Below are 57,671 nucleotides of genomic sequence, written 5' to 3' on the forward strand. Positions count from 1 at the left end.
GGATTATCAGACTAAAAAAGACAATATCCGTTATACGCCTTTCGGAAATACACTAACATTAAAGTTGGCAGAAGCTTCTGTAGAAGGTGAAAAACTGGGTGGAGATAATATTACAGACTTCTTAGCCATCAACCTAGCATCTACAGATTATGCCGGGCATAAATTCGGACCGAATTCTATTGAAGTAGAGGATGTTTACATCAGATTAGATCAGGATTTAGCAGAATTCTTCAAATACCTGGATTCAAAAGTAGGAAAAGGTGAATATACTGTTTTCCTTTCTGCGGACCATGGAGGAGCACATTCTGTAGGATTCCTTAAAGAACATAAAATCCCGACAGGTTTCTTCGGTGAAGATGCAGAAAAGAATCTGAGCCAGAAGCTGAAAGAGAAATTTGGAGCTGATAAATTGATCAATGCTATTGATAACTATCAGATTTATTTCGATAGAAAAGTGTTGGCAGACAGTAAGCTTGAATTGGATGATGTAAGAAACTTTGCTGTAAAAGAAATTGAAAAAGATCCTACTGTTTTATATGCTGTTTCTGTAGACAAAGTGCAGGAGTCAAGCATTCCAGAGCCCATCAAACAAAGAATTATTAATGGAATCAACAGACAGAGAAGTGGAGATATCCAGTTAATTTCTCACGATTCTATGCTTCCTCCATATTCTAAAACAGGAACTACACACAGCGTTTGGAACTCTTATGATTCTCATATTCCATTAATCTTTATGGGGTGGGGAGTAAAACAAGGAGAAAGCAACAAAGAATATCACATGACAGATATTGCACCTACAGTATCTTCTTTATTGAAAATTCAGTTCCCAAGCGGAAACGTTGGAAACCCAATTACGGAAGTTATTGGCAGATAATTAAAGATTATAGAACAAAACTCTGTTTAAAAATTTTTGGAACCATTAAGATTGTATTAAGGTGTTAAGAGTATTAAGATAAGCTCCGTTTTAAGCTTAAAAATCAGAATGATTTATCTTAACTATACTTTATTTCTTAAATTATCCTTAATGGTTTAATAAATATTTTTTTGATAAGTTTAAACGGATCTAGTATAAAAAAAACATCCCAATTTGGGATGTTTTTTGTTTTCAAAGCTTATTGGTTTCGTATCATTTGCTGAATCTCTTTATGAAACTTTTTATTCTGTTTTTTTATTTTGACAATAAAATATAAAAGAATAACGATCAAAATACATCCCAGCAGTACTGCACCCATTTTAATGTAGCGATAATAAGACTTCAGCTTTTCACTTTTTAAAGCGGTTTCTTTATTATGGTTATCAATTACCTGATTAATGGATTTCAGTTCATTCTGCTTTCTTTTAAAGCGCATTTCTAAGGACTTTTTATTATACTGCTGATAGAGCTTCTGCTGTCCCATCGCAAGATAATTTTCAGCCAGTTCTTTGTAAAGTCCTTCATTCAGGATGATATCTCCCGTGTTTTTACAAAGGTTTTCAGCTTTTAATAATAGGTTTATGGCAGATTGATTTTCATGTCTTTGTTTGTGTATTTCAGAAATTCCTTTCAAGGCAAATGCTTCCAGACTTTTAGCATAATTCTTTCTGGCATAGTTGATAGACTGTGAAAAAGCTTCCTGTGCCTTATCAATTTGATTGAGATTAAGATAACAATAGCCTATATTGTAGTACACCACACTCATATTGGAATAGGTGGTTTTCTTAACCGGGACTTTATCATAATTTTGTATTGAAATCAGAAATTTTTCCAAAGCAATTTCTGAATTAGACTGGCTTTTATAGACCATTCCTCTTATTGCATGGCTTGCAGCGGTTTCAATGTATTTTTCGGGATTCTTCTCCGGAATTCTTGCGATATACTGATCTGCTTCATTCAGAGTTTCAAGACATTTGCTGAAAAGTTCCATTTGCTGATACTGGATAGCCACTGAAATAAGAACTCCGGCCTGACTTTTAGGATCATTGGTTTTCTGGGAAAGTTCTTTCGCTTTTAAAATATATTGTAAAGATTCTTCAAAGTTTCTTTTTGCAATATTGGCCGTGGAAAGAAGCATATAAAGATTAATAGAGGTCTTTACATCAGGAGAATTTTTCAATAACTGTTCTCCTATTTTAATGGCCTTATCAGGATTGTCATAAATTTCGAGTTTAGCTTTTTTTATTAAGACACTATCTGGTGTCTTTTGGGCTTTCGTGAAAATACAAAAGAATAAAAAGAATAAGGATACTATCTTTAAAAATGGTTTCATACGGCTTTAGTTTTACTGATTTCCTGAATATAAACATTGGGAGACATTCCGGTAACAGATTTGAAAACAGTTGTAAATGCGCTGTGCGACGAAAAACCGGAATATTCTGCGAGATAACTCACTTTATAATTAAGAAAAGTAGAATCCTCTCTTAATAGCTGTACAATATGATTGATCCTGAGTTTGTTGATATATCCGTTAAAATTTTTCTCCTTATTGTTGATCACTTCCGAAAGATATTTTGTATTAATTTCCATTTGAGAAGAGAGTAAAGAAAGAGACATGTTTTTATTCAGATATCGGTCGGATTTTTCAAATTCTTCAAGCTTCTGGAGAATTTCATCCTCTTTTTCCCTTGATATCTTTGTAGAGCCGGAATCTTTTGTTGCAGCATTCGTTTTGTTTAATGTGATGGGTTGGGATTTCTGTCCGATCTGTTTTTCAAAAAAGTCAAACTGCTTTTTTAAGTCTTTATTTTTGCTTTTAATTATTAGAAAATAAATAAACAGACCTATAACAATCAATGATAAAAAGAGAGCCAAAAACCAGGTAGATCTGGTCAGCATATGTTTTTGGAATTCAATATTTTTATTTTGATTGGTTTCAACAAGTTTTACAAGGTATCGTATGCCTTCTTTCGAACTTGAATCCGTTTTTGCTTTTAAATCATTGTGAAGTTTATTGTACTGATGGTATTTTTCATCATTATGAACCGCGTAATAGTTGCGGGATAGAGATTCGTAAATTTTAATTTTTAAATTGTTAAAAGGCAGGTTTTCAACTAATGTAAGTCCGGTTTCCAGCTTTTCAATGGCTGTTGTATAATCCTGTTTCAGAAAATAATATTGGGAAATATTTTCGTAAGCCAATCCTAGAAGAAAAGGTTTGCTTTTCCAATGTTCAAGATCTGAAATGATATTGTCTATAAGTGTTTTATATTCCGTTAGTTTATTTTGTTTCAACAGATAAGAAGCCCGGAAAATTTTGTTTTCTATTTTTAAAATTTTGTTCTCTTCATTATGATCGCTGAGGTATTGATTGCTTTTATCCAGATTTTGTAATGCTGTAGGATAATCTCTGTTGATCCCTGAATTCAAAGCCTGAAGTTGGTACAATTTTGCAGTGGTAATTCTCAAAGCCGGATCAGTGCTTTTAAGAAGTTTCTGATCAGATAGAAGATTACTGATGATTCTTTTGGACTGATTATACAAACCTAAGTTTTGATATTGATCCGCAAGATTATAACCACTGAATATCTGCATGAAATAAGAAAGTCCGGTTTTCTGATCAGTATCTTCATTTTGAGCAAAAATATTCACTGATTGTACATAATCACCCTTCATGGCATAGGCTTGTGAAATGATGTTTTGGAGAACCATTTTATGTTCCGTATTCTGATCACTCACGAGAATTCCCTGAGTATAACTTATACATTCATCAGAGTTCTGATAGAGTTTCAGAAATGCCTTATCGGCTAAAATAGTAAAGTCCGGGCCAGACTGCCCACTGATAAAAAGAGAGCCGAAAATGAAAACAAACAGTAGGATTCTTCTGTTATGGTGAAATAATTGATAAGTAAATAATTTGTTTTTTGTGTTTTTTTGAATAGTTCCGGTAAAATCCATATTCAAAACGTTTATTCTTATGTTATTGTTTATTAGTGTTTTAAAAATTAAATTCTTTTGAAATTCACGAATTATGAAAGTCTATTTCTTTTAGCAGGGTGAATATTGTATTAATATTGTTTTCACCAATTCGAAACGCTAAATATAATAAAATATGAAAAATTTTTACAGAATGTCAATGAAAATATTGACCGCTTATTTTTTCCTGAATTTTAGTTTTGCGGAAGCTCAGCTTACTGTAATAGGTTTAGGAAATTATAATGTAGGAGCAGTTTCGGATAATGGAGTGGTAAGTATGCATACAAGTGCCGGAGGAGTTTACAAATGGGATGCTGCCGGAGGACTTGTACAGATAGGTTCAATATCAAATGGATATCCGGCTTCCGGAAGAACAATTGTTTCGAATGACGGAACCAAAATCTCTTCTTCCGTTACCAATGCAGCAACGGGATTCAATGAAATATCAACTTATGATGTAGCAAGTTCTACCTGGGTAAACAGAGGCGGGCTTGTTCCTACCGGATGGGACGGAAGTGTAAGTTCTACCTGGGGAATGACTACCAATGGAAATACTATTGTAGGTCTGGGCTTTCTTACCGCAGCAAATGCACACGCTGTAAAATGGGATGAAGCCAGCGGAATGGTAGATTTGGGAAGTATGGTTCCCGGACGCAGTTCCAGAGCCAATGCCATCAATGCGGCAGGAACAGTAATTGTGGGTTGGCAGGATGAACCGACAGGTATCAGAAGCGGTGCAAAATGGCAGGACGGAGTAGAAAGTTTTATCACAGATAATAACGGAAATAATGTAGGAGAAGCAGGCGGAATTTCTGCAGACGGAAATACCATCATAGGAGCAGCAAATCCTAATCCCTATGTATGGAATGCTGTGAGTGGACTTACTTATATAACGCATCCTAATGCTTCGTTCAGTTTCAAAGGAGGAGCAACAGGAATTTCGGCGGACGGGAAAACGGTGATTGGATTTTACAGAGCATTCGGAGCTCCTCCTATGTCGGGAGAAGGCTTTATCTGGAATTCATCTACCGGAAGGATTAATCTGAATGATTATGCCGTATCCTTAGGAATTGCAACCAATGGAGTAACAATGGGGCTTCCTTTGGCCATTTCACAAGACGGAAAGAAAATTGCCGGAACAGGGACGAATGCCTCAGGTCAAATGATCGCTTTCTATCTGGATATTACAGCGTTTTTATCAGTGAACGATGCTGTAAAAGAGAAAGATAATATCGGTATTTATCCTAATCCGGTAGCTGATATATTATATTTTAAAGGAACAGGAAGAATAGAGAAAGCTGAAGTTTATAATTTGGTTGGACAAAGGGTGAAAACATTCAATACTGTAGAAGGGCAGATTGATGTTTCATCCTTGTCAAAAGGAGATTATATTCTGCAATATTCTGTGAAAGGAGGAAAGCAGGAGAACTATAAGTTTATTAAAAAATAACATATATAAATAGTAAAGTAGTGGGATGAATGGCCGTTTTCAATATTGAAAGCGGCTGTTCTTTTTTATCTGCTGAATTAAAAAGATAGGTTTTTTTAAGCGTAGGCTGGTTTTTTGGCGAATACATATAAAAAACTATCTTTGCAAAAATTTTGGTTTCCAGTATTTTGGAATGAAAAGGGAATCGGGTGTAACTCCCGGACTGTCCCCGCAACTGTAAATCGCAATAAAAGTTTCTGCAAAAAACCACTGTTTAAAACGGGAAGGAGCAGAATGCGAAAGTCAGGAGACCTGCCAGGATTATAATTATAAAAACCTATTGCTTTCGGAGGAAAAGTAAAAAAGTATGGATATAAAAAGATCTTTAGTACTGCTTTTTTCATCATATGGCTGTTTTCTTTTTGGACAAGAGAAAGCTATAGATACTATTTTTGTCTTCGACAATCAGATGAACAGGGTGAAGCTTTTTCATCCCGTAAAAACAATTTCGGCAGAAGATGCCGAGAAAAACTCCAGCAATCTTTCAGAGCTCCTAAGATTTCAGTCACAGGTCTATATTAAAGAAAATGGCCGTGGTGCTGTTTCTTCACCATCTTTCAGAGGAACTACCGCGCAGCAGACTGCTTTTGTGTGGAACGGAATTAATATCAACTCCAATTTTTTGGGGCAGGGAGATATCAATAATATTGCTTTGTTTGGCTACGATCAGATTGGAATAAAAGCTGGTGGAGGAAGTGTAATCTATGGAAGCGGTGCTATCGGGGGAAGTATCCACCTGAATAATACCCTTGATTTTAATAAAGGGTTCCACGGTTCCTTATTTTCAGAAGTCGCTTCATTTAATACCTATAATAATTTTGTAAAAGGTTCTTACAGCAATGATAAGTTCAGTTTTAAAGCTTCAGGAAATTATTCTGTAAGTGAAAATAATTATGAAGTAAGTGATCTGAATTACATCAACAGAAACGGAAATTATTACAATACAACGTTCAATGTAGGAACATCCTATAAAATAACAAATGATCATAAAATTTCGTGGCAAAGCCAGTTTTTTGATTCTTCACAGCACTATCCCGTGTATGAAGAAACAGGAACAAAAACGAAATATAAGACTCAAAGTGTAAGAAGCCTTCTTTCCTGGGACTGGAACAAAGCGAAGTTCAGTAATTCCCTTAAAGCAGCTTATACGGAAGAAAATTTCCAGTATTTTGGCTCGTTAAGCCAGCCTAAATCAAGCGGAGGAACCGGTAAGAATTATATCTTTAAAAATGATTTCAATTATTTCCTGAATTCAAAATGGAATTTTAATATCATCGGAGAATTTCAGGTCAATAAAGGAGAAGGATACCAAAGCGGAATATCCAGTGTCAGCAGAAATGTTGGCTCAATATCAGGATTGTTGAGGTATTTTGCGACGAAAGACCTGCGTTTTGAAGGTGGATTCAAGAAAGATTTTGTAGAAGATGTGAAATCACCGTTTATGTACTCATTCTCTGGAAAATGGAGCGCTGCAAAATGGTATGATGTAAGCGTTAATGTTTCAAAAAACTTCAGATATCCGTCCTTCAATGATATTTATTATGAACCGGGAGGAAATAAAGATCTGAGACCGGAAACTTCTACGCAGGTTGATATGACGAACGAATTTAAAGTGGGAGATTTCAGACTTACCTTGTCTCCTTACTATATGAATGTGACCGATCTTATTGTATGGCTTCCGACTGCTTTAGGCTACTGGCAGGCATTCAATGTCAATAAATCAGAATCTTACGGACTAGAATCTCAGTTGTCTTTCAGCAAGCAGCTGGGAAATCATAAAATCCGTGCGAATGCAGGGTATTACTACGCAAAATCTATTGACAAAGAAACGAAGATGCAGAGACCTTACGTTCCTATGCACAGAGGAAATGTGAATGTAGATTATGAATATGGCTTCTTTAAATTTTTTGCTCAGGCACTGTTGAATGGGGTTACCTATACCACAAGTGATGAAAAGAGATCAGATGCAATAGATCCTTATTTTCTTTTAAATATGGGTGTTTCTGCAACGTTGGCAAAAAAATATACCCTAGGGTTTAAAGTGAATAATCTTACGGATACTTACTATAAAACAGTTTCTTTTTATCCTTTACCCAAAAGAAATTATAGCGTGTATGCAGCAATAAATTTTTAAAAATTAAAATTGAATAAATTATGAAAATAACTAAACTTTTAACTGTCCTATTTGCAGTAATGTTATTGTTTAACATTTCTTCATGTACAAGTGATTCTCAGGATTTTGAAATCTCTCCGATCACTTACCAGAATGGATATTTTATTGCTAATGAAGGTAACTTCAATAGTCAGGGTGCAAAAGTAACATTCCTGACAAGAGATTTAAGCATGAAGCAGGACGATATATATGGATATAACAACAATAAAGAGATCCTTGGTGACGTTCTTCAGACTATTGGTCTTAACGGAAACAAGGCTTATCTTGTCATCAACAACTCAAACAAAATTGTTGTCGTAGACCGTTTTACATTCAAAAGATTAGCTGTAATTACTGACCAGATTGATAACCCAAGAGGAATTACTTTTGCGAACGACTTTATCTATGTTGCCAACCTGAATTTCTCCACGAATGCAACAAGTGTAACGAAATATAAAGCTTCTGACTATTCATTTGTAAGCAAAATCACTATGACAGGTGGGGCTGATAAAACAGTAGAAGCAGGTGGAAATGTTTTTGTACAGAATGCTACATCAGGATTCGGAAATATGATTACTTATATCAATACTTCTAATGACAGCAAAACTGAAATTTCTGTTCCGAATGGTAAGATTAACAGTACTATTTCATACAAATCTAATGTTTACACAGTTTCTTCTACAGCTGCAGATTCTTATATCTATAAGATTTCAAGTACAGGAGCAATGACACCGGTAGTTACACTGACAGGAATTCCAAGTGCTACAAATCTTCAGATTGATAACGATAAAATCTATTTCAGCGCTGGAAATAAAGTGTATACAACAAGTTTAGCTACACCTACAATTCCTACAACTCCATTATTAACAGCTGCAGATGGTGGTCCTTATTTTACGCTTTATGGATTTAACGTTATTGATGGAAGAATCTTTGCATCAGATGTTAAGCAATTTACAGCAGAAAGCGAAATGGTAATATATTCAGCCACTAACGGCAGCAAAATAGGATCTGTTAAAACAGGAGGTCTTGGTGCTAACGGAACTTTCTTAAACCCGTAATAATTTATACTTCTAAAAATATAATTTTTTATTTTTTCATCATTTGTGTTTTTTTCCGGTCGGTTTCTTTTGAAGCCGGCCGGCTTTGTTTTTATAGGTGGTATAGAAAAAGCCCGGCGGGATGGAACATCCCGCCGGGCTTTTGTATTATTTATTTGTTGAATCAGATTGTTAATCCTAATTTCTCTGCTTCAGCAATCACAAACTTTGTAGCTTCTTCCTTTTCATTAGGAATTTCACCTTCAAGAATGGCTTCTTTTACTTTCTCTTTCAGAATACCAATTTCACGGCCTGGTTTAAGATTGAACATTTCCATAATCTCTTCTCCGGTAATAGGAGGCTGGAAGTTTCTTACCTGATCTTTTTCTTCCACTTCTTTGATCTTTACTGCTACATATTCAAAGTTTCTTTTGAATTTCTCCTGCTTTTTAGAATTTTTAGTGGTAATATCTGCTTTACAAAGCGTAAAAAGATCTTCCAGATTTTCTCCGGCATCAAATAAAAGTCTTCTCAATGCAGCATCTGAAGTATCATCAGTGATCAAAGCAATGGGTCTTGATGAAAGCTTTACCATTTTCTGCACATATTTCATGTCACTTCCCAAAGGTAATTTTAATCTTTGGAAAAGTGTTTTTACCATTTTTGAACCCAAAAATTCATGTCCGTGAAACGTCCATCCTGTTCCTTCCACAAACTTTTTTGTAGGTGCTTTCCCAATATCATGGAGTAGGGCAGCCCAGCGAAGCCAAAGATTATCTGTATTCACGGAAATATTATCTACAACTTCTAAGGTGTGATAAAAATTATCCTTGTGCGTTTGTCCCTCTACTTCTTCCACTCCTTTCAGTTCTATCAGTTCAGGGATAACAAGTTTCATAAGACCGGTTTGTTCCATTAGCCTTAATCCGACAGAAGGTTTTTCAGAAAGCATAATTTTATTAAATTCTACCATGATTCTTTCCATAGAAACAATCTTGATTCTTTCTGCTTCCTGTTGAATAGCCTGCAGAGAGTTTTCCTCAATTTTAAAATTTAAAGTTGACGCAAAACGTACCGCTCTCATCATCCTCAATGGATCATCAGAATAGGTCTGAGCAGGTTCTAAAGGAGTTCTTAATATTTCTTTTTCAAGATCTTCAATCCCATTGAAAGGATCTACCAGTTCTCCGAAATTATCTTTATTTAAAGAAATTGCCATCGCATTGATGGTGAAATCTCTTCGTTTCTGGTCGTCTTCCAGGCTTCCGCCTTCCACTTCCGGTTTTCGGCTGTTTTCAGTATAGCTTTCCTTTCTTGCTCCCACAAACTCAAGCTCAAGGTCTTTATACTTGATCATGGCTGTGCCATACGTTTTGAATACGGAAACCTTTAATTTAGGATCTATATCCTGCGCTACATTTTGAGCAAGTTCAATACCGCTTTGTTCTGTTACAAAGTCTATATCTGTGGAAGCTTTTCTGTTCATCAGAAGGTCACGTACATAACCGCCCACAATATATACGGACTGGTTATTCCTTTCTGCTGCTTCAGAAATGATTTTAAATAGTTTTAAATTCTTATTTTGATTAAGATTAATTTTCATCGTTAATAATAGTGACAATTTCTACGTATGTTACCCATTAATCATAATGAGCATACATTTTACTAATTTTTCCATCTTCATTAAAAAACATGACTTCAACAGCATGTTTATCCATAATTGACTTATAAAATAATGCTACCGAATCTACTCCCGTTGTGGAATGAATAAGATCAAAATGGAGATCCGGAAATTTTTCCAAAGCCTTTCTCCAGTATTCACGAACAGCTTCTTTTCCTTGTAAAGAGCTTTCTTTACCGCCTGTAGCCAGAGAAATCATGGGAGTTGAGATCTCAATATCATCCGAATAATGCGAGAGTATATCCTCTAAATCATGAGAATTCCATGCATTAACCCATATTTGAGCAAATTCCTGATGATCCATAGCAAATAATTTATGAGTTGAGTTTGCAAAGATAGAACTAAAAAAAAGAAATCCTGCCGATATGAACGGGCAAGACTCTAAAAAGTATATATAAAAGCTCAGAATTCTTATTCCCGCAGCACTTTTATTCTATTATCACTCCATATTTTGATTACAGAAGAACCTGAATATTTTGAAACCTTTTCTCTGTCTTCTTCCACAGCATAATCTACAAGGCTGATCATCTCTTCAGAAATATCAGAAAATTTCAACGGACTTTTCTCACCACTGAAGTTGGCCGAAGTTGAAACCAAAGGTCTGTTCAGTTTTGTAATCAGTTTTTTACAGAAATCATTTTTTACCAATCGGATTCCGATGCTTCCGTCTTCTGCAAGAAGTTCTTTAGGCAGACCTCTTGGATTTTCGTAAACAATTGTTACCGGTTTTTCGCTGAGATCAATAATTTCCCAGGCCATCTCAGGAACATCCACCAAATCCTGAAGTCTTTTTTCAGACTCCACAAGGATGATCATGGATTTATTTTTTTCACGCTTTTTGATGTCAAAAATTTTATTGACAGCTTCTATATTGGTCGCATCACAACCAATTCCCCAGATGGTATCTGTAGGATAAAGAATTGTTCCGCCGGATTTTAATATTTCAATAATATGTTCCATAAGTGTATGTGAATTCAAAGAATGGATAAAGGTAGAAAATCTATGAGTTTTAGGCAAAAAATTGGGATGTAAATGTATTTTGATAGGTTTTGGCTAAAGCCAATGAAAGGTGGTATATAATGTAAAAACGGGCTAAAGCCCGTTTCTATTGATGTTTTTGTGGTGTAATTAAAAGATTTAATGAATTATTAGAGATTTTATTCCATTCAATAGAAATGGGCTTTAGCCCATTAAAAAAATGAATATAAATTCTATGGCTTTAGCCGAAACGTATAATGATTAAAACTTTTTTTAATTATTACATCCATCCCAACTTCGATAAATATCTTTCCTCAATAATATTCAGGTGGTGATAATTATGTCCTACAATCAGCTTTCCAATGGTTTCTACCGTAATTTCATGGCCATTGGCCGTACCGGTATTTTGTAAAGCGGAAGGATGAAGTGTTTCTAATAGAATCTGAGAAGATTTTCTCACCAGTTTATATTCTTCCAAAAGGGATTCAAGAGTTCTTTCATTTGCAAAAGATTGGTCGGCATATTCATTTTCATCAAATCCCGGAAGATTATTTTTCTCTCCTCTGGCGAAAGCTAATATTCTGTATTGGAAAACTCTTTCTGTATCTGAAAGGTGGAGTAGAAGTCCTTTCAACGTCCATTTTCCTTCTGCATAAGCAAAATGAGACTGTTCTTCGGTGAGATTGGAATAAATTCCTATGGTTTTATCACCTGATATTTTCAGTTCGTTTAACCAGTCTCCTGATGGGATCTGATCTAAATATCTTTGGATGTATTTTTGAAAATCGGTCATATCATTTTTTGTTTTAGTGGTGGTTTTGGGATGTGGGTATTCGAGATTTGGGTTAGTGAGTGTAATTTATAAATTATTTATTACTCATGATTAGTCCACTCGTAGAAATTGACAGAGTCATAAAGCTCAAAGCCGCATGATGGATAAAGCTGATTTCCGATGTCATTGGTCTTTCCTGTTTCTAAAAGAATACCGCATGCTTTTGATGAACGGCACAGTTCTTTGGATTTTTCAATCAGTTCTTTAGAATAACCTTTTCCTCTATGATTTTCATTCACATAAAGATCGTTCAGCAACCAGTAACGCTGCATTCTTGTAGACGAAAATATGGGGTATAACTGTACGAAACCGTTTAATGTTCCATTTTCTTCTGAAACAAAAATTTCCGAGTCTTTATTTTCCAGTCTTTCCTGAAGAAAATTGGTTGCAGCAGGAATATCTGATGTTTTATGATAAAATATTCTGTACTGATCGAATAATGCCGCCAATTGTGGTAAGTCGGAAATAACTGCTTCTCTTGTATTTTTCATAGATAATCAAGGTTATAAAAAAATGAGAAAGATTAGACAATCCTTCTCATTTTTTATATGGTTTATTAAGAAAAAGCTTTCTCAAGATCTGCAATCAGATCTTCAGCATCCTCAATACCTACGCTTAAACGAACAAGGTCATCAGTGATTCCCAATTCAGCACGTTTTTCTGCCGGAATTGAAGCGTGTGTCATCAGAGCAGGGTGATTAGCCAGAGATTCTACTCCTCCTAAAGATTCTGCAAGGGTGAATACTCTTACTTTTTCTAAGAATTTGATTGCATCTTCTTTCTTTCCGGATTTGAAAGTGAATGAAACCATTCCTCCGGATTCCTTCATTTGAGATTTTGCCAATTCATATTGTGGATGAGATTCCAGACCTGGATAAATTACTTTGTCTACAGCCGGATGCGTTTCAAGGTATTTTGCTACAGCAAGACCGTTGTCAGAGTGTCTCTGCATTCTTAAGGCAAGGGTTTTGATTCCTCTTAATACAAGATAAGAATCGTGAGGTCCTAAAATACCACCACTCGCAAACTGGATAAAGTGAAGTTTATCTCCCAGTTCAGTATCTTTAGCAATAAGCGCTCCTGCAATCACATCTGAGTGCCCTCCTAAATATTTTGTAGCAGAGTGCATCACAATGTCAGCTCCCAAATCAATTGGTCTCTGGATATAAGGTGTAGCGAAAGTATTATCTACCGCTACTAAAATATCTTTTCCTTTTGCTATTTCTACTACCGCTTTGATGTCTACCAATTTCATCAGTGGGTTAGTTGGTGTTTCTACCCAGATCAGTTTTGTTTTATCAGTAATTACATCAGCAATTTTAGAAACATCATCAAAATTCACGAAAGTAAACTTCAGCTGATATTTTTCGAAAAGCCTGGTGAACATTCTGTAAGTACCTCCGTAAAGATCATCTACAGCAATTACTTCATCACCAGGGTTTAATAATTTTAAAACACAGTCGATGGCAGCAAGGCCAGAACCGAAAGCCAAGCCTCTGGCTCCGTTTTCAATGCTTGCTAAAGAGTCTTCCAATGCCTGTCTCGTAGGGTTGGCTGCTCTTGAATATTCATATCCGGAATGTACACCCGGGCTTTTCTGCGCAAACGTAGAGGTCAAAAATACAGGTACATTTACAGAACCTGTTGCAGACTCATGGTGCTGCCCTCCGTGAATTACTTTTGTATTAAAATTCATAATTTTTTGCTTTAGGCTTGGGCATTAAACAATAAATATACTGGTTAAGCCCTTTGTTTTATTAAAATTTGCTCTAGCTGAGTGCAAAAAGCTTACCGCTTACTGCCTGCAGCGTATCGCAATTGTATTTTTTTACTTAATAGCAGATTTCACAGCGAACTCTTCAGCAATTTCTTCCATCCACTGCGCTACATCTTCTTCACCCGTAGCTCTCTGATAGGTGTTTCCTAAAGATATTAAAATCTGGTGGATAAACATCTTCATCTGGTCTACAGGCATTTCTTTCGTCCAAAGATCTATTCTTAGTGCCTCCATTGCTTTTTCATCCCAAACAGAAATCATCGTTGCTTTAGTCTCCTGTTTTTCAATACCTCCATCCTGGGCGTTCCATATAATATTTTCCGGTACGTGATTTTCATCAAGCTCTACATCTATCGTAATCTGAGTCTTTCTCATTTTTCTATTTTTTCTAAATTCTAAATTTTCTATTATTTAAGTTTCGGTTTATAACCGGATTGATTAAAAATTGTGGTAGCGTCCATTTTCAAAAACTCTGTTAACTTCGTTTCTGGTTTTTCTTTCAGATAGGCCTTACAAATCTGCCATCCTGTAAAAATTCCGATTCGTGGCGAGGATTCATTGTCAATCTCCGTATAGAATTTTGAGAATGGTCCCGGCGAAATAAAACGTTCTCCCAGTCTTGGGTCATCTCCGAAGATCAGATTGCTTTCTACAAAATAGTTCCAGATATTCGCTTCATTGCTCTTTGCCCAATCGTACTGCTTTTGAGTATAGTTCATTTTCAGATAATCAGGAGTATCAGGAAGAAAAGCATCCTGAAGAATCATTACTTTTCCGTTCAGAATAATCTGATCAATGAATTTCTGGTGGTCAGGAGATTCTGTTACAATATTTTCTGCAAAAAGCTGTGATACCTTAGGAACAATATTCTGCGGATTCATCGATTTTTGGAAATACAATTCCAATCCTTTATAATTGGCATTTCCGTCTCCCATAAAGCCGGTAACATCTATAAATAAAAGATTACCTTTTTCGTCATAAAATATAGGATCCTGAACCATCTGTAAAGCAGATGAGAACAAATATACTTTTGGATTTTTAAACTGTGGAAAGTAATATTTAATATGTGAAAATAAACTTTGAAGTTCCGTTTGCAGCTTTGCCTGATCTATTTTTCCAATAGCTTCCTTGTAGATTTTGATCTCTTCAGCATTCACTCTTCTTTTCCCGAAATCAGTATCAGAAACACTTCCCTGAAACCATGGGAATTGAGCTTTAAACTGATCCAAAGGAATATTCGGATTGTAGAATTCTTTGGAAATATCTGTAACGTCAACCTTTTCGGCAGTTTGTTTTACTTCTACTTTCCATTGGTTTTCAGATTCTTTTTTGCAGGAAACAAGTCCGGCAGCTAAAACAGAAGAAAGCGCAATATATCTAAAAATCTTCATTATTTTTACATGGAATTTAAGTTTACAAAAATAAGGATTAAATACACAATTCATGATGAAAATTAAAATATTTACCACCCTTTTCCTTATTTCAGGATTTTCTTTTTTCTATGGGCAAAAGCTTGAATTTAAAGATAAAAACTTTGAAAAAGCAGTACTCGAAAATTTTGATCTTAATAAAAACGGAACTCTTGAATTTCAGGAAGCCGGCATGGTGACCAATCTGTTCCTCGTTCAGAAAGGAATTGCTTCCATAGAAGACCTGCGCTTTTTTAAAAATGTAAAAATGGTTATTCTGGATGATAATACAATTTCGAATATGATGGTAAGCAATTTGGATCAGCTAGAATTGTTTTCGTGTACGGGATGCAAAATTTCATCATTCAAAGCAGAAAATCTTAAAAACCTGACTTCTTTATATCTGGATAATAATCTGCTTGAAAGTATTTCGCTTGCAGGAATTCCAAAAATTGATCAATTAACATTATCTTTAAATCAATTAAAAACAATTGACCTGACTCAGTTAAAAAAATTAAGAAAACTAAATCTGGAACATAATAAACTTCAAAAAATTGATATCTCCGGAACCCCGGCCTTGCAAACTCTGAATATAACAGGGAATAGAATAAAAGAAACGGATATCAAAAAAGGAACAAAAACAGAAGTCACCATTTTTGGGATTGGAGAATAAAAACTAATGATTATGACAATAGAAACTCAACGACTGATTTTAAGAAAACTCGAAGATGAAGATTTTGAACGCATATTTCTTCTGGATTCCGACCCTGAAGTCATGAAATATATTGGTGTACCGGTTTTGACGGATATCAATGAATCAAAAAATGTCATCAGCATGATTCAAAAGCAATATGAAGAAAATGGTGTGGGAAGATTGGGTGTTGTGGAAAAAGAAAGCGGGCTTCTGATAGGATGGAGCGGTTTAAAATTATTGACCCATGAAACGAATGGCTACAAAAATGTACTGGAACTGGGATATCGTTTTCTTCCGGAATCATGGGGAAAAGGATACGCCGTAGAATCTGGAATAGCTTCTCTGGATTATGGTTTTAACGAACTGAATGCGGAAGTTATCTATGCTTATGCTCATTCTGAACATGCTGCTTCCAATCATATTTTAAGAAAATTAGGATTTGAAAAAACAAGCGAATTTGAAGAACCGGACGGAATTTGCTTCTGGTACGAACTGAAGCGTGAAAAATATAATAAAAAATGATAACAATACGACAGGAAGAGAGCAAGGACTATCAACAAGTCTTTCAGCTTACGGAAGAGGCGTTCAGGGAAATGGAACACAGTGATCATCAGGAACAGTTTCTGGTAGAAAAATTGAGAGGATCTGAAGCTTTTATCCCAGAATTATCATTGGTGGCAGAAGATGCAAACGGAACAATTGCCGGACATATTCTGTTTACAAAAATTAAAATTATCAATGATCAAGAATCATTTGATTCTCTTGCTTTGGCACCTGTTTCCGTAAAGCCTGAGTTTCAAAATCAGGGGATCGGTGCGAAATTGATTCTACAGGGACACCACATTGCGAAAGAACTGGGATATGAATCTGTGATATTGATCGGGCACGAAAAATATTATCCGCGCTTTGGTTACAAAAAAACAAGTAATTTTGGCATTTCTTTTCCATTCGATATTCCGGAAGAAAACGGAATGGCTGTAGAATTGGTAAAAGATGGATTAAATAATAAAAAAGGAGTGGTGAAATACCCTCAGGAATTTGGAATAGACTAAAAAAATAAACGATGCAGACACAAAAAGTGATAGATCATATTGTAAGCTGGTTAAAAGATTATGCAACAAAAGCAAGAGTAAACGGATATGTAATCGGAGTTTCCGGAGGGGTAGATTCCGGAGTGGTTTCAACGCTGGCAGCAATGACAGGACTGAAAACATTACTGATCGAAATGCCGATTCGTCAGAAAGCCGACCAGGTAGACCGTGCACAGGATCATATGAACGACCTTAAATCAAGATTCCCTAACGTAGAAACCATGTCGGTAGATCTGACGCCTGCTTTTGAGGAATTGTATAAAACTTTTGATGTAAAAGATGACCTGTATCCTAACGAAAAACTGGCTTTTGCCAATACAAGATCCCGTTTGAGAATGCTTACGCTATATTATTACGGACAGCTGAACGGACTTTTGGTTTGTGGAACCGGAAATAAAGTGGAAGATTTCGGAATCGGGTTTTATACAAAATACGGAGATGGGGGAGTAGACGTTTCTCCTATTGCAGATCTTTATAAGACTGAAGTGTATCAACTTGCCAAAGGGCTTAATTTGATCAAAAGCATTCAGGAAGCAATTCCTACCGACGGGCTTTGGGATGTAGACAGAACAGACGAACAGCAAATCGGGGCAACCTATCCGGAGCTGGAGGAAATCCAGAAAGAATACGGAACTAAAACTGCAGATGACTATGAAGGAAGAGATAAGGAAGTATTTCTGATCTTTGACAGAATGCATAAAGCTGCAAAACACAAAATGGATCCTATTCCGGTTTGTGATATTCCGGAAGAGTGGAGAGCATAAAATATTATTACATTAAATACTAGTTATGAATTATGAACGGTAAAATAAGATCCTTGTTTTTTATATGTCTTGGGCTCCTTTTCGGGATGGGTGTAATGTATGTTTACAGAAACTTTATTGAAGATAAGAAAGGGCAGCCGGGTTCGAAAACAGAAACAGTAAGTTATGGCAGTACCTCTTCGGATGGAGTATCCGGTAATGGAAATTCATCGGTTCAGGTTTCTATAGAACAGCTTACGGAAGAGAAAACGGTGATCAGTTATGTGAAGCAAAATCATAAACTTCCGGATTATTATATTACGAAAAATGAAGCAAGAAAACAGGGTTGGGATCCTTCCAGAGGAAATCTTTGTGATGTGCTTCCAGGAAAAGCTATTGGTGGAGATAAATTCGGAAACAGGGAAGGACGTCTGCCGGATGGAGAAAAATATTTTGAAGCAGATGTAAACTATCATTGCGGTGGAAGAAATGCTGATCGTATTATCTACACTCAAAATGGTGATGTATACCTTACCAAAAACCATTATAAAAGTTTTGAAAAACAGTAAGGTCATTGCGAGGAACGAAGTGACGAAGCAATCTCTAAAATAATCACACGTGAAAGCAGGTTTTGTCTACATCATGACAAATAAAAATCACACAACTCTTTATACAGGAGTTACTTCAAATCTGCCTAAACGTGTTCAGCAACATAAAGAATCATATTATTCTCAAAGTTTTACCTCAAGATATAATTTGTATATACTTGTGTATTGGGAATCCTTTCAGGAAATTGGAGATGCTATATTTAGGGAAAAACAAATAAAAGCAGGTTCCCGACAAAAGAAACTGGATTTAATTAATAATATAAATCCTGATTGGAAAGACCTTACAGATGACATTGAGAATATCATGGATGTTTTTTGAGATTGCTTCGTCGCAGAGCTCCTCGCAATGACTAATGTATAATTTGCATTTAAATAGCTATAAGTATTAATTTTGAAGAATATTAGATTTCTTTACCTTTTAATTATTTTATTTCTGATGCTTTCATGTTCGGAAAAGAAAAGTGTGGTAAAGGAAAAGGAAGAGAAACAAGCCATAACAATACTCATACAGCCGTTTAAAGATATTAAGGAGGAAACTGTAGTAAAAGTAAACGAAGGAATAAAAAATGTATATCCCAATGTAAAAGTTCTGGATGCCATAGATTTTCCGGCAAATACTTATTATAAAGAGAGAAACCGATATAGAGCAGATTCAATCATTAAATTTTTGAATAAGGAAACAAAAGACGGTTTTGTTATAATTGGACTTACTACAAAAGATATCAGTGCCACCAGAGGAAAGATCAAGGATTTTGGGATCATGGGGTTGGGGTATAGACCAGGAAGGGCTTGTGTAGCTTCAAATTTCAGACTGAGTAAAGAAAACCAGGATGAGCAGTTTTACAAAATAGCCATTCATGAGCTGGGACATACGCAGGGGCTGCCGCATTGCCCTGAAAAAATGTGTTTTATGAGAGATGCAGAAGGCAAGAATCCTACTAATGAAGAAACGGATTTCTGCAAAAAATGTAAAACTTTTTTAATCAATAAAAATTGGAAATTTAGTTCAATATGAAGACAATATATATCGATTTTACAGACATAGGTGACTATGAAGATTTTTACGCCCAGCTAAAGGAAAAAGTTCAGCTTCCTGAACATTTTGGGGATAATCTTGATGCACTTTTTGATACCATTACCGGTGATCTGGAAATGCCGCTCCATTTAGAATTCGTAAATATGACTGTAGATCAGCTTGAGATTTTTGAAGACCTTCTGACTACTCTGGAAGATGCGGAAGAAGAAGTTGGAGAATTTAGCTTTAGCTACTATCTGGAGCAGTACGAAGACGAAGATGATGATGTAGAATCTGAAGAATAAAGAAAAAAAAGGCTGTTTCAAATTATGAGACAGTCTTTTTTATGTTGAAGCATGAAGTTTGTTTTATTTAAAATTCTTATTAATCCATATCAAGGTTCAAGACCTTGACATGGATTAGAATCCCGTTTTTTGCAAACTTGCTATTTCGTTTCAGTTACAAAAATGTTGAATCAAAATAAAAAGGAAGCAGATCTTTCACTGCATGCACTTTTACAACCTCCTCATTCATACTTGAGAAATAAAGATCAATATTCTCATCCTGTTTGGTTTCATACTCAATTAAACTCTGGCGGCAGGCTCCACAAGGAGGAATCGGTGGATTCTTTTCGTGAAACTCTTTAGGACCACCTACAACGAAGATCTTTTTTATCTTCACATTTGGAAAATTGGCGGCTACCCAAAAAACAGTCGTTCTTTCTGCACAGAGTCCAGACGGATAAGCTGCATTTTCCTGGTTATTCCCGGAATAGATTTCTCCGTTTTCCAATAATACGGAACATCCTACCAAAAATTGAGAATATGGCGCATAAGCATTCTCACGAGCCTCTTTGGCTCTTTCAAATAATTGTTTTTCTATATCGCTCAGTTCACTGCTATTTTTAAAATATTCGTAACCGATCTGTATGTCTTTTTTCATATATTGTAGACTAAAAAAGGGGGGTAAAATTAGTTCTTTTTAATGAGGTAGGCAATATTTTATTCTTCCAGTGAAAAGTTCAATTTTTTAAAGAATAGAAATGTTATATACACCAATAAAATTCAGAAATGTAGAGTTGAAAAACAGATGGGTAATGTCTCCCATGTGTATGTATTCATGTGAAAACGGAGAAGCTAACGACTTCCATTTTGTACACTACGGAAGCAGATCACAGGGTGGTACAGGGCTATTGATTGTAGAAGCTACAGGAGTAGAGCCCAAAGGAAGAATTACCAATCACTGCATGGGGATCTGGAATGATGAGCAGGCAGAGAAACTGCAGAGAATTGTAGAATTTGTTCATAAAAATTCAGATAGTAAAATAGGAATCCAGCTGGCTCATGCCGGAAGAAAAGGCTCCACATGGAATAACCTGCAGATTTCTCTGGAAGAAGGCTGGGAAACCGTTGCGCCAAGTCCTATTCCTTATCATCCGACAGAAAGAATTCCACATACATTAACGACAGATGAGGTGAAGGAACAAGTTCAGAATTTTAAAAAAGCTGCCAGAAGAGCAGTAGAAGCTGGGTTTGATGTTATTGAAATTCATGGAGCACACGGATATCTGATTCATCAGTTTTTGTCACCGCTTTCCAATATCAGAACAGACGAATACGGCGGAAGTTTTGAAAACAGAATCAGGTTTCTGATAGAAATTGTAGATGCTGTTAATGAAGAGCTAAATGAAAACACAGCCCTTTTTGTAAGAATTTCAGGTACTGAATATGCAGAAAATGGCTGGGACATTCAAAGCAGTGTCGAGCTGGCAAAAATTTTAAAAGAACATGCTGTAGACCTTATTGATGTATCCAGCGGCGGAAATATTCATGGAGCCAAAATTTCAGTTTTTGATGGCTATCAGGTTCCTTTTTCATCCCAGGTTAGAAATGAAGCTGAAGTAAAAACCGGAGCGGTAGGTTTAATTACCAAAATTGAGCAGGCTGAAGAAATTCTTCAGAAAGGTGATGCAGATCTTATTTTTGTAGCAAGAGAGATTCTGAGAAACCCCTATATTGCTGTTCAGGGATCTTTTGAAATGAATGAAGACTGCTTTTTCCCGCATCAGTATACCAGAGCTAAAATCTCTTCTTAATTAACAGAATCTTCGCAAAAACTCAGAAATGGATATTAATGATTTCATGCTTACCTGTCCCAGTAAGAAATTCCTGGGAGTAGAATGCCTTGGATGCGGTGCTCAGCGGGCCATTGTATTGGTGTTTGAAGGGAAATTTGCGGAAGCTTTTCAAATGTATCCTGCTGTGTATACCTTGTTGTTATTCTTTTTTACTTTAGGGCTGAGTTTTATTGATAAAAAAAGGAAATACGGCAATATTTTAATGATAATGATTATCATTAACCTTATTATTATGGTAATCGGGTATATGTATAAACATCATTAACCTAAGAGAAATAATACACTAAATATTTGATATTGAATAAAATACCTGAAATATGTTTTCCTTTGTATTCCTGTTTTTATAGGGTTGTTTAGGAAATTTTCAACAAAAAATAAAATAAATTAGTTTAAAATTCTAAAATTAATTTTTAATCCTGAATTTTTAAAATGTCGTAGAACTACTACAATTTCTGAAAGAGTGCCCTAAAAACTTTTTAAATCAGAACATGAACTCTATCTTTGTTATATAAATCCTATATCAGGGAACAGTAATAAATGATTAAAATGTAAGAATATGGCAGGAAATTCAAGAGGGATCTTAAAATTCAATGGAGGTGAAGGTCAGAAGTTATTAAAGCTTAACTATAGCGTATCAAGATCTACAGACGTTTCAGGACGTGTAGCATCTGATCCGTCAAACGCACTCATTAAAGTAACAATTGAAGCAACAGAAAAATCTGATGTTTTAGAAAGCTTACTAAACAGCAAATATAAACCTACAAACGGAGAAATTCAGTTTAATAAATCTCATGAAGAAGGAACACTGATTTCTTTGAAGTGGGAAAACGGCTATGTAATTCAGCATGAAGTAGACTTTGATGCAATAAACAGCAACAATATGCTGATCAGCTTCGTAGTAAGTGCAGAAAGCATTACGTATGGAAACTCATTCTATGACGGACTTTGGCCAATGAGCTAGGTCTTTCATGAACTAAAAATAAAAGACTGTCCCTAATAAGACGGTCTTTTTTTACCTAAGACTATATTCTACAGTATCTTTTGTTTTTATTTTTAAACTCCCGACCTGTTGAATAATCGTTTAGAAAACTAATCAAATCACTAAAAAATATGTCAAATACACCTGGAAACTCACAATCGACGTCTTTTCGTCCGACGCAGAATGCGGATGGTATTTCCGAAAACCATCATACAGGTATCAACCGTCTGGTAAAACTTTCCCTTGTCATAGAAGGGAAAATTATCAAGTACTATAAGCATTTCAAGCTTAAACAAAGTACCAGACGACATCACGAATTTACACTGACACTGGCACACGATACTCTGGGAGACAGACAGACCCATTCATTGGAAGAAGCCAATAAATTCCTTGGAAAAAGACTTACAGCCATTATTTCTTATAAAGATATAGACAACAGCCCGGAAAGAAACTTTGTGGGAGTGATTACCGGAGTAGGATTCAGCCAGGAACATATGAGCTTAGGAAATATTGTACTCACCGGATACAGCCCAACCATTCTTCTTGACGGGGCTCCGCATATCCAGAGTTTTGGAGGTACTCAATCTGTTAATGTAGGAATCATTGCAGAAGAAGTGATCAAGCAGGGAATTGATAAAAGCAGATTTGATGTAAGAGTAGATGCCAATAATTTCTCTCAGATTATCTATAGCAGCCAGTATGATGAAACCCATTATAACTATCTGGCAAGAATGGCTGAAGCCTATGGAGAACAGTTTTACTACGACGGTGAGGTCTTACATTTTGGAAAACTTCCCGCTCAGAACAAACCCATTACCCTTACTTACGGAAGCAGTGCCAATGATATCAAAGTTGAATTGAAAGCAGTACACACGAAGCCTCAATTCTACGGGTATAACAGCAATAAAAATGAAAAACTGACCTCTGGTTCCACCCCGATTAAACATGTGGGTGACCTGGCGAAAACAGCCTACAGCCATAACGAATCTATTTATAAAACCCCTGCATTACAGATGGCTCCCATCAAAGCCACTACCCACCTTGATGTGGAGTACTCTCAGAAAAGTGCTTCCGGAAGCGAAGCTGTCAATGTTTTTTCTGTTTCAGGAAATACAACCGTTCCTTTCCTGCATCCGGGTTGTGTAGCAGATGTGCAGATGCGTAAACAGGATTCTAATGAAACCTCTTATTTCACCAGAATCATGATTACAGAAGCCGAACATGAAATTGACACAATAGGTCATTATAACGGAAGCTTCGTAGGAATAGCCGCAGATACAGGATTTCTTCCAAAACCGGAATTCACTGTTCCAAAGGCTGAGCCGCAGACTGCAACGGTAATTTCTAATACAGATCCTGAAGGGCAGGGAAGAATACAGGTAAGATTTGACTGGCAGACGAATGATACCACTCATTTTATCCGTATGATGAGTCCTGATGCCGGAGGAACTGATCAGATTACCCAAAACCGTGGCTATGTAGCTATTCCAGAAGTGGGAGATCAGGTGATGGTTAATTTTGTACACAGTCATCCAGACAGACCTTTCGTAATGGGAGGAATGTTCCACGGAGGAATCGCTTTAGGTGGAGGTGTAAACAATCATCTGAAATCTATTCAAACCAGAAGTGGGATCAGAATTTTAATGAATGATGAAGAGGGAAGTGTAACCATCCTGGATCCAAGCGGAAATACCTATTTCATGGACGGACAGGGTAATATCAGCATGAAAGCCCCTAAAAACTTTACTTTAAATGCAGGTGACAATATCAATATCACTGCAGGAAAAGAAATTTCAATAGGAGCAGGAGCAAGTATTACCAGTACAGCGAACGATAATATTATTTCCATAGCAGGAAAAGATATGAAACTTACAGCTTCAGGAGACATTACTGAAACGTCTGATACCAGAACAGAAATGATAGAAAAAGAATTCAAAAGGCAATCTGAAACATCCAACGAGATAGCAGGTGAAATTTCCATGTTCAGCGAAATGGAAAACATGACCATGCAGAGCGGAAAGATTGTGGAATTCAACAGTGCTGAAAAATCAAAACTTTTCTGATATGGCCATTATAAAAACAGCAACCAATCTGCACATAACAGTCAAAGATTCCTATCATCTTAGCGTAGGAAAAAAGGTGGAGAAAATAGCAAAGAAAATCAATGTGGAAGCCCATAAAGAAAATCTGGTTTTAGCAAGTAACAAGAAGATTATGTCCCATGGTCATAAGTAAATACAAACTGCTGATTCTTTTTATATGGTGTTTTTCATTAACGAATTGTCAGAATAAAAAAATGGAAGAAAAATATAGTTGGCTGGGAACCGTTTCTGCCCCGCAGGAATACCCGATGGAAGTATATGAAGGAGCTATTGTTGCCGATGGTTTTACTTACAGTTTTGATGCAATCTGGGGAACACAGAATACAGGATGGGGTAAAGAAGGCGGTACCATGAACGTGACCACCGAAAGAATGGATGCTCCCCATGAGCTTGAATTCACATGGTATTCTCTGGTAGAAAAAAAATTCTATACCGGAAAATGGAATCTTGATAAACAAAAGATTAAAAACCTTTTTGATGAAGGATTTGTAGATCAGGACACAAAAAAGAAATCTACTTACAATTCTTTTGTTGTAGGACTAGCCCCGCAAGGAAGAGTTGTGCTTTGGATGAAAGGTACTGGAAACCAGAAAGAAATAGGCGCTTTTCAGGCTCATGACACCGTTATTACCAAAGAAAAAGCATACGATAACGCTCAGTATATGCTGAAAGAAGGCTTTGCAGACAGAATGCTGAAAGATCCGTCTTATAAGACATTCAAGCCGGAAGTTCGCGAGAAAATTGAAAAAGAAGGCTATCCTGCAGCAGATATTTACAACCTATACAGAGAAAAGTACAATTGGAAACCTTCCGTGATCCTTCCTGAAGGAGCAGAATGGATCGATTTCGGTTTTACCAATTATAACGGAGAGCAGGAAAACCTTTTTGATCAGAGCTTAAAAGAAAATACCTACAAGAGCAGAGCTGTACCAAGATTCTGCGGTTTTTACTGGAAAGATAAAAACAACAACAGATATGCGGTATGGATAGACTCTTTTGATGACAAAGAAATATTTGATCTTTTTCAGAAATTGGGAAAAGACAAAAATATTGATCTGACCATTTCAGTAAACGAAGACAATACCAAAATCTTAGTGTCTTTAGAATCTGAAAAAGAAAAACTGGTCGTTACCAAAGCAAAAATCAGAGTATCCCGAAAGATAGAATGATAGCATTCAATCAGTCAATTTAAAAACAAGAATTATGCACAACAATCAATTTGGAAGTTATACACCATCTGTATCCAAAGAGGAAGTACTGGATATTACCATTGGGATTTTTTTTGACGGAACCCTGAATAATAAAACCAATACAGACGAAAGAAAAAAAGGAACGGATGCCCATAAAAAACATGGCGGTAAATCTTCAGACAATACCAGTTACAACAATGACTGGAGTAATGTAGCCCGTATGTGGGATAATTATGATAAAAACTTCGGAATTTATATAGAAGGTATCGGTACACAGGATAAAGAAGGAGATGCTACGCTGGGATACGCTTTCGGAACTGGCGAAACCGGAATCAGATCTAAAGTCAGAAAAGGGTGTGAAGAAATTGTAAAAAAAGTAAAAACCATTAAAGCAGAAAAGAAAGCCGATAAAATTGCCGTGCTTACTTTTGATGTATTCGGATTTAGCCGTGGTGCCGCTGCGGCCCGTAATTTTGTATACGAAATTGGAAAAACAAAATATAAAGCCATTTCACGCACGGTTGCCAATGAAGCCGTTTCTGTTACTACCTATTCAGATGACGATGGAAAAGGGGTCGCTTCAGAAGAACTTCCAAAATGGGGACACCTAGGCCTTAAACTCGAAGAAGCAGGATTAAAAGTAGATGTTTTAAAAGTAAGATTCCTGGGAATTTACGATACCGTTTCTTCCTATTCAAAATACCTGTCACCAGTACCTAATTTCAGCAATGATGTAGAAGAACTGAGCCTTAATGATATCGGAAAAGCCCAGACTGTAGTTCACTTTACTGCAGAGGATGAACACAGGGAAAATTTTGACCTTACAAGAGTACATATCGGAACTGAAAAAACATTCCCCGGGGTACACTGTGATGTAGGTGGAGCTTACGAAAACGGACAGGAAACATGGGAAGAAGTTGAAACTTCATGGACTACCAGTACCAAATTAAAAGCATTAAAAACAGAGCTTGAAACCGAAGGATGGTATCATAAAGATCAGCTCACCATTACCCCCGGATTTTATTTATCATTGAGAGGAACACGTTATCTGTTGAAGACATTCAGTTACATTCCTTTGCATTTTATGGCAGAATATGGTGTAGATAAAAATCTTCCTATAACCATTAAGAAACTGACAGATGATAAATATTCCATTTTGGATGATCAGTTTTTAATAGGAATAAAAGACCGTCTCAGATCTTATGTAATGGGAGATGGCAAACCTTATTCCTTCAAACATTTTAAAGCGCTGCGTGATGCTTATGGAGGAAACGAAATCCCGGAAGACCGTTATGCTTCTTACCAGAAAGAAGTAAAAGAACAGGATGATTTAAGAAAGCTTCGTCATGAATATCTTCACTGGTCGGCAAGAAGAGAAGGTATTGGTATGGATCCGAGGCCGAACAGAACAAGGGTTATCCATTTTTAATAAAATAGTATACAAAGAAAGAAATTGAAGCAGGAATATTTTATGCAGAAATACAACATACATACCGTTCAGAAAGATGAAACTTTAAAAAGTATAGCCTCGCGGTACGGGCTGGATAAAGATGTATTAAAACTCTTCCATAATAACCATTGCGTTGTTAAGGATATGATCCTGATCAACCTTAACGGACAGAAAGAACTTTTTGTTCCCAGAACAGCTGTTGCAGATAAAGACAGTTTAGTAAAATTCGGAAAGGGAAACAGCCTTATCCTTCAGCCGGAAAATTCAGTGCGGAAATACAGTGTAGTCATTATCATTGAAAAAGGAAATGCCCAAAGCGAATTAAAATATGAAACATCCGTTCGCTGGCTTAAAACAGAAAAAGGACAACACTTTTTTGAAATAGACAGGACATCGGACCTTTATCTCAACGAAGAAGAAGTCAATGAAATTGCAGATCTGCTGGCGTACAGAACATCAAAGGTTTTATATCCTTTACAGATCAGTACAGATGAACATGGGAAATTTGATGCCATAGAAAATGCTGAGGTGTTTCCTAAAAGATGGCCTGCTGTAAAAGAAGAATTATATAAAGAATTTGAAGGTGAAACCGTGGACGAATACTGCGGAAAGATTGAAAAAGTAATCAGCGAACCTGAAGCTATCAGTCTTTATCTTAAAAATGACTACTTCATCCGTGCCTTGTTCTTTGGGATATACGAGAGCTTTGGAAAGGAATATAGAAGAGAAGTGACAACAACCTTTCCGGTAGTGGACAATGCCATTGAACCCAGATATAGACTGACACTGGAAACAGATCCGCTGAAAGGAGAAACAGGGCTGATCACCATAGAAGGATCCGGAACATTATATGAAGAAAGAGACATTGATGATTTGATAAGAAAATCACCTTTTTCATTGATTATAGAAGATAACCCTGTGATGAATGAAGAAGGAACTTTCAGAATAATAAGCTATTTGAAAGAAGAAACTTCACTTCCGGAATCTCTTTACCTCGAATGCAGTATCATGCTGCAGGAAGAGAAAAAGATTTCAGTATCAGTTTCAGGAATTGATGAAAAATAAAAAACCATTTCACTAAAGATAAAATTAATATGGCAGAAAAACATATTGTAGTACAGGGCGCCATGTGCAAATGCCAGTTCGGACAGGCTCCGGATAAGCTGAAAGTACTTACACATCAAAAAGAATATGCCAATGATAAAAGTGCTTCCAAAAAACTGATCGTTACCACGAAAGAAATAGGAGCAGCCACATTTGAAAAAAATACATTCGGAAACTGCACCAAAATGGGAGTTCCGCCGCCACCCTGCAAAATTATGGTTACAGAATGGCAGAAGTTCTATGATAAAGTACAGCTCAGCAATGGCGGATATATCATTGTAGAAGACAGCAAGGCAGTATGTGCCATTGCCGGAACACCCTGCATTGAAATTATAGACCACGGACAGAGAGCTGAAGCCAGCCAGCAGAATTTCAAAAATGCCGATAAAGATGTTCAGCAGCAGATCAATCCATTGGTAGATTCCGAAGAAATGTATAATGAGCAGCCTTCAGGAGGAGGGCAGGATAGTGCAATCTAAATGATAAGAAAATGGCAAAAGGCGTAAAAAAAATAAAAGTTGTAAGTGGACTGTATTACCCCAAAATGTCTGTACTAGGGCAAAGGGTAACAATAAAACCTGACCAGTGGGTGCAGTTTGGTATTGACGAATGGCTGCCGGGCACTACAGATGCAGACAAAAAGAAACCTCTTACCTGGATGAGGCAGAACAGCAGCAGGAAAATTATTATCAATCAGATGACGTCTGCAGGTGGCTATAAATTTTTAATAGATAAACAATATTGCGGAAGCTATCAGTTTTACATAGAAGTCAGTCTTTCAGGAGTAAGAGATACCAAAAGTAATACAGGATTATTTGTTAAAGGCTGGTGTGATCCCATTATTGTAAGCAGCAAATGGTCTACACAAAAGAACAGCAAAAGCATAAAAAACAATAAAAAGACCGAGTATATTTCCTATGGACATATTGTTCACCTTAACCTGATGACTGAAGGTCTGAATGGAAATGCACTCACCATTGAACTCTGGAATCAGCAGACGGCAAAAAAAGATAAACTTGTACATGTTTATAACAATGTAGAGGTGGTAGACGGTGAAGTAAATCTGAAAATAGAAAATACCTTTGCCTGGATGGCGTATGTGGACAACATTCAGAATGTAGAAGAATTTTATATTAAAGTAAAAGATATTGCATCAAAACAGTACATCAAAGATAGACTTGGTGATGATCTTCATGCCATCTATCTGAATGTAAAAAATAAAATAGTTACCACCAATACCAATGGAGCCCAGAATCAGACTCCAACCAAAGTATATAAGCCGGATGTAAACTCCGTAAGGCAGGAACCATGCAAGTTTGAAATCATCAAGATCACGGAAAATGAAACAAAGGATGGAAAAGCCAACAATACAATAGCTACCGTATTTAAAAACGGGGATGGCGTAAAGCAGATAAAATCTGCGGCATTACAGGAGCATATTCAAAGGACGATTTTTTTTAAATTTGATTCCACAGTTATAGATAAAGATGGAGTTGCAGTCCTGAATAACGTACTCAAATTCCTTCTCGAGCATAAAGACTCCACCATGAATCTCAGTGGGTATGCCTGCGTTATAGGAAAAGAAAATTACAACAGAGGACTTTCTCAAAGAAGAGCAGATGTTGTTAAAAAATTCTTTGCAGACGGAGGATTAGATCCAAGAAGAATCATCTCAGTAGGAAAAGGAGAAGTAGATCCTACCGATGATAAAATGGGAAGAGATAATATCAAATACAAAAATGAGAAAGACTACGAAAACAACCGTAGAGTAGACATCTCATTCGTATTCAATGCCCATGATGCCCAGACGATTAATTATGCAGTAGTGGCTCCTACTTCAGCCACTAAAAAAGAACTCATTATTGATGTTACAGGATTTGATACCAACAGCTGTTTCAGAGATACTAAAAACAAGCATAAAAAAGAAATTTATATCGTAGACGTAGGGCAGGCAATAGATAAAGGAGATACAAAGAAAAGTTTCCAGACTCCATCATTCCCTTACGAAGTCTATGCTCCGCTGAGCAGGTATAATTTTGGAGGAGGAGTTGGGTTTGATGCCCAATCAATGACTGTTATGCAATATATCTGGCCGGCATCTTCCAGCCCAAATCAGTTTCATATGCACGTACATACCTGCAGATATTACAGCAATGAGAAAAGAACTACGGTATTAATAAAAGCATATCCGGATATAAAGTGGAGATTCGCCTTTTTTATCAATCTGAGCAACAGCTTAAGTATAAAATGGCAGAAAATGACTCCCGACAAGCATAAAGAACTTCGAAGTAAAGCATTAAGCCTTGCCAATGAAGAGAAAGGAAAATACACAGATGTAGAGTTCGGAGTAGAACTTAAAGCCTCTTATGACAAACAAAAAGATGGAAGCTATTATTGTAAGCCGGAGCTTACTCTGAAATATAAAGATAAGATCAGTAAACTCTTCTCTATTATTTCTTCCGTTAAAAAAATGTCGCAGGGAATCACATCACAGACAAAAGGTGTGGTATCCAAAGGAGTAGGAAGAAAGCTGCCATTTGAAATAAAATTAAATGCTCCCGCATTATATTTTGGAGCAGAATGGGAAGCAGATGTGAATGAAGCCCATTCTGATATAGGAACCAAACTGATGCTCTTCATTGAAGCAAAGCCTTTGGTTGAACTGGCCATTGTTTTTGACCTTTTGGCTTTAATTGTTCAGGCAGGAGTTGCTGTAGCGACAGCCGGAACTGGAAATGCGCTTGCTCTTGAAATCTTCAATATGGTAAGAGAATGGGCCAGCAAAGGATATGAAACAGAACATGTGGTTATCAATTTTAAAATGTACATTGATCTTGAAGTAAAAGGAAAAGTAGACGGTGTTATCGATGGTTCATTCAGTACCGTGAAAGACGGAGCGGAAGTCAATTTTGATCTGAGCTCCAATATAACCGTTGAATTAAAATCCGGACTCGAGTTAAAAGGAATGTTTGTGGTTATCGGAACTACAAAAAAACCAGAACTGGAAGGACACGTAGAAGGAAAACTAACTGCAGGGGCAACAATGGGAATTACTTCAGGGCATAAATTAAAATATGATTCCACAGCCGGAATTTATTATATTCCGAGTTTAAGTATAGACCCGTGTGTGGGAACAGTAGTGGTTATGGTAAAAGCCGGATTTACCTATAAAAAAGTAAGCTCAGACTGGACTCCGGTAAATTATAACAGAACCCGTACATTTTTTGACGGATTTGATATCATGAAATATTTAGCAGAACTAGCAGGTTATGACAACAAAATGTTACTTTGGGAAAAAAAGAAAAATTAAAAATATGTTTATACTTTTAATCATATCTCTGTTTATATCATCATGCAGTACAGCAAAAGAAGATTTATCTACTATTCTTTTCCCTGTAAAAAAAGAAAAGATTGTAAGTGTTGCAGACTATACAGAGAAGAAATCCATATTAGATGAAAAGCTTACTGCCTATCAGGTAAAAGATATGAATACTTTTAGCTTGTACGGACAGACTTTTGCAAATGAAATTGGAAGCAGCTCTGAAGCCTATGCAGGAAAAAATTATCTTGAGTTTTTAGGAGATTCAAAAGAGATAAACGGCTATAAAATCCATCTGTATACCCAGAAGGAAAGCGAAAAACTGGAAAAACTCCTTCTTGATAAATTAGGAAAACCGGCTTTCGATAAAGGAAACGAAACAGAAAGGAATATCATCTGGGAAACCTCCGGAAAGCTATACATTCTCAATAGTGGAAATGCCGAAATACAAGGAGAAAAAACAAAAGAATCGGATCTGTTGTGTTTAAATACTAACTTTACCACACTGATCATTAATGCTACTCAGGCTACAAAATATTCTGAATACTTAAAATTCAGAATAAAAAATAATAAGAAGGTAGAAAATTACCCTTATAGTGTATATAGTAAGGAACAAAATTAAATAAAAAGTTGAATGAAAAAGATCGTTATATGCCAAATTGTTTTGAGCTTTGTTCTCATGAACTGTCAGGAAAAAGGAACAGGTAAATCTGTTTCCCAGACAGCCAATACCAACGTTATAAATAAAACAGCAAACAACACACAGGGAAAAATGGATTTTAAAGATCTGAAATTCGGAACCAATGGAGAAGAGGTACTCAAAGGAGTTGGATTAACTGCTAATGACAATGCTTCAGGCGATTTTAATACCTCGGTGGATTATGTTGAATTTCAATTTCCAAAAGATAAAAACCTGAACCTGTCGTTGTTTAATAACGCCCTGCAATCGGCTGCGGATGACGTTTCCGTTTTTTATTCAAAGAATGATAAGAAAGTTTGGTGTTACGAAATGGTACTTCAGAACAACCACAATACAGATGCCATTCTGAGTGCTATTGAAAAAAAAGCAGGTCATAAAGCAGACTTTTCAGATAAAAAAGTAAATACAAAAGAAAGACCTATTTTCCTTGATGAAAACGGAGAGTTCAAAACAGATCATATAGAAGAAACAGTGCAGGTTTGGGAAGATAAAGATGCCAAAACAACCTTCTTCACCATCCATACCGTTAATCTATCCAAGAAGCCCAATGAAAATACATTGAAGATCTTTGCTTTAGATAAAACCAGCCCGAAATATAAAGAATGGGTTTCTTACCGCAGTCTCGATATGTTTTACAATAAATAACCACAATAATGGCTAAAGAACCTTACTACACCATTGATTTTACTGCTGTTTATTGCAAATTCGAAGTTCTGGTGAATGATATTCCCGTTATCGCTCTGGAAACAGAAGGACAAATGTCTCCCAACGTCCCTGTTAATTTCGGAATAAGCAGTTCCGGTGAACAGAAAATTGAAATCAAGCTTCTGCCGGTTACAGGAGAACAGCATATAGATTCAAGAACAGTATTTCAATATACCATCAAATTATTTGATGTTTTCAATGACCAATTTGTTCACGAAAAAGATTGTGGTAATTTTCAGTTTTCAGAAAAAGAAACTGCAAAGAAACTGCCTTCACTAAGCCATAAATCATCTTTTCAGGCTGAAATTCCTTATGAAATGATGAGCTGGAAACAAAGCCGTGATCTGCTGTCCATTTCAAAAGATAATTCTTACCTTGGTACCAAACTGGATTCGGCATACAAAAAAATAAGCATTCTTATCGGCTCAAGGCAATATGAATCTTACTTTGAAATGATAAAGGACCGTGAAAAAAATATGGCTTTATCCATGTATTTAAGCGATGCAGATGCAAAAGCAAGACTGAACAGCTTATTAGAAGATTTTAATAATGGCTTTGCAATGATGCCACTGCCGGAAGACAGGATTTTGAAAATCTATGGCAATGGAAAACTGGCAACCTATAAAAAATTGAACGGAGAACCCGCATTTTTCCTTTATAAAGAACAAACCGGTGAAGAATTAATGCTGGAGCTGATGTTTCATATTCCACAAGGAAAAGAAGAATTTGAAGTCATTTAGAAAAGAAAGAAATACGGAAATAATATTCAGATATTTTTACCAGGTTTTAGAATAGATGGGAGTGAAAAAAGGAAGACCATACATTATATATAGCATTTTAGGAATAATAGGGGCGTGCTTTATTTATTTTATTCTGTGGGTTATTTTTAAAGATAAAATGCCGCTGCATAAATATGCTTTTGAAATTGCCAATAATTATGACAGCTATGCAGAAAAAGCAATTATTTTTCTTCCTTTACTTTTTTTTATCTTCGTCTTTATCATTGTAATGAAGCCTAATGCTGCCAAACGTTTTTTACGTCTTCAGTCATCACTTCCGACTTCGAAGATTCATTCGGTGGCAAAAGGACTGGCAGAAATTGAAGGAACATTGGTGATGAAAACCCCTTTATCCTCACCAGTAAAGAATGAAGTCTGCATCGGATATTATTATACCATTGAGGATATCGACAGAGATTCTGATGGCAAAGAAAGCTACAGAACGATTCATCGGGAAACCCAATGCAGTATTTTCCAGATTAAAGATGATACTGGCATGATAGAAGTAGAACCGGAAGGAATAGAGCTGGTTTTATTAGAAGAAACCAATATAAGCAGCCATAGCGGTAAAAGGTACAAAGAAACGCTTTTAAAAGATGGCCAGACGATGCTGTTAGTAGGCTATGCCGATTCCAAAAACGGAACACCCTTCATGAGAAAAGATGAACATTATAAAGTTCTTGGGATTACTTCGTCATCAGGCATCACGGTTTGGAACAAATACCAGCCATTGCTGAGATCATTTATGTTTACCTGCTCCATCATCCTTTTAATAATTATTTATATACTTACACAATAATGAATCAGACGGTCGCAATCATATTACTTATTCTGCTGGGAGTAGTTATCATCAGCTTTCTAATCAATCTTTACAACAAGCTGGTTATGCTTAAATTTAATGTTGATAAAGCCTATGGTAATATTGATGTAGTGCTGAAACAGCGTGTAGATGAGATCCCCAATCTTGTTACGGTTGCCAAACACTTTATGAACTATGAGGAAAAGCTCCTTGCCCGCCTTACAGAGCTCAGAACTTTTTATCATAACAGTACGGATGCCGATAAAAGAACCGAGATTGCCAATGAAACCTCAAAAGCACTTTCTTCATTCTTTGCCGTTTCAGAAAATTATCCCGAACTGAAGTCCAATAATAATTTTCTTGAACTGCAGAAAAGAATTTCCGATCTGGAGAACAAAATAGCAGACAGAAGAGAATTTTTTAATGACAGCGTTAACCTGTATAACATCGGAATTCATGAATTTCCCAATGTGATACTGGCGAAAATGTTAGGTTATAAAGACAAAACTTTACTGGAAATCACAAACGAAGAAAAACATTATGACGGGGTTCAGTTTTAGTACCTTTTTCGGATTAGAAGATAAAATAGCGGATTACCCGGAAGTAACCATTTTCGGAGCTATGTTTCTGCCGCTTTTGTTGTTTATTCCGGTTGCTGTGATAGGATGGATTTTCAGAAAGCTTAAATTCAGCATGTATATTGTTCATGTATTGATGTATACTTTGCTTTTTACATTTATAGTAGGGGCAATTACAATATTTATCCTTTTTTTTATTACCGATAAAAATGGAGTAAAACTAGCCTATTGCTGGCTTACAGTATTCGCGGGAATGTTTTTTTTCAGCCTGATCAATGCCAATACCATTACCAAAATGTTTACAGATTGGTCTAAAATGATCAAAGAAAAACAAAATCAGTAATTTTGGAAAAACATTTAACATGATGAAAAAAGTAAGAGTACTGGTATTAATTTTTGTAGTATTGATCAATATCTGTTGTGGAAGTAAATCATTTGACCTGTCATCGGTTTCTTTAGGTGATGATGCAAAGAAGTATGATTTTGAAAACAAAGATTTATTTCTGAAAGATGCAGCAAAAGAAGATATCACTCAGTATTATGCTGATGAAAACAAAGGGGTAAGCTATGGAAATATTCCATTAGACAATACAATGGGGACAAGGATTACAGTGTACAAAGGGAAAGTAGGAGCTGTCGATACCAATGCTGCCGAAAAATACTCTTTGGAATTTATAGAAAAAATAATGAAAAAACATGGGAACCCTACAGCTTCTATTACGGATAAAGCGACTGTCGATGCCCAACTTGTAAAACCTATTTTTGAAAAGCTAAAAAAACTTTCTCCGGAAAAACTTTCATGGAATCAAAATGAGAAAAATACCTTCACGTATCCTTCCTCTTTTTTTTGGGATGACGGGAAAAACTATTCCATACTAAGTATCTCTATAGAAGATGATGGAAGAATAAGAAATAAATACATTTCTGTTACGAAAGATGCCTATCGTAATAATGCTGTTTTTGGATTAAAATATCCAACACCTCAGGGATCTCCCTGGTATAAATATATGAATTAAAATACTGGCGGTAAGAATAGAACAAAATAAATAAAGAATCGTTTATCTATACTTGAATCATTTTTTCTGTTTTATTATTGATAACAGGATACTAACACTAGCATTATGAAAAAATTGAATTATGTATTAATACCAATGATCTGTTTGGCACTTGCCTCATGCGGCCATCAGAAAAATAAAGATACTGAATCTTTAATCGAAACGCAGGGTAGTACTCAGACAGAACCCTTTAATCTTGCCAAAATTGCTGTTGGAGAAAACATCAATGAAATTTTAAAATCTGCAGGAGCCACAGCAAAAGAAGCTGTACGTACCAATGAAGTTACTCTGATAGGAAATGAAAAACTGGCCTTTTCATCAAAAGAACTGTTACATTTCAACGGAATAGATCTGGAAGGAAAGAATAATAAAAATATTAATAAAGTAATCTTACACTTTGGAAAAGTAGATCATGAGATAGGTCCTCTTGCTAATGAAAAAGAAGATGAATTGGGTATGTATCAGCTTGATATTTATACAGAACAAGAAAAAACTGCACTTTTGGATAACCTGAACAAAACATTGCAGAAACCTAGTTTTGATACCATCCGTGAAGGTTTTGAATCAGAAGTTAAAGATAATGAGATCATCCAGACGCAAAATAAACTCAGACAGGAAGTGGCGATCTGGAGAAATAAAGATATGCTTTATTATTACTGCGAAACCAAAATAGATAACAGACCAGACGAATACCGCTGTAATCTTTTTGTATTCAGAAATAAAGAATGGAAAGATCTTCTCAAAGGATCAGGATATCCCGATCTGGATAAAATTCATTAAAACAAATAAATTAGAGCATTCGCTTAGTCAAATCAGTTTACTGATTCCTCTTCGCTTTCTAAAAATAAGGCAGAAAAAATAAAACCTTTGCGTTAAAAGAAATCCACTCCATCTGCAAGAGTTTCAAAAACAAAAATGCCAGTCTAAAAAGACTGGCATTTTTTATATCAAATTACTATTCGAACTATTTCACTATAAACTGCATCGTCACCTGATCCAGTTTCAAAATATAAACTCCCTGTCCAAGATTTCTTGTTTTAATAGAATTTCCATTTCTGAAAGGCTGATCAATTGTCTGAAGAGTCTTCCCCTGAAGATTATAAATCTCAGCTTTTTTTACTTTCTGAAGATCTCCTTTTACAAAAATCTCCTGATTCGTGATAGGGTTTGGAGAAATTTTAAAACTGTTAGAACCGGTTTCTGCAGGCGCACTTTGAGTCATTTTTGCTGAAGAACCGGAATAGCAAGTCCAGGCAAGGTCATCTATAGCAACCCTGTTACTGGTTGAATTGTTAACAAGGCTTATCACTACATTTCCGGAAATATTGATATTGTTGATGGTTGTAGTTGCTGCTGAAGCACTGTAAGAAATTGTTCCTACACTTGTTCCATTCACTTTTACATCAAAAGTATCATTACTCCCTGTAAACTTAAGTTGTGTAGTGACTGTCAGAGATCCAATACCATTCGCAGAACTGCTCGAAGTTAGTGAACCGTTTCTTACCGTAATCGCTTTATTATTGAGAGTCTGATCAGTTCTTGCATCCGTTGCCGTCCATGAAATACCGCTATTGCTCCAGGTTCTGCTGGAATAAGACGCGCTCGCTGCCGGAATTGTTTCAAAATTTTCATTCGCACAATTGGTAGCTGGAGTCGTTGTTCCGAAGTTGGTAGTACCGGAAACAGTAGAACTGTTCGAAGAAGAATTTCCTGCTGCATCTTTCGCTACAACATAGAAGCTGTAAGTAGTTGAAGGAGTCAGTCCTGAAATGGTTGCTGAAGTTGAGCTTGTTGTAGTTTTCAGGTTTCCATTCATATAAATAGAATAGGCAGTAACACCTACATTATCCGTAGAAGCGTTCCATGAAAGAGAAATGCTACTGGAAGTTTTTCCTGAAACATTCAGGCCTGCTACTGTAGTCGGAGCCTGAGTATCACTTGCCGGCTGTTGAGAACCCCAGATTTGATTCACATAACTAGGATTATCAATAAACGGATTTCTGTTTCCCTGATAAACATAAGACGCATTATTTCTCTTAATCTCAGCCTGAGAAACAGGATCCTGATTGTGCCAGGCCAGAAGAACATTCAGTTCCCATGTCTGCAATCCAGGGAAAGTAGAACTTCCCAGCATATTCCCTGACGAAAAAGAAGAAAGTTTGCTTTGATAGCGGGTTACAAAATAGAAAATCATACGGGCAACATCTCCTTTAAACTCATCAATCGGCTCGAAAACCGTCCCCGAATATCCTGAAGAAACTGATGTGCCAAGCTTTGATCCGTTCAGCGATGTAAAAGAAGCACTTCCAACCTTTCCGTAAGGATAGTTGCTTCTCATCCCATTCACTTTTCCGTCTGTAGCTCTGATAAAATGAATATCTGCAACCATGGGAGAAGCTTCGCTAAAAAGACTTTGAGGAATAACGTGCTCTCTATTATAGCAATTTCCTTCCGTAGAATACGTACCGCATTGGTTGGTTCCCGGAGTAAATTTGTAAGGATCAGTACCGTTAGGTTTTTCAGAATACATATCAAGGATAGAACCATCATTTTCATAGTCCTTATCAATATCAGTAGTTTTATAGGCTGTCCACAATCCGTTGTAGCCTTTATCCTGATGTCCGTTGGTGATAATGCTGCTTAATGCAGTTTTCAGTGCTGCGCCACTTAGCCCGTTGGCAGAATTGTAGTATCCGGCAGGAGCCTGGGCGTGCGAAAGTCCCGCGAATAAAGAGAATAAGATGATTTTTTTCATATCAATACAAGTTTAAGCAAGAATACCACATTTTTGTGAATAAAAAATTACGGAATCGTTAATTTTGAAATGTACTGCATGTAAGAAGTGATGAGTGATGAGTGATGAATTATGAATTATGCTGTGATCAAATATCTGTATCTGTATTCAATTCAATAGGAGTGGGCTTTAGCCCACTCATCAAATAAATCAGAATCCATATGGCTTTAGTCTAAACTTAAAACCTAATAAAAAAAGCCAGTACAAAAGTACCGGCTTATATAATGGATGACTTACATCTTATTTTCTTTGTTGTGGCGGATAATTTTTCATGATCTCAGCCATGATTTCAGGAATCTGTCTTTGTTTCGCTTTTGGTGAATCTACAGAAATTCCGCTTCCGATACCCTGCCAAACCAATTTGTTGGTTTTAGCATCAACCAGGTCTACAATCAGAGCCCCTTCATTATAATTCGTTGTCCAGGTTCTGTTCATACCAACGCCCCATCCAAATGGTCCGCCCCATCCCCACATTCCGTAAGGTGAAGCTGAATTAATATCGGTAACCTTCTTATGATTTGCTTTTACGTTGATAATCAGATCAGGATTTTCTCCCGATTGAAGACCTTTGCTCTGAAGCTGTCTGGACAGTTCGTTCAGCACTCTGTCTTTATCAATATCATTCAGTTTCAGATCATCAATTCTTATTTTATAGGTTTTGAAAGAATTGAAGTTGGCTGTTTCAGCATAATCTGAACGCACCTGAAAAGGACTACAAGAAGTTAGACCTAAAGTAGCAGATGCTAACAAAATAAAAATATATTTTTTCATTTTATTTATTTTTTTTATCACTTTTAATGAATGTATCAGTCTTTTTATCATACCCGTAAGGACAGTGTCTGCATCCGCTTTTACAGCAGTATCCTCTTTTCAGATGGAATTTTTCTGTAAAAACCTTGTACCCCTGTTCATTATAGTAGAAGTCTTCACCTTCTTTGATGTCATAATGGGCCATAAGTTAAACGCTAGTCAAAAAACTTTTTATATTTGTTACTATGATAATTGTGTGCCAAAAGCCTTTAAAAAAATTAAAAATTAATGGCATTGCTCTATTTCCCTTTATCTTCATTAGGAAACCCGAAGATAAGGAAAATAATGTTTTGATTAATCACGAAAAAATTCATTTAAGACAACAACTGGAAATGCTTGTTGTTTTCTTCTATGTTTTCTATGTTATTGAATATTATTATTGGTTTTTCAAGCTCAAAGACGGTTATCTGGCCTACAGAAGAATCTCATTTGAAAGAGAAGCTTACGCTAATGAAAAGAATCTGGATTATCTCAAAAAAAGAAAATTCTGGAGTTTTAGAAAATATATATAAATGTTTATAAATCCTATCGTAATGAGATTTATAAACATTATGTATTTTTGTTTTTAATATTTTGCTTTATTATTCTAAAAACAGATATATTGAATATAAGCTAATTTTTTGTATTGAATCAATAATAGCACGACAATTATTTTAATTGCTTTATAGATATATAATTGCTTAGATGTGATTGATTATAACCACTTCCTCCATTAAAGAATTTACTTGTAGATAAAGTAGCTCCGGTTCCATTATATGATAATTCTTTCAAGTAGAATGTTGCCGCAGCTGTAGTTTTAAGATAAAATGTTTTTAAAACAGTTGAATTTCTTGTATCAGCAGTTGTTGTTCCTTTGTTATTTTGAACATCAACACCGCCTATGATAGTTCCATTAGCATCACCAGCTATATTTTCAAAACTACTAATAGTTATTGGAGCTGTTGCAGGGGTATCAGTGAAATTAGTATTATTTAAAAAAATGACAAGGGAATAGGTTATTTCATACAATCCGGCGGGTAAAGTAAAACCTCCTGTTGATGAGTTGTAAGATCCTCCAAAATTAGCCATATCATTGAATGCAATATTATCAAAAGTAATATCATATTTTTTATTATTAACCGGCATTGACTGATCAACTGTTTTAAAGGCTAAAAATCTTGAGACAAAAGTTCCGGCAGCTGATCCTCCACAAAGGGAGCCCCATGAATTTGCTAAAGTAGAATAGGTCTGTAGACATCCTATAGTGGAATTAAAAATTTGCAACCCATCTGCAGGAGTAGTTATAGCATCCCTTTGAGCAGTTGTTAATCGGGGTATTAGCAATCCCTTAGAGTTAGAAGAAATTTCCAGAGCGGCTGTAGGATTAGGATTACTGGTATTAATACCAATTTGCGCTAAAGCAGTTACAGAAAAAAAGAGGGAAACCGAAGCTAAAATGAAATGTTTTGCTTTCATAATTTATTTAATTTGTGTTTTTATATATTTTTCCAATCAATATAAATTTCAAGTACTATAAAATCTTGATTAAATAAAATGAAATTTATAAAGCATGTGTGTTTTTCATGCAAATTTAATTAGTATATTGATTGTTTTGTGTAGATGTTTGTCTATTTGGGTTTTATTTTATGATTTATTCATTGTGTTGGGTTTTTTTATGGATTTCAATTAGTGATGATTCCAAATGATTTTAAAGAAAAGGTATTCTGGAGGTGAACTCCTTCCAGACAAATTAAAAATATTATTTTTGTTAAATAATTGGTAAAATGCTATTAAAACTTCCTACAGAACCTGTCCTCATTCAGGAAATTCCCATTCATAAAAACGTAAAACTATTCATTAAAAGGGAAGATCAGATTCATGCGCTGATTTCAGGCAACAAATACTGGAAGCTCTTTTATAATGTCAATCACTATCTCGAAAAAAATCCTGAGAATCCCTATATTATTACTTTTGGAGGTGCTTTTTCCAATCATATAGCTGCAGTTTCAGCAGTAGGGAGCCTGGCGGGTATTCCAACATTAGGAATTATAAGAGGAGAAGAATTGCAGCATAAATGGCGTGATAATCCTACTTTACTCTTTGCGAAAAGAAATGGAATGAACCTGAAATTTGTCACCCGTGAAGAATACCGGCACAAAGAAAAACTGACAGAATTCCTTCAGCAGGAGTTTCCGGACGCGTTAGTAGTTCCGGAAGGTGGTACTAATGAAGACGCTGTAGAAGGCGTGAAAATGATGCTCAACAAACAAACAAAAGATTTTGACTATCTTTGCACTGCAGTTGGAACCGGAGGAACCATTGCAGGAATTTCCAAATTTTGTGAAGACAATCAGAAAGTTATAGGATTTAAAGTCGTTGACGATGCTTCACTGGAAAATAAAATTTTTGAATTAACTTTGAGACAGAATTTTAATCTAATAGATTCATGTTTTGGAGGTTACGGTAAAATAAATGATGGAAACATCCGTTTTATCAATGATTTCAAAGAGAAATATGGTATTCCTTTAGAACCGATTTATACAGGAAAAATGATGGAGAAAGTTTTTGAACTGATTGAAGAAGATTATTTTCCTGAGAACAGCAGGATTTTGTGCTTTCATACTGGCGGATTGCAGGGAATTGAGGGAGCTAATCTGCTATTAGAAAAACAGAATAGAAATTTAATTATATAAGTAAAATTGAAAAACATGAAACACTTAGTGTTCCATCTTTCATTTTAAAACAATAAAAATTATAAGATGAAAAGACTTTTCCTATCCATAAGCCTTTTAGTTTTATCAAAATTTTCTGCCCAGACTTGGGCAACCGAAGATCAGTATATTCAGAAGTTTGCTAAATATGCCGTAGAAGAAATGGAAAAATATAAAATTCCTGCTTCTATTACCCTTGCCCAGGGATTATTGGAAACCGGGGGCGGGCAGAGCAGATTGGCACAGGAAGGTAAAAACCACTTCGGTATAAAATGTAAAGAAGACTGGACCGGTAAAACGATGAAACATACCGATGATGCACCCAACGAGTGCTTCCGTGTGTATGAAGATCCCAAACAGTCTTACGAAGACCATTCCGTATTTTTAGCCACCAGAAAATATTACACGAATCTTTTCAAGCTGGATATGAAGGATTACAAAGCATGGGCTTACGGATTAAAAAAAGCAGGCTATGCTACCAATCCGCGCTATGCATCCATTCTGATCACCAAAATTGAAAAGTACAAGCTGTACGAATACGACAATACCAATTCTAATGAAGTATTGTACGCTGTTCTTAAAATGTACCCGGATCTGAAAGACGACAGAACTTTCATGGCCCAGCTGGAACCCTCAAAAGCAACCAGAAAAACTAAAGAACCGGTTACCGTAGAAGTTCCTTACAAACAGACTTCTTACGCACAACAGCAAAAAAGAGTAGAGAGAATCAAAACGAAAGCAGAAATTCTTAACTCTATTCTTATCAAAAGCCACCCTAACGACGGGCTGAAATATATTGTCATTCCTGAAGATACAGATGTGAAATTCATTGCCAACAAATTCAAAGTAAGCGAAAGCAGACTGATGAAATGGAATGAACTGGAGAATGAAACGTTAAAGAAAAATGATATCGTTTTCCTTGAGTCCAAAAACTCTACAGGAAATACAGCTACCTATAAAGCAGAATCCGGAGAAGATATGCATGATATTGCACAGAAATTCGGAATCAAATTAAATAAATTATATGCTAAAAACAGAATGGATGAAGGACAACAGCCATCTGCAGGACAGCTGATTTATTTAATAGACAAAAAACCGCGAAACTAATAACGATTCCAAGACCATGAGAATATTAAATGCGAAATCTAAATATCTGTCGATATTTCTGATATTCATATCGTGTATAATATTTTCTCAGGAGCAAAATTATATTCCTTACAGAAAAGGAAAACTGTGGGGATTGTGTGATACCAACAAATTTATAGTTGTACAGCCGCAATATAGCAGTATAAGCAGCTATGACGAATCCATAAGAGGGTTTCATGCAGAACAAAACGGGCGATTTGGTATCATAGACAGAAATTCAGTGATGGTCATGCCATTTATTTCTAACCTACCTATATCTTTAGAGGGCGATAAATATCTGGTTTTTGATGGATGGGATTATTATTACTATTCCATTAAAACAAAAATGCGTCTTGACAAATATATTAAGCAAGAAAGTTATCCTGTAAGAGACCGTGGCTGGGAAAATTATAATCCACTTTACAGAAATAATGCAAAATTGACATTAAGCTGGGATGATCTTGATGATGACGATCTTGATATGCTGGAGCCCTATGATAATGATGGCTATCAATTGAATTATAAGGATAGTTTTTTGGAGATAATGTCGGGGGATGTCTATATTGGAATTTATATTCCTAAACTTAAGAAACTAATCCTCAATACACCGGATATGGCATATGTGGGATGGCAGTTTTATAAAGGAAAACCCTATATTTTTACAACCAGCACCTCAGGCCTTTTCGGATTGGTAGATGAAAACCTGCGGGAAATTTATCCCATACGGTATAATATGATCAAACTGATAGATGACAGCCAATTAGTTATTCTTTCAGAGCCTGATCCGAATAATCATAAGAATGTAATTTTCACGACAATTCTTCCCAATAATAAGGTTTTATATGGAAAGTTTGAACCAGCCATGACACTTTGGAAAAATGGAAATCCTTTTCAGATATATTACACGGTAATTGATGGGCTGAAGAACTATGCAGGAGAAGATGGAACCCCTTACTTTGAGGGTTAAACAATAAAATAAAAGAAAAAATGAAGTATCAAAGAAGTTCGGCTTTATTTGATGAAGCCTACAAATACATTCCGGGAGGGGTAAACTCTCCGGTAAGAGCATTCAAATCCGTAGGAGGAGTGCCTGTTTTTATGAAATCGGCAAAAGGAGCCTACCTTACCGATGCAGATGACAATACTTACATCGATTACATCAACTCGTGGGGTCCAGCTATTTTAGGACACACCCATCCTGAAGTATTGGAAGAACTGAAAATACAGGCAGAGAAAGGATTCTCTTTCGGAGCTCCTACAGAACTGGAAACAGAAATTGCAAAATTCATTATTGAAAATGTCCCGAATATTGACCAGATCAGAATGGTTTCTTCAGGAACAGAAGCATGTATGAGTGCCATCAGACTGGCAAGAGGATATACAGGAAGAGATAAAATCGTAAAATTTGAAGGCTGTTATCACGGGCATTCAGATTCATTTCTGATCAAAGCCGGAAGTGGTGCTGCTACATTCGGAAATCCAAATTCTCCAGGGGTAACTGCCGGAACAGCAAAAGATACTTTGTTAGCCCGTTATAATGATTTTGAACAGGTTGAAGATTTATTCCGTCATAATCAGGGAGAAATTGCAGCTGTAATTATAGAACCGGTTGCAGGAAATATGGGGTGCGTATTACCAGAAAATGATTTCTTACAAAAGCTGAGAAAAATCTGTGATGAAAACGGAGCTTTATTAATCTTCGATGAGGTTATGACTGGTTTCAGACTGGCATTTGGAGGAGCTCAAGAACTTTTCAATGTAAAAGCAGATTTAGTGACTTACGGAAAAGTAATCGGAGGAGGTCTTCCGGTAGGAGCTTTCGCAGGAAGAAATGAAATTATGGACCATCTGGCACCCAAAGGAGGAGTTTACCAGGCGGGAACATTAAGTGGAAATCCTCTGGCCATGAGAGCCGGATTAAAAACACTTCAGCTTATTAAAAATGATCCTGAATTTTTCAGCAGATTAGAGAAGACAACAGAAACATTAGATTTTGAAATCGGGAAAATTCTGAACGAAAAAGGAATCGCTCACAGAATCAACAGAAAGGGTTCTATGATGTCTGTATTCTTCCATATTAAAAGCGTTTCCAACTTTGATGAAGCACAGGAAGCAAATCATTCTTTGTTTAATAATTTCTTCCACCAGATGCTTCAGAATGGAGTATATCTTCCGCCAAGTGGCTACGAAACATACTTCATCAGTGATGCCATCAAAGATAGAGAGATTGACATGACGCTTGAAGCTGTAAGAAAATTTGAATACTCTAATAAGTAAATATAAATAGAACCGGATTTTACATCCGGTTTTTTTATGCAAAAGAATTTCATGTTTCTTCGTAATGGATAAAGAGCTTGATAAAATATCCATAATGTTTGTCACTCCGACGGAGTCTCAACAAAGTAAAACAACATAATCTGGATTCCTACGGAATGACAATTGCCATGGATACCTTTTTATAGTAATATGAAAATATAAACCGGGTATTTTAGCAAGTAAACACTACAAAGCATAAATCATACAGATTTTGTAATAAACTATACACCTCGTTCAGAGTACTTCTTTTTAATTTTGTATCAAATAGATTGGAAATGAAGGCCTCAGACAATAATATTTCCCGCAAGGACTTTATCCGGAACTCGGCTTTGGCTGTGGCGGGGCTCACTTTAATCCCAAATATCATGACTGCATCCCCTTTCTCTGATGAAAAAAATATGTCAGCAAAAGGAAAAATGAGCCTTAAAAATGTTTGTTTGGAAACAGGTTTTGAATACAAGGATGGGGAAGTAGCCTCCACCAAAACAGATCTGTTTTATGTAGAAGTTGAAAACGGAAAAATCACAAAGATTAGTCCTAATCAACCCAATGCTAAAGCTGTGGATGCAAAAGGACTATTGATGCTTCCTGCATTTAAAGACATGCATATTCACCTTGATAAAACCTTTTATGGAGATCAATGGCAGGCTGTAAGAAAAAGGACAGGAGGTATCAAAGGTATGATAGAGCTGGAGCAGAAAATGCTTCCTGAGATGTTGAAGAACTCCACCTTTAAAGCAGAGAAACTGATTGAGTTATTACAGTCTAAGGGAACTTCCTATGCAAGAAGCCACGTGAATATTGAACCAACTTCAAAACTTCAGTCATTAAAAAACCTGCAGAAAGCTTTAGAAAATAAAAAGAAAAGCTTTGGAGCGGAATTGGTTGCCTTTCCACAGCATGGAGTGTTTTATACGGATTCTGTGCCTTATCTGAAAGAAGCGGCAAAGATGGATATTGATTTTATCGGAGGAGTAGACCCGTTCAATATCGATGGAGACATTGAAAAAGTGGTAGATTTTACTGTTCAGCTTGCTCTGGATAATAAAAAAGGAATAGATATCCACCTGCATGAAACCGGAGATTCCGGATTGAAAACGGTAGAGTATCTTATTAAAAAAGTAAATGAAAACCCTGCTCTGAAAGGGAAGGCTTATTTAAGCCACTGTTTTATTCTGGCTAAATTAGAAGCGGCAAAACAGGAAGAGATCGCTGAAAAATTAGGTGAAGCACAGATCGGAATTGTTTCTACAATCCCTTTTGGCAGAATGATTATGCCTATACCAACGCTTTACAAACATAATGTAACCGTTCTTACCGGAAATGACAGTATTGTTGATCACTGGAATACTTTCGGAACAGGAAGTGTACTTCAGAAAGCTAATTTAATGGCTCAGTTGTATGGATATTCAACAGAATTTTTATTATCAAGGAGTTTAAAACTGGCAACAGGAAATATACTGCCGTTAGATGATAAAGGAATCCAGCAATGGCCAAAATCTGGAGATACAGCAGATTTTGTATTAATCAACGCAAGTTGTTCAGCAGAAGCGGTATCAAGAATTTCAAAGGTGGAATCATTGGTGCACGATGGAAATATTGTCTTTTAATCCAACCTACAAAGCGATAAATAAATTTATATATTTTAGTTGTGTTTTTTGTAACCGCAAAGGGTGTAAAAGTTTTACGGGGGAAAGCCAGAGAATTTAGTAAGATTTTCGTAGACAGCCACAGAATGCAGATGGAAGCAGAAGATGGAGTGGTTTAGATAAAACTTTTGTTCCTTTTGTGGTTATTTTAGTTTTCTCTCACAAATTTTAGTAATTTTAGGAGAAAATCAGGCAGAGTGAGCAGCCATACGGATCATTTTCCTATTTTAGGAATTCAGGAATTTAGTGAAAATCAGCTGAAAGGCTGTAATCTGCTGTTCAATGAACTTTCGGGGGCACGTTCCATTGATGATCCCCACAAGCATGATTTTTTTATCATCAATCTTTTTGAGCAAGGAGCCGGCTCACATACCATAGATTTTACAGAATATCAAGTGAAGGATTATCAGATTCATCTTGTTTTTCCGGATCAGGTGCACCAATGGATCATTGAAAAGGAAACCATAGGATATCAGCTGATGATCAGCAGAGAATGGTTTGAAAGTTTTCTGCCTTCGTTAAGATTTTCTGCCTCCTATTACCAGAATCATCCGGTAATCAATCTTTCCAAAGAAGTTTTTGAAACTTTTCTGTATGAATTTCAGGAAATCAAAAAAGAGCTGAACGGTGAAAAAGTATTTTGGGAACTGATTCAGAAAAGAAGTGAATTGATCGGTTTGCTGGTGAGTAAATCTGTGGAGGGGGCTTTCAAAGATTTTGAAATCTATAACTCAAATCCTATTATTTCAAAATTCCTGAATCTTATTGATGAACATTTTAAAACAGAAAGATCCGTTTCTTTCTATGCGGATAAACTGAATATCTCTGCCAATTATCTGAATATTGTCTGCAAAAAAAATCTCAATGCTTCGGCTTCATCGCTTATTCAGGACCGTATTTTACTGGAAGCAAAAAGACTTTTAAAAGTTTCCGAAATGTCTGTAAAAGATATCGTGTATGATCTCGGTTTCTACGATCATGCCAGCTTTTCCAAATTCTTTAAAGCACAGACGGGGATGACGCCTTCCCAATTCAAAGAATAATCTGTACAAAACAAGACATAATTGATACACCGGTTTTACCTTCAGACCGGGTTAATTTTGTATTGTTAAATTTAAAATCATGCAATTTCCCTATCAATTAACTGCAAAAGGAAAATATTCCCTTAAGAATGTCCGCCTGGAAACAGGTTTTGAATACGAAAATGAAGAAGTTATCGGAACAAAAACTGATCTTTTCAGTATTGAAATTGAAGACGGAAAAATAAAAGCAGTCAAAGCCAATGATCCTGCGTCCAAAGCGATAGATGCTAAAGGATATCTGATGCTTCCGGCATTCAGAGATATGCACATCCACCTGGATAAAACTTTGTATGGTCTCCCTTGGCAGGCACTTTCTCCAAAAAGAAGAACGGTGAAAGATATGATTGCTTATGAACAGGAAATCATTCCGGAATTGCTGAAAACTTCCGTAAGCAGAGCGGAACAGCTGATCAGTCTGCAGCAGCATTACGGAACTCATTTTGCGAGAACCCATTTCAATATTGATCCTACATCAGGATTGAAATCTTTGGAGCATCTTGAACAGGCTCTTGAAAATAAAAAAGATTCTTTCAAAGCTGAACTGGTAGCCTTCCCACAGCATGGAGTTTATTATACGGAATCTGCTCCTTTGATGAAAGAAGCAGCCCAACTCAGAAGTGTAGGATTTATCGGTGGATTGGATCCATTGAGTATTGACGGAAGCATTGAGAAAGTAATGGACTTTACAGTTCAGCTGGCTCTGGATCACAATAAAGGAATTGATATCCACCTGCATGAAGTAGGAGAGTCCGGGATGAAAACGATCAATTATCTGATTGATAAAGCAATCGAAAATCCGGCACTTCAGGGAAAAACATTTGTAAGTCATGCATTTGCTTTAGCTCATCTTTCACCCAAAGAAACAGAGCATATTGCCGAAAGGCTGGCTACAGGAAAAGTGGGAATCGCTTCTTCTGTTCCTTTTAAAGGAACAGTAATGCCTATTCCAACCCTGAAAAAATATGGAGTGAATGTATTAATTGGAAATGATAATGTACAGGATTACTGGAGCACTTTCGGATCCGGGAGTATGCTGCAGAAAGCCAATCTGATTGCAGAATTGTATGGTTATGCCACAGAATATGCATTATCAAGAGCCTTGCAGTTTGCGACTCAAAGTATTCTTCCTCTGGATGAAAAAGGAAAGCAGCAATGGCCTAAAGCCGGAGATGAAGCTGCCATTGTTCTTGCAGACGCTTCATGTTCTGCAGAAGCCGTTTCCAGAATATCTGAAATAAAGGCCCTGATGAATGACGGGAACTTATTTTGGAGAAATTAATCTGAAGTATATATATTTTTATACACTTGTTTTTTGTAACTGCCATCGGAAGCTTTTCTGGTGGCTTTTTTTGAATTATGAATTATAAATGATGAATGATGAATGATGAATGATGAAGTTTTGGGGTTTGGGATTCATGATACCGTCATTAGGGTTGTGAATTTTGTGATTTCTTATCTTCAATTCAATAGGAACCGGCTATTATCCTGAGCATAGTCGAAGAGAGACCGTTTAGTTTAAATAAAAATTCTTATGGTTTTAGCCAAAGCCTATTAATAAAATCCATGGTCAAATTAAAAAAAAATACTGTTCATATTCCCTTTTTCTATTTTTACAATGTGAACACCTATTCATATTCAGAATTCTTAATATTTGTAATATTCAATAATAACTATAAAAAAAGCCCTCGGAAAATACTTCCGAAGGCCTTCTATTTGAAATTAAATCTAAGTACTATATGTTATAAGTTGAAGTTCGTCCAACCTGCATACCAAGTATCGTTGGCATCCTTTACAGCACCTTTGTAAGTTACCTGAGTGAACCAAGTAGCTAATTTAGGATTAGTAAACGCTCCTCCGGTTAATAGTGGAGAACCTGCACTAGGAGTAAAGTTTGGTGTAGTTCCTGCAGGAGCCCAAGCACCAGCAAGTTTTACATCAGCAGTAGAAGCAAGGATTGTATTTCCTTTAGCATTAAACCAAGTTGTAAGATCGTTTAATGTATACGTTGTCGGAGTAGATGTAGACGGTCCGAATTTTAAAGGAGTCTGGTTTCCTGCTAAAACATTGTTTTCAAAGAATAATTTGTTACCTACAATATTGTTATCCGTTGGAGCACCTTTTGTAGCATCAATGAATAAACCTACAGGGAATCCTGTGAATACAGAGTTGAATACAGAGATAGAAGAGTTTCTTCTGATCTGTAATGCATTCTGGAATAATGCGTTGATAGATCCAGGAGCCGCAGAGTTGATTGGCCCGATGATCGTCATGTTAGAGAATGTTGCTGAAGTTTGAGGCGTTAAAGTAGAACCGTTAGCATCATTATCAGATTCAAAAGCGTTAGAACCTGAAACGTCTGCTACCTGAGAATCTCTTACTGCAATACCAAACTGAATATTTCCTGAGAAACCGTTATCTGTATCGAAATCATCATCAAGACCTTTGTAAGAAATAAGGTGAGAACAGTTTACTGTTCCTCCGAACCATTCAAAACTGTCATCATTAGCATAAGCAACTTCTACGTAGTCTACTGTAGTTCCGTTACCTACGCCACCGAACGTAAGTCCGTTGATCTCTTTATCCGGTAAGAATGCATATCCTGCATATTCTATTCTTACATATTTTAATACACCACTGTTGTCAGCAGCATTATTTCCACCGTAAAGTCCAAGACCTTCAGAGTTGTTGATCCCTCCTTCAATCTCTCCAACTCCGTTTGCTCCACCGAAAGAAGCATTAGTAGGAGCATTTCCTAAGATTACTACACCTGCCCAGTCTCCTCTTTTAGGACTTGGTTTTTCAGAAGTGAAGATAATTGGATTGGCAGCAGTACCTTCTGCCATGATTTTACTTCCTTTTGTAATGATCAAAGCTCCGTTTTTATCAGCTTCACCTACAATCTTTGTACCTGGCTCGATAGTTAAAGTAGCTCCGTTAGTTACATATACTAGTCCTCTTAGCTTATAGATTTTATTGGCTTTAAGCGTAAGGCTGGAAGTGATCTTTCCTGAAAGAATAAGGTTTTCAGTATCTCCGTTTCCGTTACCTCCATTTTGAATAATGGTAGGTCCATCTTCTTCTATATTTCTACATGCGGTAGTTGAAACTAGAGCGCCAAGCATTAAAGAATATAAAACGAACTTTTTCATGTTATAAAGAATTAAATTATTTATTAGATTATTTTGTTGAGTGAATTAAAAATTGTATCCCAGTGTTAAACTGATATTGGTTCCTGAAAGTCTTTCAATAGCAAGAGCATCTTTGTTATCATACTTACCGTTGTCGTTCAGGTCATGGTAGAATTTTGCACGACGGTTCAGGATATCTGAAACATTCAGCTTGATCTCTCCCTTGTTGCTCCAGATCTTTTTAGCAAGCTGGAAGTCTAAAAGAGGTCTTGGTGCTTCCCAGATTGGTGGTACCTGATCGTTTCCTACATAAAGGATTCTTCTTCCGATCATGTTGAATAAAACTGTAGAAGACCATCCTGATTTTTCAGTATCATACTGAAGGCTTACGTTAACAGTATAAGGAGATTGTCCCTGCATTGGTCTGTCAATCTTAGTAGCTTCGTCTGTTACTTTGTTTTTAATTAAAGCTACGTTTCCACCCAGCGTAAAGTTTTTAAGAGCACTTAAAAAATCCAGTTTTTTTCTTACTTCCAATTCTACTCCGTAAGCATCAGCTTTATCTACGTTAAGGTAGTTGAAGGTATTACTGGTTCCTACCCCAGACTGGTTGAAGTATAATTCGATAGGTTTTTTAAAGTTTTTATAGAAACCAGCCACGGATATGATTTCTCCGTTTCTTGGATAATATTCCCAACGAACGTCAGCACTCGTGATTTTAGTTCTTTCAATAGATTTATTACCGATTACAGTAGCTCCAAGGTCAAAATCATAATATGCTAAAGGAGAAACCTCTCTGAATTCCGGTCTTACAACAGTTTGTGAACCTGCAAGACGGATATTCATTTTAGGATTTACCTTGAATGTTAAGTTAACAGCTGGTAAAAAGTCTGTAACACGTGTGTTGACAAAACGGTCATCACTTTTCTTCGTGCTTCCTACCAATTGGTCAAAGTTTTCAACTCTTAATCCCCAAACTGCTCTTAACCATGGTGTAAAGTTATTGTCGAACTGTAAATATCCTGCGTTAAGGATCGTATTCGCAATATATCTGTATTGATTTCCTGCAATTTCATCAAATGTAAACCCACCATTACCACCGAAATTCTCAGGATTGAAAATGGTTTCGAAAGGTTGAGAAAGTAATCCCTGGTTGAATTTTTCAAGTCTTACAGAGAATGGTCTTGAGTTGTATATTCTGTCTTTTACCTGGAATAAATAACCTCCTTTGATTGTTTGTTTCTGGCCAAACATCGTGAATGTCTTAGAGATATCACCTCCTGCATTATATAGATAATCACTTAAAGTAGAGTAGAATACACTTCCTGATTTTTGAGAAAGACCATTAGAAATCAATGCTAAATATGGACTTCCTGTCATGTTTGTGTATTGGTTATACTGCAAACGCTGTAGCAAAGGAATATACTGATCCAGAATCCCGAAGCTTCCGTACCAGTTTACGGTAAGACCGCCAAGAGCATCTATTTTATGAGTACCGGTAAGGGTAGAGTTATAGAAAGTAGTTTCTTTAAATCCTATCTCCCTTGCCATAATATTGGTTCCGTTGATCGGATCGAATTCAAAGTCCTTACCAGTTCTGAAGGACATGTGGTTCACCGTATTATTAGTGATGATATTCTTTAGGGAAATTTTATTGTTGCTGTTTAGCTTTAAAGCTAAGTTCAACATTCCTCCTAAAATAATATCATTGCTGTATTTTTCTGTAAAATAATCGAAGTTGGTATCAGCAAGCTGGTCGTTGATGGTAAAGAAACGGTTGGTAGACTCAGTTCTTCTTTTGCTGTTACTGTAGTTTAAAACTGCAATTACCCCTAAGTCTTTTCCGAATACTTTGGTATTAAATCCTCCGTCTAACTGTAAACTGATATTTTCAGGATAACCGATACTGTTGTATCCCAAATTCTTTGTGTATCCTTTACCTATTTCTGTTTTCTGACCTTCAGTAAGAATGCTGAATGCATTTTTTGCAGGCATATTGCTAGGAAGCTTTCTGTAACCGTCATCAATTCCTAAAAAGTCCCATTTTCCTCCTTTCTGCATATGGAATTCCTGTCCCATCGTAGCTGTATTTCCTCCTACACCTACCTGTACATTGAAGAAATTCTTATTAGGTATATCCTTAGTATTTACCTGAATCAATGCACCTCCCCATTCTCCGGTATATTCAGGAATGAAAGTTTTGTTGATAACAAGAGTTTCGATAACGTTTGCCGGGAAAAGATCAAAAGAGAAAGTCTTTCTGTCTGGTTCCGTACTGGATAACTGAATACCATTTAACATCGCCTGGTTGTAACGATCTGATAAACCTCTTACTACGATATATTTTCCTTCAGATAAACTCACCCCGGAAACTCTTTTCAGAACTTCACCCGTGTTTCTGTCCGGACTTCTTTTAATGGCTTCAACACCGATAACCTGAGAAACTACACCGGCGTTTTTCTGTAAACCGATGGTAGAGGCTATGGTTTCTTTTCTTGCGTTTGATTTTATGACAACTCCCTCGATTTCTTTTTCTTTAGTAGAGGGCTTATCCAGAACGATATCAAGATGAGTATTACCTTCATTTTTAATGATAACCTCGCTGATCTCTTTTCTGTTATACCCATTGGAGCTTACCGTTACAATGTAATTGGTACCAGGGGAAAGGTTGATAGAGTAGTATCCGGAAATGTCAGTAGTTACCTCCTGTCCATTTACTTTTACTTTTACCCCTTCTATAGGAGTGTTATCTTTCTCGTCCAATACCCTACCTTCCAAAATTTGGCTTTGTGCAAAAGCATAGCCAGCAGAAAACAAGGCAAGTAGCATAATGCTCTTGTGGAGTTGTTTTTTCATTTTACTTCTTTTACTTCTTTTTCAAGGGCAAAATAAAGGCTAAGTTTTTAGGAAAACTTTAGGATAATCTTAATTAATTGTGAAGTTTGTATTAACGGATGGATAGATTTTACAGTTATCAATGTTTTATTTATATAATTATAATTTTTGATTTAATTTTAAATATTATTCCTTATATTTGATTTGTGTGTATTTATTGGTTAGTTTTTTTATTGATTTTATAATTTTAGGTTAAAATGTAGTTTTTTAATAATTAGTTAACATTTGGCGAATAGATAAAATCAATTGAAATAATTAATTTTGTGGGAATTCTTAAACTAGAAGATGAGCAAAAAAATTCTTTTAATAGACGATGAACTGGACATTTTAGAGATTCTGTCTTACAATTTGGAAAAGGAAGGGTATGATATCTATACAGCTACCAACGGTAACGAAGGTATAGAAAAAGCAAAGGAAATTGTTCCGGACCTTATCTTATTAGATGTCATGATGCCTGAAAAAGATGGTATAGAAACCTGTCAGGAACTTCGTAAAGTGAAAGAACTTCAAAAAACACTTATTGTGTTCCTTTCTGCAAGAAGCGAAGAATTTTCTCAGTTAGCAGGTTTTCAGGCGGGTGCCAATGATTACATCGTAAAACTGATCAAACCGAAAATCCTTATCTCTAAAGTAAATGCATTATTACAGCTGACTTCTCAGGTGTCTGATAATGCAAAACTAATCGAAATCGGAGACCTTGTTATCGACAAAGATAATTTCAGAGTTTCCAAAAGCGGACAGCAATTTCTTCTTCCCAAAAAAGAATTTGATTTGCTTTACCTTTTGGCTTCCAATACTGAAAAAGTTTTCAAGAGAGAAGAAATTCTGGAAAAAGTTTGGGGTAATGATGTGATTGTAGGAGAGAGAACTATTGATGTTCACATTAGAAGGCTTAGAGAAAAATTAGGAATCAATACGATTCAGACATTAAAAGGGATTGGATACAAACTGATCGTTTAATTCGCTAAAAATCTTAACTTTACGTTCAATCATTAAAACGTTGTAAAATTGAAATTTTACAGACTTACCCTCGTTGCCTCCTGTCTGCTGACACTGGTAATGTTCCTTTTAGTAGTCGTATTCGACTCACTGAAAGATATCTATTATGAGACCCCTTTGTTTAAAACGGGTCTTTTCATCTGTATTGTCCTGATCTTTATGATCAACTGTGTGGTATTGGAACTCCTTTTCAATTACTACAGCAGAAAACAGGTTAAAGGCCTTTCCGGGTTTCTTCCGCAGGAAATAGTGCAGAATCATGACGAAAATATAACCATCAAAGAATTAGGAGAAAGATTTTCAGATCTCAATCAGCAGCAGGTATCAGAAATTGATATGATGAAAGAGATGGAAAGCTACCGTAAAGAATACATCGGAAATGTATCCCATGAGCTGAAAACCCCTCTGTTTTCTATCCAGGGATATGTAGAAACTCTTAGAGACGGTGGAGTAGACAACCTTACCATCAGAGATAAATACCTGGAGAGGATAGATATATCTGTAGAAAGACTGATCGCTATCGTGAAAGATCTGGATATGATCAACAGGCTGGAAGCCGGCGAAATTAATCTTACCGTTTCAAAATTTGATGTCAACCTTCTGATCAAAGAGATTTTTGACCTTCTTGATCTTGAAGCTGAAAAACGAAATACAACATTACAGATTCAGACCCTTCATCCGCAGATCTTTGTGGAGGCTGATAAACAAAAGATTTCCCAGGTTTTTATTAATCTTATTTCTAATGCGATTCATTATGCCAACAGACAGGAAGCAAAAGTAATCGTAAAAACCAGTGTCCTGAAAAATAAGGTACTGATAGAAGTTATAGACAACGGAATGGGAATCAAATCTGAAATTCTTCCAAGAATCTTTGAAAGATTTTACCGTGTAGAAACCAGCAGAAGCAGGAGAGAAGGCGGTTCCGGGCTCGGATTGGCCATCGTAAAACACATCCTTGAAGCACATAACGAAAATATTACCGTAGAAAGTGTCTACCTTGAAGGGACAAAGTTCAGTTTTATGCTTGAAAAAAGTAAATAATTCCGGCAAAATGTAAGAAAAAAAAATATTTTAAAAAATCCTGAAATATTTTTTTGTCACATGTCATTTATTATATATTTGCAACAGAGATTTATCATAATTATAAAGGCAAAAAAGTAATTTAAGAAACTGATATGGTTTACAAAATCCGCGTAATATTAGATGCGAAAGAGGATATTTTCCGTGATATCGAAGTTAAGGGAAAACAAACGTTATGGAACTTACATTTAGGAATTAAAAGTGCATTCAGTCTGCAGGGAGATGAGCTTTCTACTTTTAATCTGTTAGAAGATGACGGAACAATCGTAAAAAGTGTCCCATTAGAAGATATGAGTGATGATGGTGATGGTGAGATTATGTCAGATGTTTACATTGATGAAGCTTTTGCAAATGTAGGCGACAAAGCACAGTTCCAGTACGGACTTCTTGATCTTTGGGAGTTTTTCTGTGAGCTTGTAGAAGTAATTGAAGAAACAAAAGGAGTTAATTATCCTATCACAGTATACAGATTTGGAAACGTTCCATTGAAAGCACCTAGCAAAAACGGAAGTGCCGGAGGATCTAAAAAGAAATCAGCAATGCCTTTGGCAGATGACGAGTTTGGTTTTGATGATGATTTTGGAGCAGGAGGAAATTTCTCAGATGAAGACGATGACAGCTTTGATGATGAGGAAGAAGAAGACTACAATGACGATGTCTTTGATGATGAAGATGACAATGATGACGAAAGATAGTCAACAAAATATATCAGCCCTGGATTTTGATCCGGGGCTTTTTTTATAGTGAAAAGATAAAATAGCAAAAAGAGAATTTATAAATAAACTGATTTTGTCATTTCCCCTTTCCACCC

Annotated in this window: 58 protein-coding genes and 1 riboswitch (1 of these 59 cut by a window edge); of the genes, 41 read left to right on the top strand and 17 right to left on the bottom strand. The window is 36.1% G+C overall.

The annotated features are described in order from the left end of the window. On the top strand, positions 1-874 hold the 3' portion of the coding sequence (pafA, locus tag LKL37_RS13640) for an alkaline phosphatase PafA (RefSeq protein WP_431611090.1). 773 nt of this gene lie to the left of the window's left edge; 874 of the gene's 1,647 nt are visible here — the last part of the coding sequence; the start codon falls outside the window, past its left edge; the stop codon is at positions 872-874. Positions 875-1,112: 238 nt separating this feature from the next. Here pafA and LKL37_RS13645 read toward each other — a convergent pair whose 3' ends face one another. Both LKL37_RS13645 and LKL37_RS13650 read right to left on the bottom strand, forming a co-directional pair. Then, complete coding sequence (locus tag LKL37_RS13645; protein WP_431611091.1) at positions 1,113-2,246, bottom strand: tetratricopeptide repeat protein; 1,134 nt, start codon at positions 2,244-2,246, stop codon at positions 1,113-1,115. Continuing rightward, positions 2,243-3,871, bottom strand: a complete 1,629-nt coding sequence (locus tag LKL37_RS13650) for a helix-turn-helix domain-containing protein (protein ID WP_431611092.1) — start codon at positions 3,869-3,871, stop codon at positions 2,243-2,245. Before LKL37_RS13650 ends, LKL37_RS13645 begins: the two co-directional genes overlap by 4 nt. 154 nt (positions 3,872-4,025) lie before the next feature. Here LKL37_RS13650 and LKL37_RS13655 point away from each other — a divergent pair, with 154 nt between their 5' ends. From LKL37_RS13655 to LKL37_RS13665, 3 genes are all read left to right on the top strand, one after another. Next, positions 4,026-5,339, top strand: coding sequence for a T9SS type A sorting domain-containing protein (locus LKL37_RS13655; protein WP_431611093.1), 1,314 nt, complete (start codon positions 4,026-4,028; stop codon positions 5,337-5,339). A 136-nt stretch (positions 5,340-5,475) separates the two neighbouring features. Then, a riboswitch (cobalamin riboswitch) is annotated at positions 5,476-5,652 on the top strand. Positions 5,653-5,685: 33 nt separating this feature from the next. Then, positions 5,686-7,512 (top strand): TonB-dependent receptor plug domain-containing protein, encoded by a 1,827-nt coding sequence (locus tag LKL37_RS13660; protein WP_431611094.1) that lies wholly within the window; start codon positions 5,686-5,688, stop codon positions 7,510-7,512. Positions 7,513-7,532: 20 nt separating this feature from the next. Beyond that, positions 7,533-8,588 (top strand): YncE family protein, encoded by a 1,056-nt coding sequence (locus tag LKL37_RS13665; RefSeq protein ID WP_431611095.1) that lies wholly within the window; start codon positions 7,533-7,535, stop codon positions 8,586-8,588. 163 nt (positions 8,589-8,751) lie between these two features. Here LKL37_RS13665 and LKL37_RS13670 read toward each other — a convergent pair whose 3' ends face one another. The 8 genes from LKL37_RS13670 to LKL37_RS13705 form a co-directional block, all read right to left on the bottom strand. Then, positions 8,752-10,170 (bottom strand): CCA tRNA nucleotidyltransferase, encoded by a 1,419-nt coding sequence (locus LKL37_RS13670; protein WP_431611096.1) that lies wholly within the window; start codon positions 10,168-10,170, stop codon positions 8,752-8,754. 37 nt (positions 10,171-10,207) lie between these two features. Further along, the gene (locus LKL37_RS13675) at positions 10,208-10,552 is read right to left on the bottom strand and encodes a nuclear transport factor 2 family protein (RefSeq protein WP_431611097.1); all 345 of its coding nucleotides are present in this window, start codon (positions 10,550-10,552) and stop codon (positions 10,208-10,210) included. A 107-nt stretch (positions 10,553-10,659) separates the two neighbouring features. Further along, the gene (locus tag LKL37_RS13680) at positions 10,660-11,208 is read right to left on the bottom strand and encodes an L-threonylcarbamoyladenylate synthase (protein ID WP_105701788.1); all 549 of its coding nucleotides are present in this window, start codon (positions 11,206-11,208) and stop codon (positions 10,660-10,662) included. 298 nt (positions 11,209-11,506) lie between these two features. Then, a complete protein-coding gene (locus tag LKL37_RS13685; protein WP_431611098.1) occupies positions 11,507-12,019 on the bottom strand; it encodes a DinB family protein in 513 nt (170 codons plus the stop codon). 80 nt (positions 12,020-12,099) lie between these two features. Continuing rightward, the gene (locus LKL37_RS13690) at positions 12,100-12,549 is read right to left on the bottom strand and encodes an N-acetyltransferase family protein (RefSeq protein ID WP_431611099.1); all 450 of its coding nucleotides are present in this window, start codon (positions 12,547-12,549) and stop codon (positions 12,100-12,102) included. A 65-nt stretch (positions 12,550-12,614) separates the two neighbouring features. Next, on the bottom strand, positions 12,615-13,754 hold the full coding sequence (locus tag LKL37_RS13695) for a cystathionine gamma-synthase (RefSeq protein WP_431611100.1): 1,140 nt from the start codon (positions 13,752-13,754) through the stop codon (positions 12,615-12,617). Positions 13,755-13,886: 132 nt separating this feature from the next. After that, positions 13,887-14,210, bottom strand: coding sequence for a gliding motility protein GldC (gene gldC, locus LKL37_RS13700; RefSeq protein WP_105701782.1), 324 nt, complete (start codon positions 14,208-14,210; stop codon positions 13,887-13,889). 32 nt (positions 14,211-14,242) lie between these two features. Further along, positions 14,243-15,226 (bottom strand): gliding motility protein GldB, encoded by a 984-nt coding sequence (locus LKL37_RS13705; protein ID WP_431611101.1) that lies wholly within the window; start codon positions 15,224-15,226, stop codon positions 14,243-14,245. A gap of 52 nt (positions 15,227-15,278) precedes the next feature. On the opposite strand from LKL37_RS13705, the gene LKL37_RS13710 reads away from it, so the two are divergent. The 8 genes from LKL37_RS13710 to LKL37_RS13745 all read left to right on the top strand — a co-directional run bounded on the left by LKL37_RS13710 (position 15,279) and on the right by LKL37_RS13745 (position 19,700). Further along, positions 15,279-15,917: a leucine-rich repeat domain-containing protein gene (locus tag LKL37_RS13710; protein WP_431611102.1), complete on the top strand. Its 639-nt coding sequence runs from the start codon at positions 15,279-15,281 to the stop codon at positions 15,915-15,917. A 12-nt stretch (positions 15,918-15,929) separates the two neighbouring features. Beyond that, positions 15,930-16,460, top strand: a complete 531-nt coding sequence (locus LKL37_RS13715) for a GNAT family N-acetyltransferase (protein ID WP_431611103.1) — start codon at positions 15,930-15,932, stop codon at positions 16,458-16,460. Beyond that, on the top strand, positions 16,457-16,990 hold the full coding sequence (locus LKL37_RS13720; protein ID WP_431611104.1) for a GNAT family N-acetyltransferase: 534 nt from the start codon (positions 16,457-16,459) through the stop codon (positions 16,988-16,990). Before LKL37_RS13715 ends, LKL37_RS13720 begins: the two co-directional genes overlap by 4 nt. An 11-nt stretch (positions 16,991-17,001) precedes the next feature. Then, complete coding sequence (nadE, locus tag LKL37_RS13725) at positions 17,002-17,793, top strand: NAD(+) synthase (RefSeq protein ID WP_431611105.1); 792 nt, start codon at positions 17,002-17,004, stop codon at positions 17,791-17,793. A gap of 32 nt (positions 17,794-17,825) precedes the next feature. Next, positions 17,826-18,341 carry a ribonuclease domain-containing protein gene (locus LKL37_RS13730; RefSeq protein WP_431611106.1) on the top strand — a complete coding sequence of 172 codons (516 nt, stop codon included), beginning with the start codon at positions 17,826-17,828 and terminating at the stop codon, positions 18,339-18,341. Between the two features lie 49 nt (positions 18,342-18,390). Continuing rightward, positions 18,391-18,699 (top strand): GIY-YIG nuclease family protein, encoded by a 309-nt coding sequence (locus LKL37_RS13735; protein ID WP_255816343.1) that lies wholly within the window; start codon positions 18,391-18,393, stop codon positions 18,697-18,699. Between the two features lie 72 nt (positions 18,700-18,771). Next, the gene (locus LKL37_RS13740) at positions 18,772-19,395 is read left to right on the top strand and encodes a Zn-dependent protease (protein ID WP_431611107.1); all 624 of its coding nucleotides are present in this window, start codon (positions 18,772-18,774) and stop codon (positions 19,393-19,395) included. Further along, positions 19,392-19,700: a barstar family protein gene (locus LKL37_RS13745; protein WP_431611108.1), complete on the top strand. Its 309-nt coding sequence runs from the start codon at positions 19,392-19,394 to the stop codon at positions 19,698-19,700. Before LKL37_RS13740 ends, LKL37_RS13745 begins: the two co-directional genes overlap by 4 nt. 154 nt (positions 19,701-19,854) lie before the next feature. On the opposite strand, the gene LKL37_RS13750 is transcribed toward LKL37_RS13745, so the two are convergent. Next, positions 19,855-20,337, bottom strand: a complete 483-nt coding sequence (locus LKL37_RS13750; RefSeq protein ID WP_431611109.1) for a cytidine deaminase — start codon at positions 20,335-20,337, stop codon at positions 19,855-19,857. A 100-nt stretch (positions 20,338-20,437) separates the two neighbouring features. Between LKL37_RS13750 and namA the strand changes: the two genes are divergently transcribed. The 18 genes from namA to LKL37_RS13840 all read left to right on the top strand — a co-directional run bounded on the left by namA (position 20,438) and on the right by LKL37_RS13840 (position 37,072). Next, the gene (gene namA / locus LKL37_RS13755) at positions 20,438-21,490 is read left to right on the top strand and encodes an NADPH dehydrogenase NamA (RefSeq protein ID WP_431611110.1); all 1,053 of its coding nucleotides are present in this window, start codon (positions 20,438-20,440) and stop codon (positions 21,488-21,490) included. A 28-nt stretch (positions 21,491-21,518) separates the two neighbouring features. Then, positions 21,519-21,797: a DUF2752 domain-containing protein gene (locus tag LKL37_RS13760; protein ID WP_431611111.1), complete on the top strand. Its 279-nt coding sequence runs from the start codon at positions 21,519-21,521 to the stop codon at positions 21,795-21,797. A gap of 291 nt (positions 21,798-22,088) precedes the next feature. Continuing rightward, positions 22,089-22,493, top strand: coding sequence for a type VI secretion system tube protein TssD (tssD, locus tag LKL37_RS13765; protein WP_105701769.1), 405 nt, complete (start codon positions 22,089-22,091; stop codon positions 22,491-22,493). Positions 22,494-22,642: 149 nt separating this feature from the next. Further along, the gene (locus LKL37_RS13770; RefSeq protein WP_431611112.1) at positions 22,643-24,574 is read left to right on the top strand and encodes a type VI secretion system Vgr family protein; all 1,932 of its coding nucleotides are present in this window, start codon (positions 22,643-22,645) and stop codon (positions 24,572-24,574) included. Between the two features lies 1 nt (position 24,575). Beyond that, entirely contained in the window at positions 24,576-24,746 is a 171-nt protein-coding gene (locus LKL37_RS13775) for a hypothetical protein (protein ID WP_431611113.1), read from the top strand. A 61-nt stretch (positions 24,747-24,807) separates the two neighbouring features. Continuing rightward, positions 24,808-25,782, top strand: coding sequence for a DUF2931 family protein (locus LKL37_RS13780; protein WP_431611114.1), 975 nt, complete (start codon positions 24,808-24,810; stop codon positions 25,780-25,782). A 34-nt stretch (positions 25,783-25,816) separates the two neighbouring features. Then, a complete protein-coding gene (locus LKL37_RS13785; protein WP_431611115.1) occupies positions 25,817-27,232 on the top strand; it encodes a T6SS phospholipase effector Tle1-like catalytic domain-containing protein in 1,416 nt (471 codons plus the stop codon). Between the two features lie 42 nt (positions 27,233-27,274). Next, positions 27,275-28,318 (top strand): hypothetical protein, encoded by a 1,044-nt coding sequence (locus LKL37_RS13790; RefSeq protein WP_431611116.1) that lies wholly within the window; start codon positions 27,275-27,277, stop codon positions 28,316-28,318. A 29-nt stretch (positions 28,319-28,347) separates the two neighbouring features. Further along, positions 28,348-28,836, top strand: coding sequence for a DUF4280 domain-containing protein (locus LKL37_RS13795; RefSeq protein WP_149386713.1), 489 nt, complete (start codon positions 28,348-28,350; stop codon positions 28,834-28,836). Positions 28,837-28,847: 11 nt separating this feature from the next. After that, entirely contained in the window at positions 28,848-31,667 is a 2,820-nt protein-coding gene (locus LKL37_RS13800; protein WP_431611117.1) for an OmpA family protein, read from the top strand. Between the two features lie 4 nt (positions 31,668-31,671). Further along, a complete protein-coding gene (locus LKL37_RS13805) occupies positions 31,672-32,298 on the top strand; it encodes a hypothetical protein (protein WP_431611118.1) in 627 nt (208 codons plus the stop codon). Positions 32,299-32,310: 12 nt separating this feature from the next. Continuing rightward, entirely contained in the window at positions 32,311-33,021 is a 711-nt protein-coding gene (locus LKL37_RS13810) for a hypothetical protein (RefSeq protein WP_431611119.1), read from the top strand. An 8-nt stretch (positions 33,022-33,029) separates the two neighbouring features. Further along, positions 33,030-33,821: a hypothetical protein gene (locus LKL37_RS13815; protein WP_431611120.1), complete on the top strand. Its 792-nt coding sequence runs from the start codon at positions 33,030-33,032 to the stop codon at positions 33,819-33,821. A 157-nt stretch (positions 33,822-33,978) separates the two neighbouring features. Beyond that, positions 33,979-34,659, top strand: coding sequence for a hypothetical protein (locus LKL37_RS13820; RefSeq protein ID WP_431611121.1), 681 nt, complete (start codon positions 33,979-33,981; stop codon positions 34,657-34,659). Then, positions 34,659-35,219 carry a LemA family protein gene (locus LKL37_RS13825; RefSeq protein ID WP_431611122.1) on the top strand — a complete coding sequence of 187 codons (561 nt, stop codon included), beginning with the start codon at positions 34,659-34,661 and terminating at the stop codon, positions 35,217-35,219. The genes LKL37_RS13820 and LKL37_RS13825 overlap by 1 nt, the downstream gene beginning before the upstream one ends. Next, positions 35,200-35,580 carry a hypothetical protein gene (locus LKL37_RS13830; protein WP_431611123.1) on the top strand — a complete coding sequence of 127 codons (381 nt, stop codon included), beginning with the start codon at positions 35,200-35,202 and terminating at the stop codon, positions 35,578-35,580. The genes LKL37_RS13825 and LKL37_RS13830 overlap by 20 nt, the downstream gene beginning before the upstream one ends. Before the next feature lie 19 nt (positions 35,581-35,599). Continuing rightward, positions 35,600-36,253, top strand: coding sequence for a hypothetical protein (locus tag LKL37_RS13835; protein ID WP_431611124.1), 654 nt, complete (start codon positions 35,600-35,602; stop codon positions 36,251-36,253). 105 nt (positions 36,254-36,358) lie between these two features. After that, positions 36,359-37,072 (top strand): hypothetical protein, encoded by a 714-nt coding sequence (locus LKL37_RS13840; protein WP_431611125.1) that lies wholly within the window; start codon positions 36,359-36,361, stop codon positions 37,070-37,072. A gap of 184 nt (positions 37,073-37,256) precedes the next feature. Here LKL37_RS13840 and LKL37_RS13845 read toward each other — a convergent pair whose 3' ends face one another. The 3 genes from LKL37_RS13845 to LKL37_RS13855 form a co-directional block, all read right to left on the bottom strand. Further along, a complete protein-coding gene (locus LKL37_RS13845) occupies positions 37,257-39,047 on the bottom strand; it encodes an endonuclease (RefSeq protein WP_431611126.1) in 1,791 nt (596 codons plus the stop codon). Between the two features lie 279 nt (positions 39,048-39,326). Then, the gene (locus LKL37_RS13850; protein WP_431611127.1) at positions 39,327-39,857 is read right to left on the bottom strand and encodes a DUF4136 domain-containing protein; all 531 of its coding nucleotides are present in this window, start codon (positions 39,855-39,857) and stop codon (positions 39,327-39,329) included. 1 nt (position 39,858) lies between these two features. Next, positions 39,859-40,041, bottom strand: coding sequence for a DUF5522 domain-containing protein (locus LKL37_RS13855; protein ID WP_047434227.1), 183 nt, complete (start codon positions 40,039-40,041; stop codon positions 39,859-39,861). 40 nt (positions 40,042-40,081) lie between these two features. Here LKL37_RS13855 and LKL37_RS13860 point away from each other — a divergent pair, with 40 nt between their 5' ends. After that, positions 40,082-40,408: a hypothetical protein gene (locus LKL37_RS13860; protein ID WP_431611128.1), complete on the top strand. Its 327-nt coding sequence runs from the start codon at positions 40,082-40,084 to the stop codon at positions 40,406-40,408. 136 nt (positions 40,409-40,544) lie between these two features. On the opposite strand, the gene LKL37_RS13865 is transcribed toward LKL37_RS13860, so the two are convergent. After that, a complete protein-coding gene (locus tag LKL37_RS13865) occupies positions 40,545-41,351 on the bottom strand; it encodes a hypothetical protein (RefSeq protein ID WP_431611129.1) in 807 nt (268 codons plus the stop codon). A 308-nt stretch (positions 41,352-41,659) separates the two neighbouring features. On the opposite strand from LKL37_RS13865, the gene LKL37_RS13870 reads away from it, so the two are divergent. The 7 genes from LKL37_RS13870 (at position 41,660) to LKL37_RS13900 (ending at position 50,037) form a co-directional block, all read left to right on the top strand. Then, a complete protein-coding gene (locus LKL37_RS13870) occupies positions 41,660-42,568 on the top strand; it encodes a 1-aminocyclopropane-1-carboxylate deaminase/D-cysteine desulfhydrase (RefSeq protein WP_431611130.1) in 909 nt (302 codons plus the stop codon). A 66-nt stretch (positions 42,569-42,634) separates the two neighbouring features. Further along, a complete protein-coding gene (locus tag LKL37_RS13875) occupies positions 42,635-43,693 on the top strand; it encodes a glucosaminidase domain-containing protein (RefSeq protein WP_431611131.1) in 1,059 nt (352 codons plus the stop codon). A gap of 16 nt (positions 43,694-43,709) precedes the next feature. Continuing rightward, complete coding sequence (locus LKL37_RS13880; RefSeq protein ID WP_431611132.1) at positions 43,710-44,678, top strand: hypothetical protein; 969 nt, start codon at positions 43,710-43,712, stop codon at positions 44,676-44,678. A gap of 20 nt (positions 44,679-44,698) precedes the next feature. Then, entirely contained in the window at positions 44,699-45,988 is a 1,290-nt protein-coding gene (gene hemL / locus LKL37_RS13885; protein ID WP_431611133.1) for a glutamate-1-semialdehyde 2,1-aminomutase, read from the top strand. Positions 45,989-46,302: 314 nt separating this feature from the next. Continuing rightward, complete coding sequence (locus LKL37_RS13890; RefSeq protein ID WP_431611134.1) at positions 46,303-47,637, top strand: amidohydrolase; 1,335 nt, start codon at positions 46,303-46,305, stop codon at positions 47,635-47,637. Positions 47,638-47,873: 236 nt separating this feature from the next. Beyond that, positions 47,874-48,719, top strand: coding sequence for an AraC family transcriptional regulator (locus LKL37_RS13895; protein WP_431611135.1), 846 nt, complete (start codon positions 47,874-47,876; stop codon positions 48,717-48,719). A 79-nt stretch (positions 48,720-48,798) separates the two neighbouring features. Beyond that, positions 48,799-50,037 carry an amidohydrolase gene (locus tag LKL37_RS13900; RefSeq protein WP_431611136.1) on the top strand — a complete coding sequence of 413 codons (1,239 nt, stop codon included), beginning with the start codon at positions 48,799-48,801 and terminating at the stop codon, positions 50,035-50,037. A gap of 460 nt (positions 50,038-50,497) precedes the next feature. On the opposite strand, the gene LKL37_RS13905 is transcribed toward LKL37_RS13900, so the two are convergent. Both LKL37_RS13905 and LKL37_RS13910 read right to left on the bottom strand, forming a co-directional pair. Further along, positions 50,498-51,907 (bottom strand): hypothetical protein, encoded by a 1,410-nt coding sequence (locus LKL37_RS13905; RefSeq protein ID WP_431611137.1) that lies wholly within the window; start codon positions 51,905-51,907, stop codon positions 50,498-50,500. Between the two features lie 45 nt (positions 51,908-51,952). Then, positions 51,953-54,742: a TonB-dependent receptor domain-containing protein gene (locus LKL37_RS13910; RefSeq protein WP_431611138.1), complete on the bottom strand. Its 2,790-nt coding sequence runs from the start codon at positions 54,740-54,742 to the stop codon at positions 51,953-51,955. Between the two features lie 324 nt (positions 54,743-55,066). Between LKL37_RS13910 and LKL37_RS13915 the strand changes: the two genes are divergently transcribed. The 3 genes from LKL37_RS13915 (at position 55,067) to LKL37_RS13925 (ending at position 57,555) form a co-directional block, all read left to right on the top strand. Then, a complete protein-coding gene (locus LKL37_RS13915) occupies positions 55,067-55,741 on the top strand; it encodes a response regulator (RefSeq protein WP_002977493.1) in 675 nt (224 codons plus the stop codon). A 48-nt stretch (positions 55,742-55,789) separates the two neighbouring features. Then, the gene (locus LKL37_RS13920) at positions 55,790-56,821 is read left to right on the top strand and encodes a sensor histidine kinase (RefSeq protein ID WP_105701743.1); all 1,032 of its coding nucleotides are present in this window, start codon (positions 55,790-55,792) and stop codon (positions 56,819-56,821) included. 134 nt (positions 56,822-56,955) lie between these two features. Beyond that, on the top strand, positions 56,956-57,555 hold the full coding sequence (locus LKL37_RS13925; RefSeq protein ID WP_105701742.1) for an IS1096 element passenger TnpR family protein: 600 nt from the start codon (positions 56,956-56,958) through the stop codon (positions 57,553-57,555). The last annotated feature ends 116 nt before the right edge of the window (positions 57,556-57,671 follow it).

The sequence above is a fragment of the Chryseobacterium sp. 'Rf worker isolate 10' genome, assembly GCF_050753305.1.
Lineage (GTDB): Bacteria > Bacteroidota > Bacteroidia > Flavobacteriales > Weeksellaceae > Chryseobacterium.

Bases quoted from the DNA above. Each gene is read 5' to 3' on its own strand.
- LKL37_RS13730 (WP_431611106.1), top strand. From the start codon at position 17,826: ATGAACGGTAAAATAAGATCCTTGTTTTTTATATGTCTTGGGCTCCTT.
- LKL37_RS13820 (WP_431611121.1), top strand. From the start codon at position 33,979: ATGCCGCTGCATAAATATGCTTTTGAAATTGCCAATAATTATGACAGC.
- LKL37_RS13775 (WP_431611113.1), top strand. From the start codon at position 24,576: ATGGCCATTATAAAAACAGCAACCAATCTGCACATAACAGTCAAAGAT.
- LKL37_RS13800 (WP_431611117.1), top strand. From the start codon at position 28,848: ATGGCAAAAGGCGTAAAAAAAATAAAAGTTGTAAGTGGACTGTATTAC.
- LKL37_RS13815 (WP_431611120.1), top strand. From the start codon at position 33,030: ATGGCTAAAGAACCTTACTACACCATTGATTTTACTGCTGTTTATTGC.
- tssD (WP_105701769.1), top strand. From the start codon at position 22,089: ATGGCAGGAAATTCAAGAGGGATCTTAAAATTCAATGGAGGTGAAGGT.
- nadE (WP_431611105.1), top strand. From the start codon at position 17,002: ATGCAGACACAAAAAGTGATAGATCATATTGTAAGCTGGTTAAAAGAT.
- LKL37_RS13695 (WP_431611100.1), bottom strand. From the start codon at position 13,754: ATGAATTTTAATACAAAAGTAATTCACGGAGGGCAGCACCATGAGTCT.
- LKL37_RS13795 (WP_149386713.1), top strand. From the start codon at position 28,348: ATGGCAGAAAAACATATTGTAGTACAGGGCGCCATGTGCAAATGCCAG.
- LKL37_RS13925 (WP_105701742.1), top strand. From the start codon at position 56,956: ATGGTTTACAAAATCCGCGTAATATTAGATGCGAAAGAGGATATTTTC.
- LKL37_RS13865 (WP_431611129.1), bottom strand. From the start codon at position 41,351: ATGAAAGCAAAACATTTCATTTTAGCTTCGGTTTCCCTCTTTTTTTCT.
- LKL37_RS13675 (WP_431611097.1), bottom strand. From the start codon at position 10,552: ATGGATCATCAGGAATTTGCTCAAATATGGGTTAATGCATGGAATTCT.
- LKL37_RS13705 (WP_431611101.1), bottom strand. From the start codon at position 15,226: ATGAAGATTTTTAGATATATTGCGCTTTCTTCTGTTTTAGCTGCCGGA.
- gldC (WP_105701782.1), bottom strand. From the start codon at position 14,210: ATGAGAAAGACTCAGATTACGATAGATGTAGAGCTTGATGAAAATCAC.
- LKL37_RS13790 (WP_431611116.1), top strand. From the start codon at position 27,275: ATGCAGAAATACAACATACATACCGTTCAGAAAGATGAAACTTTAAAA.
- LKL37_RS13850 (WP_431611127.1), bottom strand. From the start codon at position 39,857: ATGAAAAAATATATTTTTATTTTGTTAGCATCTGCTACTTTAGGTCTA.
- LKL37_RS13910 (WP_431611138.1), bottom strand. From the start codon at position 54,742: ATGAAAAAACAACTCCACAAGAGCATTATGCTACTTGCCTTGTTTTCT.
- LKL37_RS13760 (WP_431611111.1), top strand. From the start codon at position 21,519: ATGGATATTAATGATTTCATGCTTACCTGTCCCAGTAAGAAATTCCTG.
- LKL37_RS13665 (WP_431611095.1), top strand. From the start codon at position 7,533: ATGAAAATAACTAAACTTTTAACTGTCCTATTTGCAGTAATGTTATTG.
- LKL37_RS13660 (WP_431611094.1), top strand. From the start codon at position 5,686: ATGGATATAAAAAGATCTTTAGTACTGCTTTTTTCATCATATGGCTGT.
- LKL37_RS13780 (WP_431611114.1), top strand. From the start codon at position 24,808: ATGGAAGAAAAATATAGTTGGCTGGGAACCGTTTCTGCCCCGCAGGAA.
- LKL37_RS13900 (WP_431611136.1), top strand. From the start codon at position 48,799: ATGCAATTTCCCTATCAATTAACTGCAAAAGGAAAATATTCCCTTAAG.
- LKL37_RS13915 (WP_002977493.1), top strand. From the start codon at position 55,067: ATGAGCAAAAAAATTCTTTTAATAGACGATGAACTGGACATTTTAGAG.
- LKL37_RS13690 (WP_431611099.1), bottom strand. From the start codon at position 12,549: ATGAAAAATACAAGAGAAGCAGTTATTTCCGACTTACCACAATTGGCG.
- LKL37_RS13870 (WP_431611130.1), top strand. From the start codon at position 41,660: ATGCTATTAAAACTTCCTACAGAACCTGTCCTCATTCAGGAAATTCCC.
- namA (WP_431611110.1), top strand. From the start codon at position 20,438: ATGTTATATACACCAATAAAATTCAGAAATGTAGAGTTGAAAAACAGA.
- LKL37_RS13785 (WP_431611115.1), top strand. From the start codon at position 25,817: ATGCACAACAATCAATTTGGAAGTTATACACCATCTGTATCCAAAGAG.
- LKL37_RS13840 (WP_431611125.1), top strand. From the start codon at position 36,359: ATGAAAAAATTGAATTATGTATTAATACCAATGATCTGTTTGGCACTT.
- LKL37_RS13855 (WP_047434227.1), bottom strand. From the start codon at position 40,041: ATGGCCCATTATGACATCAAAGAAGGTGAAGACTTCTACTATAATGAA.
- LKL37_RS13880 (WP_431611132.1), top strand. From the start codon at position 43,710: ATGAGAATATTAAATGCGAAATCTAAATATCTGTCGATATTTCTGATA.
- LKL37_RS13710 (WP_431611102.1), top strand. From the start codon at position 15,279: ATGATGAAAATTAAAATATTTACCACCCTTTTCCTTATTTCAGGATTT.
- LKL37_RS13890 (WP_431611134.1), top strand. From the start codon at position 46,303: ATGAAGGCCTCAGACAATAATATTTCCCGCAAGGACTTTATCCGGAAC.
- LKL37_RS13825 (WP_431611122.1), top strand. From the start codon at position 34,659: ATGAATCAGACGGTCGCAATCATATTACTTATTCTGCTGGGAGTAGTT.
- LKL37_RS13805 (WP_431611118.1), top strand. From the start codon at position 31,672: ATGTTTATACTTTTAATCATATCTCTGTTTATATCATCATGCAGTACA.
- LKL37_RS13655 (WP_431611093.1), top strand. From the start codon at position 4,026: ATGAAAAATTTTTACAGAATGTCAATGAAAATATTGACCGCTTATTTT.
- LKL37_RS13650 (WP_431611092.1), bottom strand. From the start codon at position 3,871: ATGGATTTTACCGGAACTATTCAAAAAAACACAAAAAACAAATTATTT.
- LKL37_RS13810 (WP_431611119.1), top strand. From the start codon at position 32,311: ATGAAAAAGATCGTTATATGCCAAATTGTTTTGAGCTTTGTTCTCATG.
- LKL37_RS13750 (WP_431611109.1), bottom strand. From the start codon at position 20,337: ATGAAAAAAGACATACAGATCGGTTACGAATATTTTAAAAATAGCAGT.
- LKL37_RS13720 (WP_431611104.1), top strand. From the start codon at position 16,457: ATGATAACAATACGACAGGAAGAGAGCAAGGACTATCAACAAGTCTTT.
- LKL37_RS13715 (WP_431611103.1), top strand. From the start codon at position 15,930: ATGACAATAGAAACTCAACGACTGATTTTAAGAAAACTCGAAGATGAA.
- hemL (WP_431611133.1), top strand. From the start codon at position 44,699: ATGAAGTATCAAAGAAGTTCGGCTTTATTTGATGAAGCCTACAAATAC.
- LKL37_RS13670 (WP_431611096.1), bottom strand. From the start codon at position 10,170: ATGAAAATTAATCTTAATCAAAATAAGAATTTAAAACTATTTAAAATC.
- LKL37_RS13845 (WP_431611126.1), bottom strand. From the start codon at position 39,047: ATGAAAAAAATCATCTTATTCTCTTTATTCGCGGGACTTTCGCACGCC.
- LKL37_RS13875 (WP_431611131.1), top strand. From the start codon at position 42,635: ATGAAAAGACTTTTCCTATCCATAAGCCTTTTAGTTTTATCAAAATTT.
- LKL37_RS13830 (WP_431611123.1), top strand. From the start codon at position 35,200: ATGACGGGGTTCAGTTTTAGTACCTTTTTCGGATTAGAAGATAAAATA.
- LKL37_RS13685 (WP_431611098.1), bottom strand. From the start codon at position 12,019: ATGACCGATTTTCAAAAATACATCCAAAGATATTTAGATCAGATCCCA.
- LKL37_RS13680 (WP_105701788.1), bottom strand. From the start codon at position 11,208: ATGGAACATATTATTGAAATATTAAAATCCGGCGGAACAATTCTTTAT.
- LKL37_RS13835 (WP_431611124.1), top strand. From the start codon at position 35,600: ATGATGAAAAAAGTAAGAGTACTGGTATTAATTTTTGTAGTATTGATC.
- LKL37_RS13645 (WP_431611091.1), bottom strand. From the start codon at position 2,246: ATGAAACCATTTTTAAAGATAGTATCCTTATTCTTTTTATTCTTTTGT.
- LKL37_RS13770 (WP_431611112.1), top strand. From the start codon at position 22,643: ATGTCAAATACACCTGGAAACTCACAATCGACGTCTTTTCGTCCGACG.
- LKL37_RS13745 (WP_431611108.1), top strand. From the start codon at position 19,392: ATGAAGACAATATATATCGATTTTACAGACATAGGTGACTATGAAGAT.
- LKL37_RS13905 (WP_431611137.1), bottom strand. From the start codon at position 51,907: ATGAAAAAGTTCGTTTTATATTCTTTAATGCTTGGCGCTCTAGTTTCA.
- LKL37_RS13860 (WP_431611128.1), top strand. From the start codon at position 40,082: ATGATAATTGTGTGCCAAAAGCCTTTAAAAAAATTAAAAATTAATGGC.